The organism is Blastococcus sp. SYSU D00868 (assembly GCF_054050575.1).
Genome location: NZ_JBJGZO010000041.1, coordinates 1 through 41,688 on the forward strand (window position 1 = coordinate 1; position 41,688 = coordinate 41,688).

The 41,688-nt window shown below is 76.9% G+C and carries 45 protein-coding genes; 24 read left to right on the forward strand and 21 right to left on the reverse strand.

All coding sequences use genetic code 11. From position 1 onward, the window contains the following. Positions 1 to 68 precede the first annotated feature (68 nt). Together ACI79F_RS22490 and ACI79F_RS22495 are read right to left on the reverse strand one after the other, a co-directional pair. Complete coding sequence (locus ACI79F_RS22490) at positions 69 to 2,783, reverse strand: bifunctional acetate--CoA ligase family protein/GNAT family N-acetyltransferase (protein WP_456547709.1); 2,715 nt, start codon at positions 2,781 to 2,783, stop codon at positions 69 to 71. Beyond that, a complete protein-coding gene (locus ACI79F_RS22495) occupies positions 2,776 to 3,957 on the reverse strand; it encodes an acetoin utilization protein AcuC (RefSeq protein WP_456578949.1) in 1,182 nt (393 codons plus the stop codon). Before ACI79F_RS22495 ends, ACI79F_RS22490 begins: the two co-directional genes overlap by 8 nt. A gap of 172 nt (positions 3,958 to 4,129) precedes the next feature. Here ACI79F_RS22495 and ACI79F_RS22500 point away from each other — a divergent pair, with 172 nt between their 5' ends. After that, a complete protein-coding gene (locus ACI79F_RS22500) occupies positions 4,130 to 4,864 on the forward strand; it encodes a metal-dependent transcriptional regulator (protein WP_456546941.1) in 735 nt (244 codons plus the stop codon). A gap of 93 nt (positions 4,865 to 4,957) precedes the next feature. Beyond that, complete coding sequence (locus ACI79F_RS22505; RefSeq protein ID WP_456546942.1) at positions 4,958 to 7,045, forward strand: S9 family peptidase; 2,088 nt, start codon at positions 4,958 to 4,960, stop codon at positions 7,043 to 7,045. Between the two features lie 27 nt (positions 7,046 to 7,072). On the opposite strand, the gene ACI79F_RS22510 is transcribed toward ACI79F_RS22505, so the two are convergent. The 3 genes from ACI79F_RS22510 to ACI79F_RS22520 all read right to left on the reverse strand — a co-directional run bounded on the left by ACI79F_RS22510 (position 7,073) and on the right by ACI79F_RS22520 (position 9,343). Further along, positions 7,073 to 7,753, reverse strand: coding sequence for a hypothetical protein (locus ACI79F_RS22510; RefSeq protein WP_456546943.1), 681 nt, complete (start codon positions 7,751 to 7,753; stop codon positions 7,073 to 7,075). Positions 7,754 to 7,876: 123 nt separating this feature from the next. Continuing rightward, complete coding sequence (locus ACI79F_RS22515; RefSeq protein WP_456546944.1) at positions 7,877 to 8,953, reverse strand: DUF4192 domain-containing protein; 1,077 nt, start codon at positions 8,951 to 8,953, stop codon at positions 7,877 to 7,879. Between the two features lie 96 nt (positions 8,954 to 9,049). After that, complete coding sequence (locus ACI79F_RS22520) at positions 9,050 to 9,343, reverse strand: Dabb family protein (RefSeq protein WP_456546945.1); 294 nt, start codon at positions 9,341 to 9,343, stop codon at positions 9,050 to 9,052. Positions 9,344 to 9,430: 87 nt separating this feature from the next. Between ACI79F_RS22520 and ACI79F_RS22525 the strand changes: the two genes are divergently transcribed. The 5 genes from ACI79F_RS22525 to ACI79F_RS22545 are packed head-to-tail and all read left to right on the forward strand — an operon-like array spanning position 9,431 to position 13,645. Beyond that, positions 9,431 to 10,684, forward strand: a complete 1,254-nt coding sequence (locus ACI79F_RS22525) for a glycosyltransferase family 4 protein (protein WP_456546946.1) — start codon at positions 9,431 to 9,433, stop codon at positions 10,682 to 10,684. Between the two features lie 10 nt (positions 10,685 to 10,694). Further along, complete coding sequence (locus tag ACI79F_RS22530) at positions 10,695 to 11,480, forward strand: class I SAM-dependent methyltransferase (RefSeq protein WP_456546947.1); 786 nt, start codon at positions 10,695 to 10,697, stop codon at positions 11,478 to 11,480. Between the two features lie 28 nt (positions 11,481 to 11,508). Beyond that, on the forward strand, positions 11,509 to 12,555 hold the full coding sequence (locus ACI79F_RS22535) for a prenyltransferase (protein ID WP_456578950.1): 1,047 nt from the start codon (positions 11,509 to 11,511) through the stop codon (positions 12,553 to 12,555). 38 nt (positions 12,556 to 12,593) lie between these two features. Continuing rightward, entirely contained in the window at positions 12,594 to 13,439 is an 846-nt protein-coding gene (locus tag ACI79F_RS22540; RefSeq protein ID WP_456546949.1) for a glycosyltransferase family 2 protein, read from the forward strand. 56 nt (positions 13,440 to 13,495) lie between these two features. Next, positions 13,496 to 13,645, forward strand: coding sequence for a glycosyltransferase (locus ACI79F_RS22545; RefSeq protein WP_456547002.1), 150 nt, complete (start codon positions 13,496 to 13,498; stop codon positions 13,643 to 13,645). Positions 13,646 to 13,675: 30 nt separating this feature from the next. Here ACI79F_RS22545 and ACI79F_RS22550 read toward each other — a convergent pair whose 3' ends face one another. From ACI79F_RS22550 to ACI79F_RS22570, 5 genes are all read right to left on the reverse strand, one after another. Next, positions 13,676 to 14,005: a TraR/DksA family transcriptional regulator gene (locus ACI79F_RS22550; RefSeq protein ID WP_456546950.1), complete on the reverse strand. Its 330-nt coding sequence runs from the start codon at positions 14,003 to 14,005 to the stop codon at positions 13,676 to 13,678. Beyond that, positions 13,995 to 14,624, reverse strand: coding sequence for a class I SAM-dependent methyltransferase (locus tag ACI79F_RS22555; protein ID WP_456546951.1), 630 nt, complete (start codon positions 14,622 to 14,624; stop codon positions 13,995 to 13,997). The genes ACI79F_RS22550 and ACI79F_RS22555 overlap by 11 nt, the downstream gene beginning before the upstream one ends. Further along, positions 14,621 to 15,934, reverse strand: a complete 1,314-nt coding sequence (locus tag ACI79F_RS22560; protein ID WP_456546952.1) for a YibE/F family protein — start codon at positions 15,932 to 15,934, stop codon at positions 14,621 to 14,623. Before ACI79F_RS22560 ends, ACI79F_RS22555 begins: the two co-directional genes overlap by 4 nt. A gap of 9 nt (positions 15,935 to 15,943) precedes the next feature. Further along, positions 15,944 to 16,345, reverse strand: a complete 402-nt coding sequence (locus ACI79F_RS22565) for an STAS domain-containing protein (RefSeq protein ID WP_456546953.1) — start codon at positions 16,343 to 16,345, stop codon at positions 15,944 to 15,946. Positions 16,346 to 16,508: 163 nt separating this feature from the next. Beyond that, entirely contained in the window at positions 16,509 to 17,141 is a 633-nt protein-coding gene (locus ACI79F_RS22570) for a hypothetical protein (protein WP_456546954.1), read from the reverse strand. Between the two features lie 309 nt (positions 17,142 to 17,450). On the opposite strand from ACI79F_RS22570, the gene ACI79F_RS22575 reads away from it, so the two are divergent. The 7 genes from ACI79F_RS22575 (at position 17,451) to ACI79F_RS22605 (ending at position 23,099) form a co-directional block, all read left to right on the forward strand. Further along, on the forward strand, positions 17,451 to 17,954 hold the full coding sequence (locus ACI79F_RS22575; protein ID WP_456546955.1) for an Hsp20/alpha crystallin family protein: 504 nt from the start codon (positions 17,451 to 17,453) through the stop codon (positions 17,952 to 17,954). Positions 17,955 to 18,024: 70 nt separating this feature from the next. Then, positions 18,025 to 18,402: a MerR family transcriptional regulator gene (locus ACI79F_RS22580; RefSeq protein WP_456546956.1), complete on the forward strand. Its 378-nt coding sequence runs from the start codon at positions 18,025 to 18,027 to the stop codon at positions 18,400 to 18,402. A gap of 46 nt (positions 18,403 to 18,448) precedes the next feature. After that, positions 18,449 to 18,754, forward strand: coding sequence for a metal-sensitive transcriptional regulator (locus ACI79F_RS22585; protein WP_456546957.1), 306 nt, complete (start codon positions 18,449 to 18,451; stop codon positions 18,752 to 18,754). Between the two features lie 32 nt (positions 18,755 to 18,786). After that, positions 18,787 to 18,996 carry a heavy-metal-associated domain-containing protein gene (locus ACI79F_RS22590; protein WP_456546958.1) on the forward strand — a complete coding sequence of 70 codons (210 nt, stop codon included), beginning with the start codon at positions 18,787 to 18,789 and terminating at the stop codon, positions 18,994 to 18,996. Positions 18,997 to 19,003: 7 nt separating this feature from the next. Then, entirely contained in the window at positions 19,004 to 19,912 is a 909-nt protein-coding gene (locus ACI79F_RS22595) for a hypothetical protein (RefSeq protein WP_456546959.1), read from the forward strand. Between the two features lie 41 nt (positions 19,913 to 19,953). Further along, positions 19,954 to 22,209 (forward strand): heavy metal translocating P-type ATPase, encoded by a 2,256-nt coding sequence (locus tag ACI79F_RS22600; RefSeq protein ID WP_456547003.1) that lies wholly within the window; start codon positions 19,954 to 19,956, stop codon positions 22,207 to 22,209. Then, positions 22,206 to 23,099, forward strand: coding sequence for an oxidoreductase (locus ACI79F_RS22605; protein WP_456546960.1), 894 nt, complete (start codon positions 22,206 to 22,208; stop codon positions 23,097 to 23,099). The genes ACI79F_RS22600 and ACI79F_RS22605 overlap by 4 nt, the downstream gene beginning before the upstream one ends. A 59-nt stretch (positions 23,100 to 23,158) precedes the next feature. Here ACI79F_RS22605 and ACI79F_RS22610 read toward each other — a convergent pair whose 3' ends face one another. Then, positions 23,159 to 24,088, reverse strand: coding sequence for a M56 family metallopeptidase (locus ACI79F_RS22610; RefSeq protein WP_456546961.1), 930 nt, complete (start codon positions 24,086 to 24,088; stop codon positions 23,159 to 23,161). 2 nt (positions 24,089 to 24,090) lie between these two features. Next, positions 24,091 to 24,450 (reverse strand): BlaI/MecI/CopY family transcriptional regulator, encoded by a 360-nt coding sequence (locus tag ACI79F_RS22615; RefSeq protein ID WP_456546962.1) that lies wholly within the window; start codon positions 24,448 to 24,450, stop codon positions 24,091 to 24,093. Positions 24,451 to 24,563: 113 nt separating this feature from the next. Between ACI79F_RS22615 and ACI79F_RS22620 the strand changes: the two genes are divergently transcribed. Genes ACI79F_RS22620 through ACI79F_RS22635 form a run of 4 tightly spaced genes read left to right on the forward strand, consistent with a single transcriptional unit; the run spans position 24,564 to position 31,462 of the window. Then, the gene (locus ACI79F_RS22620; RefSeq protein ID WP_456546963.1) at positions 24,564 to 26,135 is read left to right on the forward strand and encodes a cytochrome ubiquinol oxidase subunit I; all 1,572 of its coding nucleotides are present in this window, start codon (positions 24,564 to 24,566) and stop codon (positions 26,133 to 26,135) included. Positions 26,136 to 26,150: 15 nt separating this feature from the next. Next, positions 26,151 to 27,179, forward strand: a complete 1,029-nt coding sequence (gene cydB / locus ACI79F_RS22625; RefSeq protein ID WP_456546964.1) for a cytochrome d ubiquinol oxidase subunit II — start codon at positions 26,151 to 26,153, stop codon at positions 27,177 to 27,179. Beyond that, on the forward strand, positions 27,176 to 30,604 hold the full coding sequence (cydC, locus tag ACI79F_RS22630; RefSeq protein ID WP_456546965.1) for a thiol reductant ABC exporter subunit CydC: 3,429 nt from the start codon (positions 27,176 to 27,178) through the stop codon (positions 30,602 to 30,604). The genes cydB and cydC overlap by 4 nt, the downstream gene beginning before the upstream one ends. Before the next feature lie 9 nt (positions 30,605 to 30,613). Continuing rightward, complete coding sequence (locus ACI79F_RS22635; protein ID WP_456546966.1) at positions 30,614 to 31,462, forward strand: ATP-grasp domain-containing protein; 849 nt, start codon at positions 30,614 to 30,616, stop codon at positions 31,460 to 31,462. Between the two features lie 46 nt (positions 31,463 to 31,508). Here the strand turns inward: ACI79F_RS22635 and ACI79F_RS22640 are convergent, their stop codons facing one another. The 4 genes from ACI79F_RS22640 to ACI79F_RS22655 form a co-directional block, all read right to left on the reverse strand. Then, the gene (locus ACI79F_RS22640) at positions 31,509 to 31,778 is read right to left on the reverse strand and encodes a hypothetical protein (protein ID WP_456546967.1); all 270 of its coding nucleotides are present in this window, start codon (positions 31,776 to 31,778) and stop codon (positions 31,509 to 31,511) included. A 130-nt stretch (positions 31,779 to 31,908) separates the two neighbouring features. Then, on the reverse strand, positions 31,909 to 32,094 hold the full coding sequence (locus tag ACI79F_RS22645) for a hypothetical protein (RefSeq protein WP_456546968.1): 186 nt from the start codon (positions 32,092 to 32,094) through the stop codon (positions 31,909 to 31,911). After that, positions 32,076 to 32,768 carry a hypothetical protein gene (locus tag ACI79F_RS22650; RefSeq protein ID WP_456546969.1) on the reverse strand — a complete coding sequence of 231 codons (693 nt, stop codon included), beginning with the start codon at positions 32,766 to 32,768 and terminating at the stop codon, positions 32,076 to 32,078. Before ACI79F_RS22650 ends, ACI79F_RS22645 begins: the two co-directional genes overlap by 19 nt. Before the next feature lie 85 nt (positions 32,769 to 32,853). Then, entirely contained in the window at positions 32,854 to 33,492 is a 639-nt protein-coding gene (locus tag ACI79F_RS22655) for a hypothetical protein (RefSeq protein ID WP_456546970.1), read from the reverse strand. Positions 33,493 to 33,511: 19 nt separating this feature from the next. Here ACI79F_RS22655 and ACI79F_RS22660 point away from each other — a divergent pair, with 19 nt between their 5' ends. Further along, positions 33,512 to 33,775, forward strand: coding sequence for a hypothetical protein (locus tag ACI79F_RS22660; protein ID WP_456546971.1), 264 nt, complete (start codon positions 33,512 to 33,514; stop codon positions 33,773 to 33,775). 46 nt (positions 33,776 to 33,821) lie between these two features. On the opposite strand, the gene eutC is transcribed toward ACI79F_RS22660, so the two are convergent. Genes eutC through eat form a run of 3 tightly spaced genes read right to left on the reverse strand, consistent with a single transcriptional unit; the run spans position 33,822 to position 37,398 of the window. After that, positions 33,822 to 34,550: an ethanolamine ammonia-lyase subunit EutC gene (gene eutC / locus ACI79F_RS22665; RefSeq protein WP_456546972.1), complete on the reverse strand. Its 729-nt coding sequence runs from the start codon at positions 34,548 to 34,550 to the stop codon at positions 33,822 to 33,824. Beyond that, positions 34,547 to 35,962, reverse strand: coding sequence for an ethanolamine ammonia-lyase subunit EutB (locus tag ACI79F_RS22670; RefSeq protein WP_456546973.1), 1,416 nt, complete (start codon positions 35,960 to 35,962; stop codon positions 34,547 to 34,549). Before ACI79F_RS22670 ends, eutC begins: the two co-directional genes overlap by 4 nt. Next, entirely contained in the window at positions 35,959 to 37,398 is a 1,440-nt protein-coding gene (eat, locus tag ACI79F_RS22675; RefSeq protein WP_456546974.1) for an ethanolamine permease, read from the reverse strand. The genes ACI79F_RS22670 and eat overlap by 4 nt, the downstream gene beginning before the upstream one ends. Before the next feature lie 196 nt (positions 37,399 to 37,594). Here eat and ACI79F_RS22680 point away from each other — a divergent pair, with 196 nt between their 5' ends. Next, positions 37,595 to 38,329, forward strand: coding sequence for a GAF and ANTAR domain-containing protein (locus tag ACI79F_RS22680; RefSeq protein ID WP_456546975.1), 735 nt, complete (start codon positions 37,595 to 37,597; stop codon positions 38,327 to 38,329). A 3-nt stretch (positions 38,330 to 38,332) separates the two neighbouring features. On the opposite strand, the gene ACI79F_RS22685 is transcribed toward ACI79F_RS22680, so the two are convergent. After that, positions 38,333 to 39,235 carry an SDR family NAD(P)-dependent oxidoreductase gene (locus ACI79F_RS22685; protein ID WP_456546976.1) on the reverse strand — a complete coding sequence of 301 codons (903 nt, stop codon included), beginning with the start codon at positions 39,233 to 39,235 and terminating at the stop codon, positions 38,333 to 38,335. 10 nt (positions 39,236 to 39,245) lie between these two features. Continuing rightward, positions 39,246 to 39,653: a hypothetical protein gene (locus ACI79F_RS22690; protein WP_456546977.1), complete on the reverse strand. Its 408-nt coding sequence runs from the start codon at positions 39,651 to 39,653 to the stop codon at positions 39,246 to 39,248. 41 nt (positions 39,654 to 39,694) lie between these two features. Between ACI79F_RS22690 and ACI79F_RS22695 the strand changes: the two genes are divergently transcribed. From ACI79F_RS22695 to ACI79F_RS22710, 4 genes are all read left to right on the forward strand, one after another. Next, complete coding sequence (locus ACI79F_RS22695) at positions 39,695 to 40,123, forward strand: DUF6157 family protein (RefSeq protein WP_456546978.1); 429 nt, start codon at positions 39,695 to 39,697, stop codon at positions 40,121 to 40,123. 42 nt (positions 40,124 to 40,165) lie between these two features. Then, positions 40,166 to 40,441 carry a DUF2277 domain-containing protein gene (locus ACI79F_RS22700; RefSeq protein ID WP_456546979.1) on the forward strand — a complete coding sequence of 92 codons (276 nt, stop codon included), beginning with the start codon at positions 40,166 to 40,168 and terminating at the stop codon, positions 40,439 to 40,441. An 82-nt stretch (positions 40,442 to 40,523) separates the two neighbouring features. After that, positions 40,524 to 41,060, forward strand: coding sequence for a hypothetical protein (locus ACI79F_RS22705; RefSeq protein ID WP_456546980.1), 537 nt, complete (start codon positions 40,524 to 40,526; stop codon positions 41,058 to 41,060). Positions 41,061 to 41,094: 34 nt separating this feature from the next. After that, positions 41,095 to 41,601, forward strand: coding sequence for a PGPGW domain-containing protein (locus tag ACI79F_RS22710; RefSeq protein ID WP_456546981.1), 507 nt, complete (start codon positions 41,095 to 41,097; stop codon positions 41,599 to 41,601). The last annotated feature ends 87 nt before the right edge of the window (positions 41,602 to 41,688 follow it).

The following is a 41,688-nucleotide window of genomic DNA, read 5'->3' on the forward strand; positions in this document are numbered from 1 at the left end:
GCGTCCTCCCTCACCGCAGACCGTGAGGGAGGACGCGCCACGATCAGGTCACCTGATCCCGGCCCCGCTCACACCCCGGGCTGGCGCATCCGGCGGGGGCCGGGCTCGACGCGGGCCGTCGGCGGACCGACCCGCGCGGTGGCGCCGGCGATGACCAGCGAGCGCCCGCCGTGCCAGGGCTGCGCCGGGCCGACGATCACCGGGTCCAGGGTCAGCGACAACACCTCGGGCACGTCCTCGGCCAGCCGCGCCACCCGCAGCAGCAGGTCCTCGAGCGCGGCGACGTCCACCGGCTCGGACCCGCGGTAGCCGTTGAGCAGCGGCCACGCGCGCGGGGCCCGCACCAGCTCGGCGGCGTCCAGGTCGGTCATGGGCAGGGTGCGGTAGGCCCGGTCACCGAGCAGGTCGGTGGCCACCCCGCCGACGCCGAAGCCGACCAGCGCGCCGAACGAGGGGTCGTCGACGATCTCCACGACGGTCGCCACCCCGGGCGCCGCCATCTCCTGCACGATCACCGGGTCGCCGGCGGGGATGGCGCGGAACGCCGCGCGCACCGAGGCGGCGTCCACCAGGTCCATCCGCACCCCGCCGAGGTCGGTGCGGTGCCGCAGCCACGGCGCCGTCGACTTCAGCACCACCGGGTAGCCGATCTCGTCGGCCGCCGCGGCCGCCTCGACGTCGCTGGTCGCGGTGCGCGTCTTCAGCAGCGGCAGACCGTAGGCGGCGAGCAGCGCGATGAGCTCCTCGTCGGTCAGCGTCCGCCCCTGGGGGACCTCCGCCAGCACCCCGCGGACGACGGCGCGCGCGGCCGGCTCGTCGACCCCGTGCAGCTCCGGCAGCTCGCCGACCGGCCGGCGGCGCCAGCGCGCGTACTCCGCCACCTTCGCCAGCGCGATCACCGCCCGCTCCGGCGTCGAGTACGAGGGCACCGACCCGCGGGCCGGGGTGCCGTCCTCGCCGGGCACGGTCAGCTCCGGCGGGATGCCCTCCGAGGACAGGAAGGTGGCCACCACCGGCTTCGGCGAGGTGCGCGCCACTTCCAGCAGCGCGCGGCCGAACTGCTCGACCCGGCGGGCCAGCGGCGGCAGGAACACCGCCACCACGGCGTCCACCCCGTCGTCGTCGATCTCCCGCTGCAGCGCCGCGGCGAACGCCTCGGGGCCGGCGGTCGTGCCGACGTCGACCGGGGCCTCGTGCGCCAGCACCAGGCCCTCCTCCAGGACGGCGTCGGCGACCAGCACGCCCAGCGCGGTGGAGTTGCCCACGATGGCGACCCGGTCGCCGGCCGGCAGCGGCTGGTGGGCCAGCAGGGTGCCGACGTCGAACAGCTGGGCCAGCGTCTCGACGCGGATCACGCCGGCCGAGGCGAACAGCGCGCCCACCGACTCCTCCGGCACCGCCACCGAGGTGCCGGCCAGGCCCGCGGTCATCCGCACGTGCCGGCCGCTCTTCACCGCGACCACCGGCTTGGTCCGGCCCACCGAGCGGGCCAGCCGGGCGAACTTGCGTGGGTTGCCGAAGCTCTCCAGGTGCAGCAGCACGACCTCGGTGCCGGGGTCGGTGGCCCAGTACTGCAGCAGGTCGTTGCCGCTGACGTCGGCGCGGTTGCCGGCCGACACGAAGCTGGACAGCCCGATGTTGCGGGTCCGCGCGCGCTCCAGCAGCGCCACCCCCAGCGCGCCGGACTGGGCGAAGAAGCCGACCCGCCCGCGGCCGGGCACCTGCGGGGCGAGGCTGGCGTTGAGCCGCACCGCCGGGTCGGTGCTGACCAGCCCGAGGCAGTTGGGGCCGACCACCCGCATGCCCGACGCGCGGGCGGCGAGCACCAGCGCCCGCTCGCGGGCCCGCCCCTCGGCCCCGGACTCGCCGAAGCCGCCGGAGATGACCACCAGCCCGTGCACCTTCTTGCGCCGGGCGGCCTCGACCACGCCGGCGACCTCCTCGGCCGGGACGGCGACCACGGCCAGGTCCACGTCGCCCGGGATCTCCTCCAGCCCGGCGTAGGCGGGCACCCCGCGCACGTGCCGGGCGCCGGGGTTCACCGGGTAGATCGGCCCGTCGAAGCCGTACTCCAGCAGGTGGCGCAGGACGACGTTGCCGATCTTGCTCTCGTCGTTGCTGGCGCCCACGACGGCGACCGAGGACGGCGTCAGCAGCCGGGCGATCGACCGGGACTCGCTGCGCTGCTCGCGCTCGTAGGCCACCGCCAGCGCGGTCTCGGTGGGGGCGATCGGGAAGACGAGGTGGACGACGCCCTCCTCGTAGGTGCGGGTCGGGGTGTAACCGGCGTCGAGGAACACCCGCACCATCCGGTTGTTCTGCGCCAGCACCTCGGCGACGAACCGGGCGATGCCGCGCTCGCGGGCCGCGGCCGCCAGGTGCTCCAGCAGCACCGAGCCCAGGCCCCGGCCCTGGTGGGCGTCCTCGATGAGGAAGGCCACCTCGGCGTCGTCGGTGTCCGGGTACCGGTCGTAGCGGCCCACGCCGATCAGCTGGTCGCCGAGCAGCAGCACGAACGCCACCCGCGCGTCGTGGTCGACGTGGGTGAACCGGCGCAGGTCGCGCTCGCTGAGCCGCTTCATCGGGCCGAAGAACCGGTAGTAGCGGGTCTGGTCGGAGCTGCGCTCCATCAGGCCGACCAGCCCCTCGGCGTCGCCAGGCCCGATCGGGCGCAGGTGCACCGTGCCGCCGTCGGCGGCCACGATGTCGGCCTCCCAGTGGGCCGGCGGCTGCGGCTCCGCCGGCTCCGTGGGGGCGGGAACGGGGGTGGCCTGCTCAGTCACGGGGGTCGTCCGGGTCCAGTCCGAAGTAGGGGTAGGAGGCGCGCCGGGTGCGCAGGATCGCCCGGTCCACGCGGGACTCGGTGAACGGGTCCCAGTGCGCGAAGCCGGTGTAACCGCCCTCGGTCATGTGCGTCGGCGGCCGGGCCCGCAGCCCGCGGCGGACGACGTCCTCCCGCCAGGACTCCGGGATCTCCGTGGCCGGGTCGAGCGGGTCGCCGCCGGCCTCGGCGATCAGGTGCGTCCAGGCCCGTGGCACGCACCGCACCAGCCCGTACCCGCCGCCGCCGAGCGCGACCCAGCGGCCGTCGCACAGCCGGTGCGCCAGGTCGTGCAGCGCCCGGTAGCTGGCCCGCTGGCCGTCGATGGTGAGCCCGAGGTCGGCCATGGGGTCCTCGTGGTGGGCGTCGCAGCCGCACTGGGTGACGAGGATCTGCGGCTGGAAGGCCTGCAGCGCGCCGGGCACCACGGCGGAGAACGCCCGCAGCCAGGCGGAGTCGTCGGTGCCGTTGGGCAGCGCCAGGTTGACCGCGCTGCCCAGCGCCGTGTCCGGGTCGCCGGTCTCCTCGGGGAAGCCGGTGCCGGGGAACAGCGTGAGCGGGGTCTGGTGGACGCTGACCGTCAGCACCCGCGGGTCGTCGTAGAAGGCGGCCTGGACGCCGTCGCCGTGGTGGACGTCGATGTCGACGTAGGCGATCCGCTCGTAGCCCTGCGCCAGCAGCCAGGCGATCGCGACCGCGGCGTCGTTGAACACGCAGAAGCCCGAGGCGCGGTCGCGCATGGCGTGGTGCAGCCCGCCGGAGATGTTCACCGCGTGCTGGGCGCCGCCCTCGTGCACCAGCCGGGCGGCCTGCACGCTGCCGCCGGTGATCAGGGCGGCGGCGTCGTACATCCCCTCGAAGATCGGGTTGTCGTCGGTGCCCAGGCCGTGGCCGACGCCGGGGTCGGCCGGCGCCCGCCGCACCGCCTCCAGGTACGCGGGGTCGTGCACGAGGGTGAGCAGGTCGGCGTCGGCCAGCGCCGGCCGCACGACGGTGATCCGGTCGCTCTTCAGGACGCCGAGGCTGTCGGCGAGCCGCACCGTGAGGTCCAGCCGCACCGGGTGCATGGGGTGCTCCCCGCCCATGGTGTAGCCGAGCAGCGCGTCGTCCCAGATCACGGCGAGCGAGTCGCTCATGCGCCGTCCTCCTCGCCGGTCGTGCCGGCCGCGCACCCGCCGTCGGGGCCCGGTCCCGGGGCCCCGACGCTACCGCCGGGAATCCCGCGCGGCGTGCCGCCGTTCACCCGGTCCGGCGGGCCCGGGAAGTCGCCGCCCGCCCGTACGATGGGCGGTGACACGGAGGAGAGTTGTGAACGATCTGATCGACACCACGGAGATGTACCTCCGGACGATCTTCGAGCTCGAGGAAGAGGGCGTCGTCCCCCTCCGGGCCCGTATCGCCGAGCGCCTCCACCAGAGCGGCCCCACGGTCAGCCAGACGGTGGCCCGCATGGAGCGCGACGGCCTGCTCTCGGTCGAGGGCGACCGGCACCTCCAGCTCTCCGAGGAGGGCCGCCGCCGGGCGACCTCGGTCATGCGCAAGCACCGGCTGGCCGAGTGCCTGCTGGTGGACGTCATCGGCCTCGAGTACGCCGACGTCCACGAGGAGGCCTGCCGCTGGGAGCACGTCATGAGCGAGGCGGTGGAGAAGAAGCTGCTCGCCCTGCTCGGCAACCCGACGGTGTCGCCCTTCGGCAACCCGATCCCCGGTCTGGACGAGCTGGGCGGCGACTCCCCGGCCGCCGCGATCGGCGGCGAGACCTCCGCGGTGCTGGACGCGCTGACCCTGCTGTCGACCACCGCCACGCCGCAGGGCCGGCGGGTGGAGATCCGCCGGATCAGCGAGCAGCTACAGGAGGACACCGACCTCATCCGCTCGCTGGCCGAGCAGGGGCTGCGGCCCGGCGCGACGGTGCTGGCCCGGGTGGAGCGGGACACGGTGAGCGTCGACGGCGAGCTGCTGCCGACCGGCGTCGCCCAGCACGTGTTCGTGAACGCCCTCGACGAGGAGCTCACCCCGGCCCAGGCCGCGTCCCGCCTCTGAGCTGCGGGCCCGCCCGCACGCCTCCCGGAGCCGCCGTCCCGACGCCGACGGCGGCTCCGGCGCGTTCCGGGGCCGGTCGCTAACGTGGCGCCGGTGAGCCAGCCCGACGCCGCCGCCCTCTCCGCCGACGCCCCGGACGGCACGGCCGGCCCCTTCGCCGACCTGGCCGCGTTCGTCGCGCTCCCCCGGGTCACGGGGCTGGCGCTGGCCCCGGACGGGCGGCGGCTGGCGGTCTCGGTGCAGACCCTCGACGCCGAGCGGAAGAAGTGGGTGTCGGCGCTGTGGGAGGTGGACCCCGACGGCCGGCGGGAGCCGCGGCGGCTGACCCGCAGCGCCCCCGGCGAGTCGGCTCCGGTGTTCGCCCCCGACGGCTCGCTGCTGTTCACCTCCGCCCGGCCCGACCCGGCCGCCGGCGCGGACGGCGGGGACCCGAAGCCGGCCCTGTGGAGCCTGCCCCCCGACGGCGGCGAGGCGCGGCTGGTCGTCGGGCACCCGGGCGGGGTCGGCGGGGTGACGGTCGCCGCCGGCAGCGGGGACGTCGTCGTCGTGGCCGCGGCCATGCCCGGCGCCGGCGACGCCGAGGAGGAGGCCGCGCGGCGCAAGGCCCGCAAGGACGCCGGCGTCACCGCGGTGCTGCACGAGCGCTACCCGGTGCGGTACTGGGACCACGACCTCGGCCCGGACACCGCGCACCTGTTCTGGGCGGGACAGCTGCCCGGCGAGGACCCCTCCGGCGCCGCGGCCGAGCCGGCGGTCCTCCGCGACCTCACGCCGGGGGCCCGGCCGCCCGCCGGCGGCGGGGAGGACCCGGTCCTCTCCCCCGACGGCAGCCGGCTGCTGGTCGTCGAGTCGGTGCCCGACGGCCCGGCCGGGCAGCGCAGCCGGATCGCGCTGGTCGACACCGCCACCGGGGACAGCCGCCCGCTCGTCGACGACCCCCTCGCCGACGTCCACGGCGCCCGCTTCTCCCCCGACGGGTCGGCCGTGGTGTGCGTGCGCGAGTCGCTGACCACCTACGCCGAGCCGCCGGACTACACGCTCCTGCTCGTCGACGGCGCCGGCGGCGAGGCGCGCGACCTCACCCCCGGCTTCGACCGGTGGCCCAGCGCGCCCCAGTTCAGCGCCGACGGGTCGGCCGTCTACTTCCTCGCCGACGACGGCGGCCGGCACGCGCTGTTCCGGGTGCCCGTGGCCGGCGGGGAGCCGGTGCGGCTCACCGCGGACGGCGCGTACAGCGACCTGCAGGTGGCCCGCGACGGCAGCGCCCTCTACGCGCTGCGCTCGGCCTACGACGAGCCGCCCGCGCCGGTGCGGCTCGACCCCGAGGCGCCGCTGCAGCAGCCGCCGGCGCTCCCCTCGCCCGGCGCGCTGGGCCCGCTGCCCGGGACGCTGCACGAGGTCACCGCCACCGCCGCCGACGGGACGCCGGTCCAGTCCTGGCTGGTGCTGCCCGACGGCGCCTCGGCCGACTCACCCGCGCCGTTGCTGCTGTGGATCCACGGCGGCCCGCTGATGAGCTGGAACTCCTGGTCCTGGCGCTGGTGCCCGTGGGTGATGGCCGCCCGCGGCTACGCGGTGCTGCTGCCCAACCCGGCCCTGTCCCAGGGGTTCGGGCAGGACTTCGTCCGCCGCGGCTGGGGCGCCTGGGGCGAGGCGCCCTACACCGACCTGATGGCCGCCGTGGACGCCGCGCTCGAGCGCCCCGACCTCGACGCCGACCGGACCGCGGCGATGGGCGGCTCGTTCGGCGGCTACATGGCCAACTGGATCGCCACCCAGACCGACCGGTTCCGCGCGATCGTCACCCACGCCAGCCTGTGGCACCTCGACTCGTTCCTCGGCACCACCGACGCGGCCTACTACTGGGAGAGGGAGTGGGGCGACCCGCTCACCGAGCCGCGCCGCTACGAGCAGAACTCGCCGCACCGCTTCGTCGACGCAATCCGCACGCCGATGCTGGTCGTCCACGGCGACCGGGACTACCGCGTGCCGGTCGGCGAGGCGCTGCAGCTCTGGTACGGCCTCCAGAAGCGCGGGGTGCCGTCGAAGTTCCTGTACTTCCCCGACGAGAACCACTGGGTGCTCACGCCCGGGAACAGCACGGTCTGGTACGAGACCGTGCTGTCCTTCCTGGCCGAGCACGTCCTCGGGAGGGAGTGGCAGCGCCCCGAGCTCCTGTGAGCCGGCCGGGTCGCGTGCGGCTGCGCGTCAGGTCGACCGCTCGACCTCCGCCGCCTCCGCCGCCTCGCGCGGCCCCGGCAGGTCGGCGGGAGCCGGGGCCGGTGGCGCGTACAGGAGGGGCCGGCGCAGGTCGATGAACTCGGGCGGCTCCGGGGTCAGGGCCATCAGCTGCTCCATGACCGCCTGCACCTCCGGCGGCGCCTCCTTGCGCTCGCCCTCGCGGGCCTCGGCCTCGGAGGTGAAGTAGACGACCTGCGCCCACCGGTCCTGCCCGTGGTTGATCATCAGGCTCCCGAGGATGTCGGGGCGGGAGGCCGCCATGTCCCCGGTGGACAGCGAGGCGATCAGCTCCGCGGCCCTCTCCCGGTCGGTCACCCGGCCGGTGATCACCTGCACGAACCCGGCGCCGGCCGGATCACCGCTCAGGTCGACCTGGACGTCCTCGCTGTCGGCGAACTCCACCTCGCCGTCGAAGAGCCGCTGCGTCTCCTCCCACCACCGGGTCTGCTCCGCCCGCTCCGAGTTGCGCGCCGCGGCCTCGGCCGACTCGAAACGGGCCACGGCGACGACCCGGCCGTCGTCGGCGATCCCGATCGTGCTGCCCAGCCAGCCGATCGAGCCGGGCTGCAGCTCCTGCATCCACCGGTCCAGCGCCGTCCGCACCGCCTCGGCGTCCGACGTCCGACCTCGGATGAGCTGGACGAACATGGCGCGCCTCCCGCCACCGTCGTCGGCCCCCGTGGGACGAGCTCACGCTAGGCCCGCGCGGCGACCGGGGCACCGGTCCTACGGCCCCAATGCACTCCGACGGCACATGACGCCCGGGAGGTCTCACCCGGCCGCCTGCGCGCCGCCCGCCTCGCCGGCGGCCTCCGCGGCCTCGGTGATCAGCCCGCGCAGGGCGGCCGGCGGGAGGCAGGCGTCCAGCGCCTGCACCAGCAGCCGCGCCAGCGGGTACCCGGGCCTGCTCTCCAGCGCCCGCTCCAGCGCGATGTTGGCCATCGCGCCGTCCCCCCGCAGCCAGGCGCTGACCGCCAGGAGCGTGGCGGGAGCCGCGTCCAGCGGCAGCGGCGCCCGCCGGGTGCACTCGGTCCACAGCACCTCGGCCGCGGCGGCGTCCGCCCCCAGGGCCAGGCCCAGCGCCCGGTCGCGGACGCCGACGTCCTCCAGCGCCCAGACCACCGCGGCCACCTCGCCGTCGCCCAGGGCCTCGCCGCCGCCCGGGCGGCACCGACGCAGGGCGTGCCCGATGTCCTCCCACGCCCGCCACGCCGCCGGCCCGTCCCGTGCCGTCCGGGCGCGGCGGCGGCGCGCGCTCCAGGTGGCCGCCGCGGCGCCCGGCCCGGCCACCCGGGCGATCCGTGCCCGCAGGGCGGCCCGGCCGGGCTCGACCACCGACCCGGCGGCGACCGCGGCGGCCGTCACCGCGGAGACCCCGCCGGGCAGCGGGGTGCCGGCGCCGGGCGCGCAGCACGGGTGGGGGCAGTCGTAGGACCACCAGCGGCCGCCGCGGACGAGGATCGCGTCGCGCACCGGCAGCCCGTCGCCGTCCAGCGCCACCACCACGTCGTGCACGACCGCCCGGTGCGGCAGACCGGCCACCGCGTCCCCCGGCGGACTCCCCAGCAGCAGCCCGCGGTCGTCGGGCGCCTCGGACACCACGGCCAGCAGGACCGCGGCGGGATCGTCGGTGGCGACCCGGGCCGCCAGCGCCCGGGCGACCGCCGCCGACGCCGCACCGGCCGGCAGGTCGACCCGCACCGTCAGCCCGACGCGGCCGCCACCGGGGCCGCCGAGGGCGATGAGCACCACGGACTCGTGCGGCCAGAAGCCCAGCAGCGCCGGCAGGGCCGCGGCCACCTCGCCGAGCCGGGAGATGCGCACCACGGGGCGCGGGGATCCGTCCATGCGCCGACGGTGGCCCACCGCGGCCCGGCATCGGTCCCGGCGGCCACGCCTGTGGACCGGCGCGAGCCCTGTGGACGCGCCCCGCACCCGGCGCCGTCAGACCTCGTACTGCACGGCCGTGCGCGCGGCCAGGATCGGCGTCACGTGGTCGGCGATCACCTGCAGGTGCACCGGGTCCTCGGCGTACCGGCGCCAGGCCTCGGCGTCGGGGAAGTCGGCGACCAGCGCGGCGTGCGCGTTGCCCGCGCGCAGGCCGGCGTCGGGGCCGATGGCGAAGGACGTCATCCCGCCGACCGTCTCCGGCAGCCGGCTGAGCTCGGCGAGCGTGGCGGCCCGCCGCTCCTCGTCGGCGTCGTCGGACCAGGTGAACACGACCACGTGGCGCAGCATGCGGCCCACCCTGTCAGTCCCCCTCACGGGTGCGCATCCGACCGGGCGAGCACGGCGCCGTGACAGCGAGTCGTTAGAGTCCGGCACATGGGACGGCCGCTGCGCATCGCACTGCTGTCCTACCGCTCCAAGCCGCACAGCGGGGGCCAGGGCGTCTACGTGCGGGCCCTGTCCCGCGAGCTGACCGCCCTGGGGCACGACGTGCAGGTGCTCAGCGGCCAGCCCTACCCCGAGCTGGACGACGGCGTCCCGCTGCTCGAGGTGCCCAGCCTGGACCTGTACCGGGAACCGGACCCGTTCCGCGTGGTGCGCCCGTCGGAGATCCGCGACTGGATCGACGTCGCCGAGTGGGCGACCATGGCCGTCGCCGGCTTCCCCGAGCCGCTGACCTTCAGCCTGCGGGCGGCGCGGCTGCTGCTGGCCCGCCGCGACGAGTTCGACATCGTGCACGACAACCAGAGCCTCGGCTACGGGCTGCTCCGGCTGACCCGCGCCGGCGTCCCGACCGTGGCCACCGTGCACCACCCGGTCGCCATCGACCGCGAGCTCGAGCTGGCCGCCGCGCCGTCGGCGTACCGGAAGCTGACGCTGCGCCGCTGGTACGCCTTCACCCGCATGCAGGCGCGGGTGGCGCCGCGGCTGGACGCGGTCACCACCGTCTCGGAGAACTCCCGCACCGACATCGGCACCCACCTCGGCGTGCCCGCCGAGCGGATCGAGGTCATCCCGGTCGGCATCGACCCCGACGTCTTCACGCCCCCGCCGCCGGACCGGCCGCGCGACCCGGACTCGATCGTCGTGGTCACCAGCGCCGACGTGCCGCTCAAGGGGCTGGTGCACCTGCTGGAGGCCGTCGCCAAGCTGCGCACCGAGCGCGCGGTGCGGCTGACCGTCGTCGGCAGCGCCCGGCCCGGCGGCCCGGCGGAGGCCGCGCTCGACCGGCTGGCCCTGCACGACGCGGTCACCTTCACCGGCTCCCTGCCCGAGGCCGACCTGGTCCGGCTGCTGCAGCAGGCCGCCGTCGTGGCCATCCCGTCGCTGTACGAGGGGTTCTCGCTGCCGGCGATCGAGGCAATGGCCTGCGGCACCCCGCTGGTCACCACCGACGCCGGCGCGCTGCCCGAGGTGGTCGGCTCGCAGGCGGGGGTGCGGGTCAAGGCCGGCGACGTCGGCGAGCTGACCGCCGCCCTGGAGCTCGTGCTCGACTCCCCCGGTCTGCAGGAGCAGCTGGGCCGCGCCGGCCGCCGCCGCGTGCTCGCCTCCTACACCTGGCGCTCCGCGGCCGAGCGCACCGCCGCCTGGTACGCCGAGGTGCTCGACCGGAAGCAGGCCCAGCAGTGAGGACCCGTACGTGCTGACCGTCGACTACGACCTGCTGGACCTCCGGCCGGGCATGACCCTGCTCGACCTGGGCTGCGGGGAGGGGCGGCACGCCTTCGAGGCCTACCGGCGCGGCGCCCGCGTCGTCGCCCTGGACTGGGGCGTCGACGAGGTGCAGACGACCCGGAGGTGGCTGACCGCGATCGGCGAGGCCGGCGAGGCACCGGCCGGGGCCGCGGCGACCTCGGTGCGCGGCGACCTGCTGCACCTGCCGGTGCCCGACGCCAGCGTCGACCGGGTCATCGCCGCCGAGGTGCTCGAGCACATCCCGGACGACGCGGCCGCGATGGCCGAGATCGCCCGGGTGCTCAAGCCCGGCGGCCGGGTCGCGGTCAGCGTGCCGCGCTGGCTGCCCGAGCGGATCTGCTGGGCGCTGTCCGACGAGTACCACGCCAACGAGGGCGGCCACATCCGCATCTACCGCGGCGCCGACCTGCGCGCCCGGCTGACCGCCGCCGGGCTGGAGCCGGGCCCGGAGCACCACGCCCACTCCCTGCACGCGCCCTTCTGGTGGCTCAAGTGCGCCACGGGCGTCGAGCGCGACAACGCCGCCGTCCGCGCCTACCACCGGCTGCTCGTGTGGGACCTGACCACGCGGCCGTGGGTGACCCGCACCGCGGAGAAGCTCCTCGACCCGGTCATCGGCAAGAGCCTGGTGGTCTACGCCGACCGCCCGGCCACGGCGGGCGAACCGGCGGCCCGCCGCTGGACGTCCGGCACCGGCCGCCCCGACCGGGAGCGGGCCGCTGCCCGCTGAGCCGGCGCTCCTGCCCGAGCTGCCGGGGGTGCTCACCGGCGGGCAGGTGCGCCAGACCGTCGGCTGGATCGCCGACCAGCAGGCCGCCGACGGCGCGCTCCCCTGGTTCCGCGGCGGGCAGCTCGACCCGTGGGACTCCGTCGAGGCCGCCATGGCCCTCGACGTCGGCGGCCGGCACGACCGCGCCGCGGCGGCCTACCGCTGGCTGGCCGCCCGGCAGCGGCCCGACGGGTCGTGGGCCGGCGAGTACCGCGCCGCCGCGGGGACGTACACGGCGTCCCAGCCCGGGGCGGAGAGCAACCACGCCGGCTACCTGGCCGTCGGCCTGTGGCACCGGTGGCTCTCCACGGGCGACGACGCGCTGGTGGCCGAGCTGTGGCCGGCGGTGCGCCGCGGGCTGGACCTGGTCACCCGCATGCAGCTGCCCGGCGGCGCGATCGGCTGGGCCCAGCGGCCCGACGGCACCCCGGACACGACCGCGCTGCTGACCGGCAACGCGAGCCTGTTCCAGGCCCTGCGCTGCGGCGTCGCGCTCGCGGCGCTGTGCGACGAGCCGCAGCCGGACTGGGAGCTCGCCGCCGTCGACCTCGGCACGGCGCTGCGCACCCGCCCCGGCGACTTCGCCGACCGGTCGCGGTACTCGATGGACTGGTACTACCCGGTGCTCGGCGGCGCGCTGACCGGCGCGGCCGCCGACGACCGGCTGGCCGAGGACTGGGAGACCTTCGTCGTCCCGGACCTGGGCATCCGCTGCGTGTCCGACCGGCCCTGGGTCACCGGCGCGGAGACGTGCGAGCTCGCCCTCGCCCTCACCGCCGTCGGCCGGCCGGCCGACGCCCTGGCGCAGGTGGCCGCCATGCAGCACCTGCGCGACGACGACGGCGCCTACTGGACCGGGCTCGTCTTCGCGGACGGCAAGCGCTGGCCGATCGAGCGGACCACCTGGACGGCGGCCGCCGTCGTGCTCGCGGCCGACGCGCTGTCGGGCGCCACCCCCGCCGCGGGCCTGTTCGCCGACCCCGCCGCGCTGCCGCCGGTCGACGCCGGCGAGGAGTTCACCCCCCGTCCGGGTTGAGCCGCACGGGTCCGGGGCACGGTCCGGAGGTGACGAGCGTGTCCACCGATGACGTGACCGTCGTCGTCATGAGCCGCGACCGGCGCGAGGACCTGCTGGCCTCGCTGCCGCGGCACGAGGCGCCGGTGGTCTTCGTCGACAACGGATCGACCGACGGCTCGGTGGCGGCGGTCCGCGCGGCGCACCCGGGGGTGACCGTGCTGCCGCTGCCCGAGAACGTCGGCGCGCGGGCGCGCAGCCTCGGCGCCGAGCGGGCCGGCACGCCGTTCGTGGCCTTCGCCGACGACGACTCGTGGTGGGCCCCCGGGGACCTGTCCCGGGCGGCGGCGCTGATGCGGGCGCACCCCCGGCTCGCCGTGCTCAACGCGCGGATCCTGGTCGGCCCCGAGGAGCGGCTGGACCCGGTGTGCGCCGAGATGGCGCACAGCCCGCTGGGCACCGAGCCCGACCTGCCCGGGCCGTCGCTGCTCGGCTTCGTCGCCTGCGGGGCGATGGTGCGCACCGAGGCGTTCCTCGCCGCCGGCGGGTTCGACCCCGTGGTCCGCTTCCCGGGCGAGGAGGAGCGGCTCGCCCTCGACCTGGCCGCGGCCGGCTGGGGCCTGGCCTACGTCGACGCGGTGACGGTGCACCACCACCCGTCGGTGCGCCGGTCGGACCCGGCCGGGCGGCGGACCGCGATCTGGCGGTCGAAGCTGCTCACCGCGGTGATGCGGCTGCCGCTGCCCGACGTCGGTCGCGTCGTCCTCGCCGGGCTGCGTGCCGGCGGCCCCGAGCGGCGCGGGCTGGCACGGGCGCTGAAGGACCTGCCGCGGGCGGTGCGGGACCGGCGGCGGCTGCCGGCCGCCGTCCTCGCGGGCCGGCGGCTGCTGGAGGGTCGGGTGTGACCGGCGACCCCCGGGTCGCCGTCGTCGTGATCACCCACTAGCGGCGGGAGGAGCTGCTGACCGCGCTGGAACGGCTGCTCGCGCTGCCCGAGCGGCCGCGCGTCGTCGTGGTGGACAACGGCTCGACCGACGGCACCGCCGGGGCGGTCCGCCGCTACGTCAGCTGGCCCGGCGAGATCTGCACACTCGTCGGCCCCAGCGGCTGATGGTGACGAGTGTGCAGATCTCGCGGAGGGCTACGAGGCGCAGGCGATGCAGGTGCGGGCGGCCGGCCGGGCGGCCAGCCGCTCGGGGGCGATCGCGCCGCCGCAGCCCTCGCAGACGCCGTAGGACCCCTCGTCCCGGCGGGCCAGCGCCGCCTCGGCGTCGGCCAGCCGGCGCCGGGCCGCGGCCAGCAGCGCCGCCACCTGCTGCCGCTCGAAGGCGATGGTCGCGCCCTCGGGGTCGTGCTCGTCGTCGGCGTTGGAGGACTGCGAGGCAGCCACCACGGCGTCGAACTCGCCGCTCAGCGCCGCGATCGCGGCCCGCGCGGCGTCCCGCTCCTCGAGCAGCGGGTCAGCGCTCACGGCGCAGCAGCCGCAGCGACCCGGTGCCGGGCAGCTCCACGAAGTCGCCGGAGGCGACCACGCGCCGGTAGACGCCGAACGGCGCCTGCCCGCCGTCGGCCGGGTCGGGGAAGACGTCGTGGATGGCCAGGGTGCCGCCGACGGCGAGCTTGGCGACCCAGGCGTCCTGGTCGCGGCGCGCCGACTCCTCGGTGTGGCTGCCGTCGAGGAACAGCAGCGCCAGCGGGGTGGCCCACAGCGGCGCGAGCGTCTCCGAGCGGGTGACGACGGCGACGACGACGTCCTCGGCGCCGGCCTCGGCGATCTGCCGGCGGAACCGCGGCAGCGTGTCGACGAGCCCCACGGACGGGTCGACCAGCGACGGGTCGTGGTACTCCCAGCCGGGCTGGTGCTCCTCGGAGCCGCGGTGGTGGTCGACGGTCACCACCTGCCGGCCGGTCTCCCGCGCGGCGGCGGCCAGGTACAGCGCGGACTTGCCCATCCAGCTGCCGATCTCCAGCAGCGGCCCGGGCACCGCCACGGCGCGGGCGGCCTCGTACAGGGCCCACCCCTCGTCGGCGGGCATGAAGCCCTCGGCGGCCTCGGCGGCGGCCAGCAGGTCCACGGCCGTGGCGGTCATCGGGCGATCCGCGAGCGCAGCGCGGCCAGGCCGCGGCCGGCCGACCCGTTCTCCGGCATGGCGGGTGTCTCCGTTCCCGAGGCCGTGGCGAAGAACGCCCCGACGGCTGTCGTCACCGGCACCGCCAGCACGAGCGCGATGCCGCCGGCCAGGGTACGGATCACCTCCTCGGCCAGCGCCGAGCTGGTCAGCGTCACGCCGGCCGGCTGGGCGTAGAGCTCGAACAGCAGCAGCAGCGGCAGCGCGGCCCCGGCGTAGGCGAACACGACGGTGTAGACGGTCGAGGCGATGTGGTCGCGGCCGATGGTCATGCCGCGCCGGTACAGCTGCCGCCAGCCCATGCCCGCATCCACCTCGCGCAGCTGCCAGATCGCCGAGGCCTGCGTGATCGTCACGTCGTTGAGCACGCCGAGCCCGGCGACCACGACGCCGGCGATCACCAGACCGGAGAAGTCCAGTGCCGGGTCGAACGTCTGCAACTGGACGGTCTCCTCGGTGGTCAGCCCCGTCAGCCGGGCGGACTCCACGGCGACCGCGCCCAGCACGGTGACCAGGGCCAGGCCGAAGAGGGTGCCCACGAGGGCCGTCGTCGTCCGCGCCGAGAACCCGTGCGCGAGGTACAGGACGACGAACATGATCGCGGCCGACCCGACGAGGGTCACCGCGGTCGGCGACTGCCCGGACAGCAGGCCCGGCAGCACGAACTCCAGCAGCACGAAGAAGGCGAACGCCAGCCCGACGAGGGCCGCCAGCCCGCGGAGCCGGGCGACGGCGCCGACCACGATCGCGAAGGCCAGGGCGAACAGGACCAGCGGCGTCGTCCGCTCGTAGTCGAAGAAGTTGTAGGTGGCGCCGCCCTCGGTGCCGCCGTCGCGGCTGAGCACGAGGACGTCGTCGACCTCGACGCCGGCGGCGTAGACCTCGGCCGGCAGCTCCAGCTGCTGGAACTCCCCCGCGCCCTCGCCCTCCAGCACCTCGACGACGACCGAGGCGCAGGTCAGCTCCTGGGTGGTGCCGTCGGCGTTGGGGACCGAGCAGTCGAACGGGTCCACCGACACCACCCGGCCGTCGGGGTAGGTCGTGCCGGCGGGGAAGAAGGTGTCCGCGGCCTCCTGGGCCCGGCTGGGCTCACCCGACGGCCACAGCACGATCAGCCCCACGACGGTGGCCAGCCCCACGGGCACGAGCAGGAACAGCATGAGGCGCACCGCCCGGCGGCGGCGGGCCAGCACCTCCGGCGCCGGCGGCGGAGCGTCGGGATCGACGCCGTGGGAGTGGCCGGCGTGGTCGTGCGAGTGGCTGGACGGCACCCGCCCAGGCTAGGTGCCCGGCTCCTCGGTGACCGTGAAGCGGTGCCAGAGCCCGGACAGCTGCAGCGGCCGGGCCACGACGGCGCGCGGGCGGACCAGGACGATCTCCACGCCCCGCGGCGCCGCCATCTTCTGCAGCTGCACGAGCACGGCCATGCCGGCCGAGTTCATGAAGGTGACCTCGCCGAGCAGGAGCTCGACGCGGCGCAGCGCCGACTCCTGGAGCAGGACGTCGGTGAGCTCGCGGACGAGCGGCCGGCGCGCGGCCTCGGTGAGCTCGCCGGCCAGGGTCAGCCGGCAGACCTCCCCGTCCCGCTCCGCACGGACGTCCAGGACGTCGGTGCCGCCAGGTGCTGTCGCGTCGGGGGTGCGGTCCACGACCCCCTCCTGCCCGGGTTCTGCTCGGCTCACGCGCCGATCGTGGCACCCGCGGGCCGCGGTGTCCCGGCACCCGGCTCCGGCTGCTCCGGAGGCGGGTCCGGGGTCGGGGCCGGCCCCGGGTAGCCCGCGGGAGGCAGGCTCGTCCGGCGTGGGGAACGCGCGAGCACCCGGCGCAGCCGGGGGTCCGGTGGCGTCATGTCGTCCGCTCCTCCGGGCCGGTGTCCACCCGGCCCGCACACAGCGTGCCCCGGGGAGGGCCGGCAGCGGCATCCCCTCTCCTGGGGGTCCGCCGGGCGGGACGGGGGCCGGTCACGCCCCGGCGGACGGCGTCGATGCGGCCGCCGCGGAGGGCGACCAGCCAGGTCACCAGGACGGCGTTGGCCACGAGGACGGCGGCCCCGCCGTGGCGCGCGGCCAGCAGGTCGAGCTCCAGCGTCCGCGCCTGGGCGTCGGCCAGGGCGACGTCCGGCGCCGCGCCGGCGTGCGGGTGGCCCGCCGCCTGCGCCTGCAGGAGCTCCGACTGCAGGTGGTGGTCGACCGCCACGTTGACCAGGAGCCACGCGGTGCCCACCGCGGTCGTGGCGGCGACGACGACCAGGGCGGCCACCAGCACCGGCCGGGCGGTGCGCAGCTGCGGTCCCACCCGCCGGCGGGCGAACGCCAGCGCGGCGAGCACGGCGAGCACGAACAGCGGCAGCAGCAGGGTGGAGGTGCGCAGCCACGTGGCGAACGGGCTCCGTGCCCGCTCGATCGCGCCGACGGTCGGCTGCACCACCGTGACGACGAAGCCGTCGGCGCAGGCGGTGAGCACCGCCAGCCCGGCCACCGCCGCCCACGGCACCGGCGCCGGCCCGAGGAGGGACCGGACGGCGCCCGGCGGCCGCGCGGGGGTGGCGGCGGGGACGGCGTGATCTCCCAGCTGAACATCATGGCGTGGTCCTCGTGGGCCAGGTCGTGGCAGTGCCCCACAGAGGGGCCGGTGAACAAGAGCCGACACGCCGCGGGATGCGCCGGGAACACTTCCGGCGGCGAGACGTTTACAACGACGTCCGATGGAGGTAATCTCCAGTTGCCACTAGAGGTTCTTCCTCGGGCAGCGAACAGCACAGCGACACACCCAGGAGGTTGCACAGCCATGGCGATGCTGACCGCCTACGACCCGTTCGCCGCCACGTCCGCCGCCTTCCGCGCGCTGGACCAGCTGACCGGCCGCTCGGGCTCGACGACCGCCCGCGCGCTGTCGGGCATGCCGATGGACGCCTACCGCGTCGGCGACAACTTCGTCGCCCACTTCGACCTGCCGGGCGTCGACCCGGGGTCGATCGACCTGTCGGTCGAGGGCAACACGCTCACCGTCACCGCCGAGCGCTCCGTGCCGCAGCTCGAGGGCGCCGAGTGGGCGATCGCCGAGCGGCCCTTCGGCAGCTACACCCGCCAGCTCGTGCTCGGGCGCAGCCTGGACACCGACCGGCTCGAGGCGCACTACCACGACGGCGTCCTCACGGTGAGCATCCCGGTGGCCGAGAAGGCCCGGGCACGCAAGATCACCGTGACGCGCGCCGACACGCCGACCGCCGTCGAGGGGCGCACCATCGAGGGCGAGCGGGCCGAGCCGGAGCACAAGGCCGTCGAGCACTGACGGCACGACCGGGACCGGGGGCCGGACCGCGAGGTCCGGCCCCCGGTCGTCTCTCCAGGGGAGGAGCGCCGTGGCCACGTCCAGGAGCGGCGGGGGGTCGCCCCGCGATCCGCTGCGCCGGCTCGACGACCCGGACTTCCCCGCGCTCACCATGAGCCAGGCCGCCGACCTCCTCGGCGTGCAGGCGGCCTTCCTGCGCAGCCTCGACGGCTCCGGCGTCCTCCGGCCGCACCGGTCCCCCGGCGGTCACCGCCGCTACTCGCGGGCGCAGCTCGCCCTCGCCGCCCGCCTGCGGACCCTGCTCGACGAGGGCCACACGCTCGCGTCGGCCGAGGTCATCCTCGGCCTGCAGGACGAGCTGGCCGACGCCCGCGCCCACAGCGCCCGGCTCCAGGGGACGGTGGACCGGCTGCGCGCCGAGCAGGACGACGCCGAGCCCGCCGACTGACCCCCACACCTGGCGCTCGATACCCAACGGGGGTATGGTTCCGGGCATGGACGAGGCCCCCGCCCACGCCCCGCACGGGTACATCTCGCGCAAGGACGACTACCTCAAGCGCCTGCGCCGCATCGAGGGCCAGGCCCGCGGCCTGCAGCGCATGGTCGAGGACGAGAAGTACTGCATCGACATCCTCACCCAGGTCTCGGCGATGACGAGCGCCCTGCAGTCGGTCGCCCTGGGGCTGCTCGAGGAGCACATGTCGCACTGCGTCGTCGCGGCGGCGCAGGCCGGCGGGCCGGAGGCCGAGGAGAAGGTCCGCGAGGCCTCGGCCGCCATCGCCCGGCTCGTCCGCAGTTGAGCACGACCCATCCACCACCCAGGGAGATCTGCGTGACCACCAGCACCTACACCGTCACCGGCATGACCTGCGGCCACTGCGTCTCCGCGGTGTCCGAGGAGGTCGGCGGCCTGCCCGGCGTCACCGCGGTCGACGTCGACCTGCCCTCCGGGGCGGTCACCGTGACCAGCGACGCGCCGCTCGACGAGGCCGCCGTGGCGGCCGCCGTCGAGGAGGCCGGGTACGAGCTCACCGGGCGCTGACGGCCTCGTGAGCACCCCCGCCAAGGTGGCCGCCTTCGTCCTCGGCCTGGCCGCCGTGTTCGGCGCCAGCGTGGGCGTCGGCGCGGCGGTCGGCCCGGTGGACGCCGAGCCGGCCGCCGGCGAGCACACCGACGGCGGGCACGCGGGCGACGCCGGCCACGAGGGCGGGGCGGACGCCGCCGGAGGGTCGGACGCGGGGTCGGCCGACGTCGGCGGCCTCGCGGTCAGCGCCTCCGGCCACACCCTCGACCTGCTCGCCGACACCCTCCCCGCCGGGCCCGCCACGCCGCTGGCCTTCCGGGTGCTCGGCCCCGACGGCGCCCCGGTGCGCGCGTTCGACGTCGAGCACGAGGAGGACCTGCACCTCGTCGCCGTCCGGCGGGACCTCACCGGCTACCAGCACGTGCATCCCGCGCTCGGGCCGGACGGGACGTGGACCGTCCCGCTGGACCTCTCCCCCGGCAGCTGGCGGGTGATCGCCGACACCACGCCCACCGCCCTGGGCGAGCGACTCACCCTCGGGGCCGACCTGGCCGTGGCCGGCGACTTCGCCCCGCGGCCGCTGCCCCCGCCGTCGGCCACCGCGCAGGTGGACGGCTACACGGTCGTGCTGACCGGCGGGCTGGTCCCGGGCGGGGAGAGCGAGCTGACGCTGAGCGTCAGCCGCGACGGGGTCCTGGTCACCGACCTGCAGCCCTATCTGGGCGCCTTCGGCCACCTGGTGGTGCTGCGCGCCGGGGACCTGGCCTACGTGCACGTGCACCCGGTCGACGCGGTGGCCGGCGCCGCCCCGGCGCCCGGGCCGCACGTGGTCTTCGGGACGACGGCACCCTCGCCGGGCAGCTACCGGCTGTTCCTGGACTTCCGGCACGGCGGCACCGTGCACACCGCCGAGTTCACCGTGGAGGCGTCGTGAGCGGGCCCGTGCCCGGGCAGGTCGAGCTGCTGATCGGCGGGATGACCTGCGCCTCCTGCGCCGCCCGCGTGGAGAAGAAGCTCAACCGGATGGACGGCGTCACCGCCACCGTCAACTACGCCACGGAGAAGGCGCGGGTGACCGTCGACGGCGACGTCACCACCGACGACCTCATCGCCACGGTCGAGAAGACCGGCTACACCGCGCGTGTCCCGGAACCACCCCGGCCGGAGCCGGCGGAGGCCCCGGCGCAGGACGAGCTGCGCTCGCTGCGCACCCGGCTGCTGGTCTCGGTCGCGCTCGCCGTGCCGGTGGTGGCGCTGGCGATGGTCCCGGCGCTGCAGTTCGAGTACTGGCAGTGGCTCTCGCTCACGCTGGCCGCGCCGGTCGTGGTGTGGGGCGGGCTGCCGTTCCACCGGGCCGCGTGGACCAACCTGCGGCACGGCGCCGCGACCATGGACACCCTGGTCTCCCTCGGCACGCTGGCCGCCTTCGCCTGGTCGCTGTACGCGCTGTTCTGGGGCACCGCCGGCACCCCCGGCATGACCCACCCGTTCTCGTTCACCGTCGAGCGCGGCGACGGCGGCGCGCAGATCTACCTGGAGGCCGCGGCCGGGGTCACGGCGTTCCTCCTGGCCGGCCGCTACGCCGAGGGCCGGTCCAAGCGGCGGGCCGGCGCGGCGCTGCGGGCCCTGCTGGAGCTCGGCGCCAAGGACGTCGCGCTGCTCCGCGGCGGCGCCGAGGTCCGGGTGCCCGCCGCGCAGCTCGCCGTCGGCGACCTGTTCGTCGTCCGCCCCGGGGAGAAGATCGCCGCCGACGGCGCGGTCACCGAGGGCTCCTCGGCGGTCGACGCCTCGATGCTCACCGGCGAGCCGGTGCCGGTCGAGGTCGGCCCCGGGGACGCGGTCACCGGCGGCACGGTGAACGCCGGCGGCCGGCTGGTCGTGCGCACCACCCGGGTCGGCGCCGACACCCAGCTGGCCCAGATGGCGCGGCTGGTGGAGGCCGCGCAGGACGGCAAAGCGCAGGTGCAGCGGCTGGCCGACCGGGTGTCGGCGGTGTTCGTGCCGGTGGTGCTCGCCCTCGCCGTGGCCACGCTGGGCTTCTGGATCGGGGCCGGCGCCGGGCTGCCGGCCGCGTTCACCGCGGCCGTCGCCGTCCTGATCATCGCCTGCCCCTGCGCGCTCGGGCTGGCCACGCCGACCGCCCTGATGGTCGGTACCGGCCGCGGCGCCCAGCTCGGCATCCTGGTCAAGGGCCCGGAGGTGCTGGAGTCCACCCGCCGGGTCGACACCGTCGTGCTGGACAAGACCGGCACGGTCACGACCGGGCGGATGGCGCTGTCCGGCGTCGTCCCGGCGGCCGGGGAGGACGCCGCGGCCCTGCTGCGGGTGGCCGGGGCGCTGGAGGCGGCCTCCGAGCACCCGATCGCGCAGGCGGTGGCGCGCGCCGCGGCCGAGCACGGGCCGCTGCCCGGCGTCGCCTCGTTCGCCAACGTCGAGGGCCTGGGGGTGACCGGCGCCGTCGAGGGCCGGGCGGTGGTCGTCGGCCGGCCGCGGCTGCTGGCCGAGCGGTCGATGCCGCTGCCCGCCGAGCTGGAGGACGCCCGGCAGGCCGCCGAGGCGGCCGGCCGCACCGCCGTGGCGGTCGGCTGGGACGGCGCCGCCCGCGGGCTGCTGGTCGTCGCCGACACGGTCAAGGCGACCTCGGCCGCCGCGGTCGGCCAGCTGCGCGACCTGGGGCTGCGTCCCGTCCTGCTGACCGGCGACAACGGGCGCGCCGCGCGCGCCGTCGCCGCCGAGGTGGGCATCGAGGAGATCGTCGCCGACGTGCTGCCGGCCGGCAAGGTGGACGTCGTCCGGCGGCTGCAGGCGCAGGGGCGCGTCGTGGCCATGGTCGGCGACGGGGTGAACGACGCCGCCGCCCTGGCCCAGGCCGACCTGGGCCTGGCGATGGGCACCGGCACCGACGTCGCGATCGAGGCGAGCGACCTGACCCTGGTGCGCGGCGACCTGAGGGCCGCCGCCGACGCCATCCGGCTGGCCCGCCGCACCCTCGCGGTCATCAAGGGCAACCTGTTCTGGGCCTTCGCCTACAACGTGGCGGCCATCCCGCTGGCGGTGGCCGGGCTGCTCAACCCGATGATCGCCGGGGCCGCGATGGCGTTCAGCTCGGTGTTCGTGGTGACCAACAGCCTGCGGCTGCGCGGTTTCGCGCCGCTGCCGGCCAACCGGGACGCCGCCTCGCCGCTGCCGGGCGGCCGGGTCGGGGACCGGGCCTACGCTCGGTCGGCATGACCCGTTCCTGGACGACGGCCGACATCCCCTCCCAGGCCGGCCGCACCGCGGTCGTCACCGGCGCGACGAGCGGCCTGGGCCTGGAGACCGCGCGGGCGCTGGCGGCCGCGGGCGCGCACGTCGTCCTCGCCGTCCGGGACCCCGCGCGCGGGGAGGCGGTGGCCGCCGGCCTGCCGGGCTCGACCGAGGTCCGCCGGCTCGACCTCGCCGACCTGGCCTCGGTGCGGGAGTTCGCGTCCGCCTGGACCGGCCCGCTGGACCTGCTGGTGAACAACGCCGGCGTCATGTGGGTGCCGGCCGGCGAGACCGTCGACGGCTTCGAGACCCATCTCGGCACCAACCACCTCGGGCCGTTCGCGCTCACCTGCCTGCTGCTGCCGCACGTGACCGACCGGGTGGTCACCGTCGCGTCGACGGCGCACCGGATGGGCGGCCTCGACGTCGACGACCTGAACTGGCGGCGCCGTCCCTACTCCCCCACCGGTGCCTACGCCGCGACGAAGCTGGCCAACCTGCTGTTCACCCTCGAGCTGCAGCGGCGCCTCACCGCCGCCGGCTCCCGGCTGCGGGCGCTGGCGGCGCACCCGGGCTACGCGGCGACCGAGCTGCAGAGCCGCACCGGCAACCGGGCCTGGAACGGCGTCATGGCTGTGGCCAACCGGGTGGTGGCGACCAGCGCCGCCGAGGGCGCCGTGCCCACCCTGTTCGCCGCCACGGCCGACCTGCCCGGCGGCGGCTACGCCGGGCCCAGCCGGCTGGCCGAGACCCGCGGCGCGCCCACCCTGGTCGGGCGCACCCCGCAGGCCAGCGACCCCGCGCTCGCCGCCCGGCTGTGGGCGCGCTCGGCCCAGCTCACCGGCGTGGACGCCCCCGCCTCGCTGCCCGCGTAGGACCCCGACCCCGGGCGATACCGCCACTTCGCCCGGTGCAGAAGCGCCCTCGTGCCCGGTCAGAGGACGGCGGGGAGGAGCAGCAGGGCGGTCGGGACGGCGATCAGCAGCGCGGCCGCGGCGAGGACGGCGGCGCGGACGGCGGCCGGCAGCGGCGCCGGGGGCTGCAGCAGCCGGTGCACGCGCGCGGGCAGCCCGCTGCCGCCGGCGGCCAGCGCCCCGGCCGGCACGCCCCCGCCCCCCGGGGCGCCCGCCGCGACGATCGCCCGGGCGAGGGTGCGGCGGGGGTCGGGGCCGGGCAGCGAGGCGAGCGCGACGTCGTCGGCCCGCATCTCCACCAGCGTCCGCACCGCGGCGTGCGCCCGGGCGGCGGCCGGCAGCACCGGCAGCGCGGCCTCCCAGGCCACGAACGGCAGCAGGTAGAGGTGGTGGTGCTCGCGCAGGTGGGCCCGCTCGTGCGCGACGACGGCGGCCAGCTGCGCGTCGTCGAGCTCGGCGACCATGCCCGACGACAGCACCAGCAGCGGCCGGGCGCCCGGGATGCAGAACGCCACGGGCGCCGGGTGCTCCAGCAGCCGGGCGTCGGGCAGGGTGTGCGGCCGCACCACGAGCTCCAGCAGCTCGCGGTGCCGCCGGCGGGTGCGCACGGTCCGCCACCACGACAGCGCCAGCACCCCGAGCAGCTCGGCGGCCAGCACGCCGGCCAGCGTCAGCGTGACCCAGTGGTCGCCGCGCACCGGCCCGGCCGCCGGGGTGCCGGTGAGCACGTGCCGGCCGGCCTCGGGCAGCGAGTGGCCCCACGGCGCCAGGCCGTGCACGAGCAGCGCGCCGATGATCGACAGGCCGCCGGCCAGCCCGATCGCCTGCCAGCAGACCAGCGCGACCAGCGGGTCGCGGCCGGGCCAGCGGGCTCGGCCGAGCAGCGCGGGCACCGGCCAGGCCAGCAGCGCGGCGAGGACCGCGAGGGCGGCCGCCGTGGCGGGCAGCACGGTCAGGCGGGGGGCGCGTCCGTGCCGGCCAGCAGCCGGCGCAGCAGCGCGGCCTCCTCGGCGTCGACGCTGCCGACGAACCGGGCGAGCACGGCCTGCCGGTCGGCGGCCTGGCCGAGCACCTCGTGCATCAGCTCGGCGGCGTGCTGCTCGCGGGTGGCGGTCGGCCGGAACCGGCGCGGCCGGGCCTCGTCGTGGGCGACGAAACCCTTCTGCTCCAGCCGCCCGAGCACGGTGTGCACGGTGGTCAGCGCCAGGCCGCGGTCGGCGAGCGCGTCGCGCAGGTCGGTCGCGGCCAGCGGCCCCGGGGCCGACCACAGGTGGTCCATCACGGCGCGCTCGAGATCGCCCAGCGAGGCCATCGGCTCCTCCTGTCCGGCGTGTCACACACCGTTCTTCTACGTCCCGTAGAAATCTGTCTTCTACGCGGCGTAGAAATAGTACGTCGGATCGGACGACACGAGGAGACCACCCGGTGGACGTGCTCGGCATGGACACGCTCGACCTGGCCAGATGGCAGTTCGGGATCACGACCGTCTACCACTTCCTGATGGTCCCGCTGACCATCGGCCTGGGCGTCCTGGTCGCGGTCATGCACACGATGTGGGTGCGCACCGGCAAGCCCGAGTGGCTGCGGATGACCCGCTTCTGGGGCCGCATCTACCTGATCAACTTCGCGCTCGGCGTGGCCACCGGCCTGGTGCAGGAGTTCCAGTTCGGCCTGGCCTGGAGCGAGTACTCGCGCTTCGTCGGCGACGTGTTCGGCTCGCTGCTGGCGCTGGAGGCGCTGCTCGCGTTCTTCCTCGAGTCGACGTTCCTCGGCCTGTGGATCTTCGGCTGGGGCCGGATCCCCAAGAGGCTGCACCTGGCCGCGCTGTGGGCCGCGGTGATCGGCTCGATCGTCAGCGCCTACTTCATCATCGCGGCCAACTCCTGGATGCAGCACCCGGTCGGCGTCGAGGTGGGCGAGGACGGCCGGCCGGTGCAGGTCGACTTCCTGGCCGTGCTCGGCAACAACACCGCGCTGGCCGCGTTCAGCCACGCGATCGTCGCCGCGCTCATGGTCGCCGGCGCGCTGCTGGTCGGCATCGGCCTGTGGCACCTGCGCAGGCGGAAGCTGGCGCAGCAACCGGAGACGGACGTCGACCACGCGGTGTGGCGCCGCTCGGTGCGGCTGGGCGGGTTCGTGTCGCTGGCCGCGTTCGTGCTCGTCGCCGTGACCGGTGACTGGCAGGGCAAGCTCATGTACGAGCAGCAGCCGCTGAAGATGAGCTCGGCCGAGGCGCTGTGCGAGACCGAGGCGCCCGCGCCGTTCTCGGTGTTCGCCTTCGGCAAGCTGGGCTCCAACGAGTGCGACGACGTCCACTCCTGGACCGTCCCCGGACTGCTCTCCTTCCTCGCGCACAGCGACTTCTCCACCGCCGTCCCCGGCGTGAACGAGCTGCAGGAGGAGTACGCCGCGGTCTACGGCGAGACCTACCCCGACGACCCGTCGTTCGGCGAGCGGGCCGGCGGCGAGATCGACTACACGCCGCTGCTGGCCGTCACCTACTGGAGCTTCCGGCTGATGATCGGCATGGGCGCGGTGTCGGCGGCGGTCGCGGCGTACGCGCTGTGGGCGACGCGGAGGGGGCGGGTGCCGACCTCGCGGCTCGGCGTGTACGGCGCGCTGCTGGCGGTGGCCGCGCCGTTCGTCGCCAACGCGACCGGCTGGATCTTCACCGAGATGGGCCGCCAGCCCTTCGTCGTCCACCCGAACCCCGACGTGCCCGTCGGCGAGCAGGTCTACTTCTTCACCGCCCAGGCGGTCTCCCCCGGCGTGAGCGCCGGTGAGGTGCTGACCTCGCTGGTCGCGCTGACCGTGGTCTACGGGGCGCTCGCGGTGGTCGAGCTGTGGCTGATCACCCGCTTCGTCCGCCGCGGCGTGACCACCCACGACGGTGCCTCCGTGCCCGGCTCGCCGCCGGAGGGGACGCCGGACGACGACGCCGGCGACGGGCCGCCGCGGCAGCGCCGCGACGACGACGTCCTCTCCTTCGCCTACTGACTCCGGAGCTCGGCCATGGACCTGCAGACCCTCTGGTTCGCCGCGGTCGCGGTGCTCTGGATCGGCTTCCTCCTGCTGGAGGGCTTCGACTTCGGCGTCGCCGCGCTGCTGCCGGTGCTGGGCCGCCGGACGGCGGACAAGCACCTCATGCTGCGGACGATCGGCCCGCTCTGGGACGGCAACGAGGTCTGGCTGATCACCGCCGCCGGCGCGGTGTTCGCCGCCTTCCCCGGCTGGTACGCCACCTGGCTGCCGGCGCTGTACCTGCCGTTCGTGCTCGTGCTGTTCGGGCTGATCATCCGGGCGGTGGCGTTCGAGTGGCGGCACTCGCACCACACCGCGGCCTGGGACGCGACGTGGACGCGGGTCATCACCGCCGGCTCGCTGATCGCCGCGCTGGGCATCGGCGCCGCCCTGGGCGCGACCACCCTCGGCCTGCCGATCGACGCCGCCGGCAACCGGGTCGGCGGCCCGTTCGCCGGGCTGGGCTGGTCGGCGCTGCTGGGCGCAGTCGCGGTGCTCGCCTTCTCGGTGGTGCACGGCGCGGTCTTCCTGGCGCTGAAGACCGACGGCCCGGTCCGGGTGGCCGCGCACGCCTTCGCGCTGCGCTGGGCGCCGCTCGCCGCCCTGCCGCTCCTGCTGTGGGCCGGCCTCGTGCACCTGCGGTACGGCACCCCGGTCACCGCGGTGCTGTGGCTGGTCGCGGCGCTGTCGGTGGGAGTCGCCTGGGCGCGGCTGCGGGTCGGCCGCGAGGGGCAGGCCTTCGCCGCGTGGGGCGCGATGCTCGTGGCCGCGGCCGCAACGGTGTTCGGGGCCGCCTACCCCGTCGTCGTCCCCTCGACGGTCGACGCCGCCTTCGACGTCACCGTCGCCGACGCCTCGGTCAGCGACTACACGCTCACCGTGATGACCTGGGCGGCCGGGATCGGCCTGCCGGTGGTGCTGGGCTACCAGGCCTGGACGTACTGGGTGTTCCGCAAGCGGCTGACCGCCGAGCCGCAGCACGCCGAGCCGCAGCACGCCGAGGCCGGGGCGAGCGCGTGAGCCGCCCCGCCGGCCGGGGGCCGCTGGCCGCGCTGGACGGCGTCCCCGGCGTCCGCGGCACCCTGGTCCGGGCGGCGCTGGCCGCCCTCGGGCAGACGGCCGGCCTGGTGCTGCTCGCCGCCGGCCTGGCGCATGCCGTCGCCCGGGCCGCGGGGTACGCCGACGGGGCGCTGCTGCCGCCGCTGGCGCTCGCCGCCGCCGGGACGCTGCTGCGGGCGGCGGCCGGCGCGGCCGGCGAGCTGCTCGCCGCCCGGGACGCCCGCCGCGCCGAGGAGCTGCTGCGGGAGCGGCTGCTGGCCCGGCTGGCCGCCTCCCCCGCCGCGGTGGAGGCCGCCGGCGGGCCCGGGCCGGCCGCCGTCCTCGCCACCACCCGGCTGGCCGACCTCGCGCCCGGGCTGGCCGGCTACCTGCCGGCGCTGGCGCAGACCCTCGTCGTCCCGCCGGCGCTGCTGGTGGTGCTCGCCGGGACCGACCTGCTGTCGGCGGTCCTCGTGGCGGTCACCCTGCCGCTGGTGCCGCTGTTCATGGTCCTGGTGGGGCTGACCACCCGGGACGCGACGGCGGAGTCGGCCCGCGCCCTGGACCGCATCGCCGCGCACGTCGCCGAGCTGGTGCGCGGGCTGCCGGTGCTGGTCGGGCTGGGCCGCGCCGCCGACCAGGTCGCGGCGCTGGCCGAGCTCGGCGAGGCCGCGCGCCGCCGGACGCTGGCCACGCTGCGGCTGGCCTTCCTCTCCTCGCTGGTGCTCGAGCTGATCGCCACGCTGTCGGTGGCCCTGGTCGCGGTCACCGCCGGGCTGCGACTGGTGCACGGGGAGCTGCCGCTGGCGGTCGCGCTGACGGCGCTGCTGCTCGCGCCGGAGGCCTTCGCCCCGCTGCGCGCCCTCGGCTCGGCGCACCACGCGAACGAGGCCGCGACCCTGGCCGCCGCCGAGGCCCGCGCGGTGCTCGCCGCCGCCGACGGCACGCCGGCGGTGCTCGCCGCCGCCGGCCCCGACGACGACCCGCGAGGGGCCGACGTCACCGTCCGCGGGCTGACTGTGCGCTTCCCCGGCCGCGGCGTCCCCGCGCTGCCGCCGGTCGACCTGGCCGTGCGCCCCGGCGAGCTGGTCGCCCTGCGGGGGCATAGCGGCTCGGGCAAGTCGACGCTGCTGGCCGCGCTGGCCGGCGCGCTCCCGCCGTCGGCCGCGGTGGCCGGCACGGTCGGCGGCGTGCCCGCGGGCGCCGTCGCCTGGGTGCCGCAGCACCCCCGCACCACCGGCGCCACCGTCGCCGACGAGCTGCGCCGGCACGCCGGCGCCGAGCCCGGCGTGGACGAGGTCGTCGCCGAGGCCCTCGTCGTCGAGGCGCTGGCCCGGGTGGACGGCGCCGCGCTGGCCGGCCGGGCCTGCGAGACGCTCTCCCCCGGCGAGCTGCAGCGGGTCGCGCTGGCCCGGGCGCTGGTGCGGGTCCGCCGCGGCGCCCGGCTGCTGCTGCTCGACGAGCCCACCGCGCACCTGGACGCCGCGGCCACCGAGCGGGTCGCCGCCGTCCTCGCCGCGCTGCGCGGCACCGTCACCGTGCTGCTGGCGACCCACGACCCGGTGCTGGCCGCGCTGGCCGACCGCACCGTGGACCTGCCCGCCCCGCCGACCGCCGTCCCCGCGGCCGCCCTCCCCGCGGCCACCCTCCCCGCGGCGAGATCTGCACACTCGACGGCATCGGCGGCCGATGGCGACGAGAGTGCAGATCTCGTCGCGGAGGACCGGGGCCGCGGGCCCGGCCGGCCGCGGGGGGCGCTGCTGCGGGCCGTCCTCGCCGGCACCGCGTCGGCCGGCGCCGGGGTCGCGCTGACCGCGGTGTCGGGCTACCTGATCGTCCGGGCCGCGGGGATGCCGCAGATCCTCACGCTGATGGTCGCCATCGTCGGGGTCCGCTTCTTCGGCATGGGCCGGGCGCTGCTGCGCTGGCTGGAGCGGATGACCGCGCACGACGCGGCGCTGCGCGAGGCCGCCGGGCTGCGGGTGCGGGTGTGGCGGGCGCTGGCCGCGCAGGGGGTGGCCGGCGAGCGGACCCCGGGCGCGGCGCTGGCCCGGGTCGTCGGGGACGTCGGTCTCGTGCAGGAGCTCTCCGTGCGGGTGCGGCCGCCGGCGCTGGTCGCCGGCACGGTCACCGCCGGCACCCTCGCCGCCCTCGCGCTCCTCTCCCCCGCCGCCGCGGCCGCCGCGGCCGCGGTGCTGGGCGCCACGGTCCTCGGCGTGCTCGCCGCCTCCCGGCGGCTGGACGCCGACGCGGCCCGCGAGGAGGGCGAGCTGCGCGTGGCGGCGCTGCGGGACGCGACGACCGTGCTGGCCGGCGCCGCGGACCTGCGCGCCCACGGCCTCGCCGCGCGCACGGCCGCCGACCTGGCCGTCGCGGGCCGCCGCCGCGGGCGGGCCGCGGCCGGCGCGAGCCGCGCGGCCGCCCTGGCCACCGCGCTCGTGGGGCTGGGCACCGGCGCGGCCGCGGTCGTCGCGGCGGCGGTGGCGGCGGCCGAGGGGCTCGACGGCCCGACCGTCGCCGTGCTCGCCCTTGCCCCGCTGGCGCTGGCCGAGCCGCTGGGCGGGCTCGGGAGCGCGCTGCAGCGGCGCGGCGCGCTGGCCGACGCCCGCGGCCGGCTGGACGCCGTCCTCGCCGCCCCGGTGCCCGCCGACCCCGTCGTCCCCCGGACCGCGCCCGTCCCGGTGCGCGGCCTGGCCGTGCGGTCGCTGCGGGCCGGCTGGCCCGGTGGCCCCGACGTCCTCACGGACCTCGACGCCGAGGCCACGGCCGACGGCGGCTGGCTGGTGGTGCGCGGCCCGTCGGGCTCGGGCAAGTCCACGCTGCTCGCGGTGCTGATGGCGGCACTGCGGCCACGGGCGGGCCGCTACGAGCACGGCGGTGTGGACACCGCCGGGCTGACCGGCGACGACGTCCGGTCGCGGCTGGCGTGGCTGCCGCAGGAGGCGCACGTGTTCGCCTCCACCATCCGCGCCAACCTCGCGCTGGCCGCGCCGCGCGGCGCGCTCGCCGGCCCGGACGGCGAGGCGCGGATGCGGGCGGCGCTCACCGCGGCCGGCCTCGGCGGGCTGCTCGGCACGCTGCCGGCCGGCCTGGACACCCCGGTCGGCGCGGGCGGGACGGCGCTGTCCGGCGGGGAGCGGCGGCGACTGGCCGCGGCCCGGGCGCTGCTCGCCGACCGCGACGTCGTCCTGCTCGACGAGCCGACCGCGCACCTGGACCCGCCCACGGCCGCGGCCCTGGTCCGGGACCTCCGGGCCGCGCTGGCCGGCCGCGTCGTCGTCTGCGTGACCCACGACGACGCGCTGGCCGCGCCCGGCGACCGGATCCTCGACCTAGGCGGTCGCGTGGGCGGTCGCGTGGGCGGTCGCGTGGACATCGAGCGGGTGGCCGCGGGCCCGACCGGGTAGCGGCCCGCGGTGCACGTCGCCCTGGTGATCACCGACGCCCCGTTCTACGAGCCCCTCGGCTACGCCGCGGAGTGGATCCGCGCGCTCGAGGCCGAGGGCGCCCGGGTGGATCGGCTGGCCGGCATCCCGGCCGGCTGGGCGACGCGCGGGCCGGAGGTGCGCTACGACCTGGCGGTCCCGCACGTGCTGGCCGAGGAGGTGGCCGCCCTGGCGCCCACCTTCCGGCTGGCCACCCTGCTCGAGCGCTGCGGCGTGCCGCTGCTCAACCCCGTCACCGCCCTGGTCGCCTCCGCCGACAAGCTGGTCACCCACGCCGTGTGGGCGGCGGCGGGCATCCCGCAGCCGGCCGGCTGGGACCTCGCCGAGCTGCGCACCTGGCCGTGCCCGGGCCGGCAGCTGGTGGTCAAGCCGGCGCTGGGCGACGGCGCCCGCGACATCTCCCTCGTCGGCGACCTGGCCGCCGCCCGGGCGGCCGAGGCCGCGTGGCGGGCCGACGAGGCGGCGGGCGGGCAGCCCCGCGGGGCCACTCTGCTGCAGGAGTGGGTCGCCGAGCCGACCTGCCTGCGGCTGTTCGCGACGCCGGCCGCGACCTCCCCGGTGTACGAGAAGGGCCGCGACGCCGGCGCGCTGATCACCGACGGGCGCTACGTGCGCAGCTACCCGGCCCCACCGGAGGTGGCCGACCTCGCGCAGCGCATGGTCGCCTCGCTCGGCGGCGGGCTGATGGGCGTCGACGTCCTGGTGGACGGCGCCGGCCGGCTGCTCGCCCTGGAGGCCAACGCGCCGTTCGGGTGGAACGTGTGCGACCCCGAGCAGGGCGCGTGGCTCGCCCGCGCGGCGCTGGACGTGGCCCGCTGAGCCCGTTGAGCCCGCCGGGCCGCCTGGCGAGGCGGCCGGAGACCCGTCAGGCCGCGGTGAGCGGCTGCGTGCGCACGACCTCGAACCCCGGGAACTCCGGCAGCGAGGGGTCCACGACGAGCGGCACCCCCGGCGAGGCGCCGATGACGTGCCGGTCGGTCACCGTCGCGCGGACCTCCGCGGGCAACTGGCTGACCAGCCGCGCGTACAGCTCGGGGCGGATGCGGATCTCGCGGGGTGCGGCGGCGCCGGTGGTGTAGGCGACGGCGACGAGATCGCCGGCGATGTCCGGTCGGAGCCAGTGGACGCTGCTCATGGCGGCCCTCCTGCGCGGCTCTCCTGCGCGCACCGTCTCAACGCGCGGAGGAGCCTGGACGTGCCCTACCCGTACGAGGCCACGGTTGCACCCGGGTACGACAGTTCCCTCCTCCGGCGCGGGCGGTTCGTCAGCTCCGCGGCGGGCCGAACACGAAGGCCGCGGAGGTCACCGCGCGGTCGCCGTCGCCCTCGTCGTGCAGGGTCAGCTGGACGCCGATCCGGCCGCTGCCGTCCCGGCCGGTGGAGACCGCGCCGTCCACCCGGAACGGCCCCACCTTGCCGCGCGCCAGGTGCATCACCGTCTTGCTGAGCACCTGCAGCCGGTCGCGGTGCCCGCGGCGTCGGCGGCCAGGTCCACCGCGGCGGCCTCGAGGATCACGTGCTGCGGGCCGATGTGCAGGGCGGCGTCGGGCGAGGCCAGCTCCACGGTGAGCTCGCCCAGCACCCAGTGCCCGTCGGCGCGCCGGCTGCCGCCGAACACCTGCCACAGCGGGGGCAGGTCCGGGGAGTCCTCGACGTGGTCGACGGGGTCGTCGTCGAACCGCCCGAGCCCCGGCGGCACGTCGCCGATGGAGGCGCCCTGGGACTCGATGAGCGCGATGACCCGGTCGCGGTCGTCGGCGTCCACGATCCTGGTGCGCGAGAAGCCCATCCGGCGCCCCTCGTGCAGGCTGACCGGGTCGACCACCAGCACCCGCCGGACGTCGACGGCGTCGTCGAGGATCTGCAGCGAGTGGATGACCGGATTGGGCACGGCCTCCAGGTCCGAGCGGGCGATCCCGCCGGGCGCGCAGATCGACAGCGGCGCGGCCATGATCCCGCCGGCGGCGTTGCGCATGTCGTGCCGCAGGGTCACCGCCGGGTCGGTGACGGTGCTGTTCATCGAGGCGAACTGCGCGCCGATGTAGCGGTAGCTGAGCAGCCCGCCCCAGCGCCGGCGCAGCTCGTCCCAGTACTCCTCCGCCGGCACCTGGCGGATGTCGCGCATCGCGGCCCCATCCCTCGACCGGGCGGCGCCTCGCTGCGCCGCCGCACCCGTCCTCCCTAGGGCATCAGGGGTGCGGACGTCCAGGTCAGGACGCCGGCACGTCGACCGGGATCTCGGGCCCCAGCGTCGCCCCCTGCAGCAGCGGCAGGTCGTCGCCGGACCAGAAGCTGCCCGGGTCGTACCAGTTGCGGGGCCGGTCGGCGGCGAGCAGCCCCATCGCGGCGTACGTGGTGGCGACGAGCTCGGCGCAGAACACCGTCTCGGCGGCGGTGCCGCGCCGCAGCCGGCCGTTGACCCAGCCGGTCACCAGCCCGCGGGTCGTCGGGAACGGGCGCCCGTCGAGGCGGGCGACGGCGCGCAGGACGGCGTCCTCCATCTCCGCCGTCACCCCGCCGTCGTCGGCCGGGCCGACCAGCTGCCGCAGCCACGCGCGCTGCCCGTACCGCTGCCGCCAGGTGCGCACGGCGTCGGCCAGGTCGTGCAGCTGGACCCCGCGCTGGTGCTGGCCGGTCCACGCGTCGGGCAGCGACCGGCCGAGCTCCGCGTGCCACAGCAGCGGGGGCAGGTCCTCCAGCGCGACCGCCATGCCGACGTGGTTGACCGGCGCGTTGGTCACGGCGCGGATCGCCCGGTCGGCGAGCGACCCGCCGCGGAACACCCAGACGTCGCCGGTGCGGGTGAGCTCGACGGCCTCGGCGAACGGCAGCGCGCGCGGCGGGGTCACGCGGCTACGTTAGGCGACCGTGCGCCTCTCTCCGCGGGTCTGGAAGCTGCTCGGCCTGGCCGGCCTGGCCGGGGTGGCCGCCACCGGGGCGGTGCTGGCCCGCGGCGAGCGGCAGCGCCGGGCCTACACGCCCGACGACGTCCGCGCCCGGCTGCACGAGCGGCACGCCGCGCTGTCCGTCGTCCCCGAGCCGGACCCGGACCTCGGGCACGCGCCGCCCCGTCCGGCGTCCCGCCTCGCCGGGCTGCCGGGCCGCCTGCTGGCCCGCCTGCGCCGGAGCTGACCGGACCGTCCGACCAGGCCGCCCTGGACGCCTTCCCGCCCGAGGGTCAGGCGGGCAGCGCCGAGCCCTCGTCCTTGAGCGCCACCCCCGAGGCGCCGAGCTCCCGGGCGGCGGTGAGCAGCGCGACGAGGGTCCCGGCCGCCTGCGCGTACGACAGGCCGTGCGGCGGCCGCACGTTGGAGACGCAGTTGCGCTCGGCGTCGACCCGGCCCGGCCGCGGCGCCCACGTCAGGTAGGCGCCGAGCGAGTCGGCCGCCGACAGCCCCGGCCGCTCCCCGATCAGCACCACCACCGCGCGCACGCCGAGGGCGGCCCCGATCGCGTCGCCCAGCGCCACCCGCGCCTGCTCCGCCACGACCAGCGGGGCCACCGACCAGCCGGGCAGCCGCTCGAGCAGCGCCAGCGCCAGCCCCGGCCCGTGCTCGTGCACCGCCCGGGGCGACAGCCCGTCGGCCAGGACGACGGCGAGGTCGCCGCCGGTCCGCGGCAGCGTCGTGCCCTCGGCCGGCTGCCGGCCGAGGTCCGGGCGCTGCAGGTAGGTGGCCCGGTCGGGCGCCGCGGACCGCACGGTCAGCACCTCCCGGCCCGGCAGTGCCGCCTGGAGGGCCGCGGGGTCCAGGGGCGCGTGCACCGCGTCCCGCGCGGCGGCGTGCGCGGCGCGGAACTCCAGCTCGCGGGCGGTGGGCAGGGCGTCGCCGGCCCGGCCGAGGGCGACGCGGGCGCGGGTGAGCGACCGCAGCGCGGCCCACGGGTCGGCCGCCGGGGAGGCGGTCACGACGCGGCCGCCGCGAGCAGGGCCCGGGCGGCCGGGGCGTCGGGCGGCAGCGCGTGCACCCGGCCGGCCTCGTCCAGCAGGTCCATCCGGGCCAGCCACGCCTCGAACTCCGGCGCCGGCCGCAGCCCGAGGACCTGCCGGGCGGTGAGCACGTCGGTGAACGACAGCGACTGGTAGTGCAGCATCACGTCGTCGGCCCCCGGGACGGCGATCACGAACGAGCACCCGGCGGCGCCGAGCAGCAGCGTGAGGGTGTCGGTGTCGTCGCCGTCGACCTCGGCGTGGTTGGTGTAGCAGACGTCGACCCCCATCGGCAGGCCGAGCAGCTTGCCGCAGAAGTGGTCCTCCAGCCCGGCGCGCAGCACCTGCTTGCCGTCGTAGAGGTACTCGGGGCCGATGAAGCCGACGACGGTGTTGACCAGCAGCGGCGAGAAGTGCCGCGCCACCCCGTAGGCGCGGGCCTCGAGGGTCTGCTGGTCCACCGGCCGGCCGCCGACGCCGAGGTGCGCGCCCGCCGACAGCGCCGAGCCCTGCCCGGTCTCGAAGTAGGTCACGTCCTGCCCCACCGTGCCGCGGCGCAGCGCCAGCGCCCCGGCGCGGGCCTCGGCGAGCAGGTCCAGCGTCACGCCGAAGGACCGGTTGGCCTGCTGGGTGCCGGCCACCGACTGGAACACCAGGTCGACCGGGGCGCCGGCCTCCAGTGCCCGCAGGGTGGTGGTGACGTGCGCGAGCACGCACGACTGTGTGGGGATGTCGTAGCGGCGGATGACGGCGTCGAGCAGCTCGAGCAGCTCCACCGTGCGGGCCGGGGAGTCGGTCGCGGGGTTGATGCCGATGACGGCGTCCCCGCAGCCGTGCAGCAGCCCGTCGAGCACCGAGGCGGTGACCCCCAGCGGGTCGTCGGTGGGGTGGTTGGGCTGCAACCGCGACGCCAGCCGGCCGGGCAGGCCGAGCGTGCCGCGCAGCCCGGTCACCACCCGCGCCCGCCGCCCGACGGCGACGAGGTCGGCGTTGCGCATGAGCTTGGAGACGGCGGCGACCATCTCCGGCGTCAGCCCCCGGGCGAGGCCGGAGATCGCCGCCTCGTCGCCGTCGGCGGCGCGGGTCAGCAGCCACTCCCGGAAGGCCCCGACCGTCAGCGAGCGCACCGGGGCGAAGGCGGCGGCGTCGTGGGTGTCGAGGACCAGCCGGGTGACGTCGTCCTCGTCGTAGCCGACGACCTGCTCCTCGAGGAACGTCGTCAGCGGCAGGTCGGCCAGCACGGTCTGCGCGGCCACCCGCTCGGCCGCCGACCCCGCCGCGCACCCGGCGAGCACGTCCCCGGACCGCGCGGGCGTCGCCTTGGCCATGAGCTCGACCAGCGAGGGGAACTCGTACGTGTGCCCCGCCAGGGACGCGCGGCGGGCGGTCACCGCAGTTCCTCCTCGGCGGCCGCAAGCGCCGCGAACTCCTCCTCGGGCGCCGCGGCGACGAGGTGGTGGCGGCTGTAGAGGGCGAAGTAGGCGAGGAACAGCGCGTACGCGCCCAGGGTGAGCACGGCGGCCAGCGGGTCGACCAGGAAGGTCGCGACCACGGCGAGCGCGGCCAGCAGCAGGGCGAGCCCGGTGGTCGCGGTCCCGCCCGGGGTCCGGTACGGCCGCTCCAGGTCGGGCTCACGGCGGCGCAGCACGATGTGGCTGGTCATCATGAGGACGTAGGACACGGTGGCGCCGAAGACCGCCATGTTGAGCAGCACCGCGCCCTGCCCGGTGAGGGTGAGGAGGAAGCCGATCGCGCCGGGCACGACCAGCGCGAGCACCGGCGCCTTGCGGCCGTTGGTCACCGACAGCGCCCGGGGCAGGTAGCCGGCGCGGGAGAGCGCGAACGTCTGCCGGCTGTAGGCGTAGACGATCGAGAAGAAGCTGGCGACCAGGCCGACCAGCCCCATGTAGTTGACGACGGTCCGCAGGCCCCCCTCCTGCAGGGCGTCGACCGGCGGGTTCGCGCTCTCGGAGATGACCTGGGCGCCGCCGGCGCCGGTGGTGAACACCAGCATGAGCACCGCCAGGACGGCGAGGACGCCCATGGCCGCGACGATGCCGCGGGGCATCGACCGCGCCGGGTCCTTCGCCTCCTCGGCCGCCAGCGGCACGCACTCGACGGCGAGGAAGAACCAGATCGCGAAGGGGAAGGCCGCCCAGATGCCGAGCAGCCCGAACGGCAGGAAGTCCGAGGCCCCGGCGGCGTCGGTGGGCGCGATGTCGGTGAGGTTGGCCGCGTCGAAGTCCCCGATCGCGCCGACGAGGAACAGCACCAGGCCGACGACGGCGACCGCGGCGATCGCCAGCATCACCTTGAGGGCCTCGCCGACGCCCAGCAGGTGGATGCCGATGAACAGGGCGTAGACGGCGAGGTACACCCACCAGCCGTCGGTGATGCCGAACAGCCCGAGGGACTCCACGTAGCCGCCGATGAACGTGGCGATGGCGGCGGGGGCGATCGCGTACTCGATGAGGACGGCGACGCCGGCCGCGTAGCCGCCCCACGGGCCCAGGGCCCGGCGGGCGAAGGTGTAGCCGCCGCCCGCGGTCGGCAGGGCCGCGCCGAGCTCGGCGAGCCCGAACACCATGGCGGTGTACATCGTCCCCATGAGGACGGTCGCGATCAGCAGCCCGCCGAAGCCGCCCTCGGCCAGCCCGAAGTTCCACCCGGCGTAGTCGCCCGAGATCACCGCGGCGACGCCCAGTCCGGCCAGCAGCACCCAGCCGGCCGTCCCCGTCCTGAGCCGCCGCCGGTCCAGGTAGCCGGCGTCGACCGTCTCCGCGACGGTCGAGGCGTGGGTGGAGCGGGCGTGCGGCTCGGCGGTCATGGCGGCCTCTCGTCGGGCCCCCGGGGCCGGGAGGAGCCAGGGTGTCGCCGGTGCCGGACGGCGGTCAACCGGGTGCGGCGGTTCGGAACACGCTGTTCACACCCTGAGCACGAACGATCGCGTACGACGTAAACTGCGCGGCGGTCCAAGGGTGGGCCGCCCTTGGTCCCGATCCTCGATCAGGAGCAGCACGACCGTGGTGGACACCCTCGGGGGCGCGCGCGTCCCCGACGACGCCGACCTCCTCGCCCTCCTCGCCGCGGGCGGGGACCTCAACGCCTTCCTCGGCGACCTCGTGCGCCTCGCCGCCCGGCAGACCCCCAGCGCCCAGGCCTGCGGCCTCACCCTCGCCCGCGAGTCCGGCGCGGTCACCGTGGCCTGCACCGACGAGCTGGCCGAGCGCGCCGACGAGCGGCAGTACCAGGTGGACGACGGCCCCTGCCTGCAGTCGATGCGCGAGGGCGTCGTCGTCCGGGTGGCCGACATGGCCGCCGACGAGCGCTGGGGCCGCTACCCCGCGCTGGCCGCGCAGGTCGGCGTCCGGTCCTCGCTGTCCATCCCGCTGGTCGTGGAGGAGCGCAGCCGCGGCGCGCTGAACTTCTACTCGACGCGGCCGGGGTCCTTCACCGATCGGGACGAGCACGTCGCCACCCGCTGGGCGGCGCAGGCCACCGGCGCGCTGGCCGTGGCGCTGCGGATCGCCGACGGCGACGAGCGCGCCGAGCAGCTGCTGGGCGGGCTGGACACCCGCACCACCATCGGCCAGGCCGTCGGCCTGGTGATGGCCCAGGAGCGGTGCAGCGCGGAGGAGGCGTTCCGGCTGCTCACCCTGGCCTCGCAGCGGCGCAACGTGAAGCTGCGCGAGGTGGCCGCCGGCGTCGTGGAGGCGTTCGAGTCCGGCCTGCCCACGGACGGCGCCCGCCGCTGGTGACCCTCAGAGGCCGCGCCACCGCCCGTCGGTGGCGTTGGCGCCGGGCCGGGAGCTGAACACGTTCCCCTCCGTCGGGCCCTTGGCGTCGTCGGAGGCCAGCGCGAACACCTTCAGCAGCGGCCCGACGAGGGCGTCGTACACCGCCGGGAACAGCCGGAAGCCGGCGACGACGACCGGGTTGGCGAACCCCGAGTGGACCAGCCGGCGCGGCCGTTCCAGCCGGGCGAGCACCGCGCGGGCGACCCGGTCGGCGGAGTAGACGGGGACCGGCGGCCGCCCGGACCGCCCGGCGTAGGTGGCGCCCTGGTAGTAGATCGGGGTGTTCACCCCGCCGGGGGCGACGGCGGAGACGTGCACCCCCGGCACGTCGCGCACCTCCTGCTGCAGGGTGCGGACCAGCCCCAGCTGGCCCCACTTGGCGGCCACGTAGCTGCCCATCAGCGGCGCGGCGACCTCGGCCAGCAGCGAGCTGACGACGACCAGGTGCCCGGCGCCCTGCCGGCGCAGGACCGGCAGCACGCTGCGGGCGACGTTCGCGGTGCCGTGCAGCGCGGTGTCGACGACGGCCTCGTACACCTCCCGCGGCACGTCCTCGACCCGCCCGTAGGCCATCACCTGCGCGGCGTGCACGACGGCGTCCAGCCGGCCGAAGCGGGCGGCGGCCGTGTCCACGGCGTGCTGCACCGCGTCGGCGTCGGTGACGTCGGCCGGGCAGACGAGCACCTCGCCCGCGCCCGCCGCCCGCGCCTCGCGGGCGGTGTCCTCGAGCGCCTCGCGCCCGCGGGCCAGCAGCAGCAGGGAGCTGCCGCGGCGGGCGGCGCGGAGGGTGGTGGCACGGCCGATGCCGCTGGAGGCGCCGGTGACGAGGAGGGACGGGGGCGCGGTGGACTCCGCGGGGCCGGTCATGGGTCGTGCCCTACCCGGTCGTGCCGTCCCCACTCGGCAGCCGGGCGCGCAGCCAGCCGGGACCGGCGACCGCGGTGCCGGCCGGCAGCCGGGCGCGCAGCCCGCGGTCGGCGGTGACCACGAGGAGGTCGCCGGCGTCCGCGCGGGCCGCCGCCTCGGCGACCAGGGCGTCGTCCCCGCTGCCGGGCGCCCGCACCAGGCGCACGCCGGCCGGCTCCGGCACGCCGCGCGCCGCCCCCTCGACCACCGCCACCACCCCGGTGCAGGTCAGCCGGCCGCCGTCCGGGGCGTCCAGTTCCCGGCCCGGCAGCGCCGCCAGGCCGGCCAGCAACCGGGTCGTCGCGCCGGCCCGGTCGCGCCACCAGCCGTCGGGACGGGAGCCCAGCAGGTTGGCGACGTCCACCAGCAGCACCGTCACCGGCTCCCCCGTTCCGTCGGACCCGCCCTACCCTGCCCGGCGTGGAGAAGGTGGACTACGTCGACACGTTCATCGCCGTGGCCGAGGACTGCCCGGCCGAGGCCGGCACCGTGCCGCCGGGCACCGCGAGGCCGTCGGTCGCCGCGCTCAGCCACGCACTGCTCGACGGCCGGCCGTACGAGCTCACCTCGGCCGACGTGCTGTTCACCGTGCACGCCGACCGCCACGCCGTCCCCGCCGAGGAGCGGCCGGCCGCGCGGGAGGCCTTCTTCGCCCGGGACCAGGCCTGCCTGCGGGCGTCGCCGCTGGGCAAGCGGTACGGCTGGGGCCTGCACGCCGACGGCGGGGGCCGGCTAGCGCTGGTCGGCCGGGAGACGCCCGAGTACGCCGAGTTCGCCGCGGGGCGGGTGCCCGGCACCGGGGCGCCGGTGACCGTCGTCCGCGCGATGCGCAGCAGCCGCGCCCGCTGACGGGCTCCCCCTCGGCGCGGCGCGCTCCTAGAGTCGCGGGGCATGTGCCGGAACATCCGTCCGCTGTCGAACTTCGCGCCCCCGGCGACGGAGGAGGAGGTCACGGCGGCGGCGCTGCAGTACGTCCGCAAGATCAGCGGGACGACGAAGCCCGCCCGGGTCAACGCCGAGGCCTTCGACCGGGCGGTCGCCGAGGTGGCCGCCGCCTCCGCGCGCCTGCTGGACGCGCTGGTCAGCACCGCGCCGCCCAAGGACCGCGAGGTCGAGGCCGCCAAGGCGCGCGCCCGCGCGGCGGTCCGCTACGGCCGCCCCGCATGATCGGTTGCGCGCAACGGGCATGACCGGGCCGGGTGCCGGGTAGCCGGAGGACTCCCCCTCCCCCGGCTCCTGGAGTCCTCCCATGGCCCGCAACACCCTGTCCCGCTCCCTGCACGACCTCGGCCTGGCCGCCTGGTTCGGCGGCACGCTCGCCAACGCCGTGGCCCTCAACCCGGCGGCCGGCGAGGCGGGCGGGAGTGCCACCGGCGCCGTCGCCAACGCCGGCTGGAACCGGTGGACCCCCGTCAACGCGGCGGCCATCGGCGCGCACCTCGTCGGCAGCGTCGGGCAGCTGGGCGCCAACAGCGGCCGGGTGGCCCAGCAGAAGGGCGTCGCCGGCATGTCGGTGCTCAAGACGGTCCTCACCGCCGCCGCGCTCGGCGTCACCGCCTACAGCCGCGGCCTCGGGAAGATCGTCGACAGCGGCGGCGCCGTCCCCGCGAAGTCGGGCACCAAGCCCAGCAAGCGCACCCGGCGCGACGTGGCGGTGGCCCAGGAGCAGCTCGACCGCCTGCAGTGGGTGGTGCCGGCGCTGACCGGCGCGCTGGTCGTCGTGAGCTCCTACGCCGGCGAGCAGCAGCGGCCGAGCGAGGTCCTGCGCGGCACCACCGCCGGCTGACCGCCGCGCCGCACGCCGACGACGGGAGCCTCCGATGACCCGCAGCACCGACACCCGCGCCGTGACCTTCCGCGGCAACACCGCCGCCGGGCCGGGGCAGCCGCACGACGGGGCTCCCGGCGCCACGGTCTGTCCGGACTGCACCGACGGCCTCGGCAAGCCCAGGCCGATCGAGCCGGGGTCCTTCCGCGACAGGCTCCGGCACAACAAGCCGGTCTACCTCGCGTGGCGGGTCGGCGTCTTCGTCGTCGGGCTGCTGTTCGTGCTGCTCGGCGTCGCGCTGACGGCCCTGCCCGGCCCGCTCACCATCCCGCCGGTGCTGCTCGGGCTGTGGGTGTGGTCGACCGAGTTCGACTGGGCGCGGCGGTTCTTCGCCGCCTTCCGCCGCAAGGCCTCGGCCACGTGGAGGCACGCCAGGCAGCACCCGGTGAGCTCGGCCGCGGTCACCGTCGGCGGCCTGGTCCTGGCCGGCGTCGCCTTCTGGGCGGTCGGCCACTTCCAGCTCGTCGACAGGGCGACGACGGCGCTGGGCATCGGCTGAGCGACGGAGTGGGGGGGGGGGGGGGGGGGGGGGGGGGGGGGGGGGGGGGGGGGGGGGGGGGGGGGGGGGGGGGGGGGGGGGGGGGGG

Coding starts and splice junctions, on each gene's coding strand:
- ACI79F_RS22495 (WP_456578949.1), bottom strand. CDS start 3,957: ATGAGCGACTCGCTCGCCGTGATCTGGGACGACGCGCTGCTCGGCTAC.
- ACI79F_RS22510 (WP_456546943.1), bottom strand. CDS start 7,753: ATGTTCGTCCAGCTCATCCGAGGTCGGACGTCGGACGCCGAGGCGGTG.
- ACI79F_RS22515 (WP_456546944.1), bottom strand. CDS start 8,953: ATGGACGGATCCCCGCGCCCCGTGGTGCGCATCTCCCGGCTCGGCGAG.
- ACI79F_RS22520 (WP_456546945.1), bottom strand. CDS start 9,343: ATGCTGCGCCACGTGGTCGTGTTCACCTGGTCCGACGACGCCGACGAG.
- ACI79F_RS22525 (WP_456546946.1), top strand. CDS start 9,431: ATGGGACGGCCGCTGCGCATCGCACTGCTGTCCTACCGCTCCAAGCCG.
- ACI79F_RS22555 (WP_456546951.1), bottom strand. CDS start 14,624: ATGACCGCCACGGCCGTGGACCTGCTGGCCGCCGCCGAGGCCGCCGAG.
- ACI79F_RS22575 (WP_456546955.1), top strand. CDS start 17,451: ATGGCGATGCTGACCGCCTACGACCCGTTCGCCGCCACGTCCGCCGCC.
- ACI79F_RS22585 (WP_456546957.1), top strand. CDS start 18,449: ATGGACGAGGCCCCCGCCCACGCCCCGCACGGGTACATCTCGCGCAAG.
- ACI79F_RS22600 (WP_456547003.1), top strand. CDS start 19,954: ATGACCTGCGCCTCCTGCGCCGCCCGCGTGGAGAAGAAGCTCAACCGG.
- ACI79F_RS22605 (WP_456546960.1), top strand. CDS start 22,206: ATGACCCGTTCCTGGACGACGGCCGACATCCCCTCCCAGGCCGGCCGC.
- ACI79F_RS22615 (WP_456546962.1), bottom strand. CDS start 24,450: ATGGCCTCGCTGGGCGATCTCGAGCGCGCCGTGATGGACCACCTGTGG.
- cydB (WP_456546964.1), top strand. CDS start 26,151: ATGGACCTGCAGACCCTCTGGTTCGCCGCGGTCGCGGTGCTCTGGATC.
- ACI79F_RS22640 (WP_456546967.1), bottom strand. CDS start 31,778: ATGAGCAGCGTCCACTGGCTCCGACCGGACATCGCCGGCGATCTCGTC.
- ACI79F_RS22650 (WP_456546969.1), bottom strand. CDS start 32,768: ATGCGCGACATCCGCCAGGTGCCGGCGGAGGAGTACTGGGACGAGCTG.
- eat (WP_456546974.1), bottom strand. CDS start 37,398: ATGACCGCCGAGCCGCACGCCCGCTCCACCCACGCCTCGACCGTCGCG.
- ACI79F_RS22685 (WP_456546976.1), bottom strand. CDS start 39,235: ATGACCGGCCCCGCGGAGTCCACCGCGCCCCCGTCCCTCCTCGTCACC.
- ACI79F_RS22700 (WP_456546979.1), top strand. CDS start 40,166: ATGTGCCGGAACATCCGTCCGCTGTCGAACTTCGCGCCCCCGGCGACG.
- ACI79F_RS22705 (WP_456546980.1), top strand. CDS start 40,524: ATGGCCCGCAACACCCTGTCCCGCTCCCTGCACGACCTCGGCCTGGCC.
- ACI79F_RS22710 (WP_456546981.1), top strand. CDS start 41,095: ATGACCCGCAGCACCGACACCCGCGCCGTGACCTTCCGCGGCAACACC.